Consider the following 57,671-nt stretch of genomic DNA (forward strand, 5'->3'; position numbering starts at 1 on the left):
GCACCCCCCTGACCGCCCCCATACCCCCGCCCCCCGGCAACCTCCGTGCCCGTCTCACCTCCTTCGTCGGTCGGGAGGGCGACATCGACGCCATCCGGGGGGATCTCGGCGCCGCCCGGCTTGTGACGCTGCTCGGGCCCGGTGGCGCGGGGAAGACGCGGCTCTCGCAGGAGGCCGCCGAGGCGGTGGGGGAGTCGGTGCGGGACGGGGTGTGGCTGGCGGAGCTCGCGCCGGTGGACGACCCGGCCGCCGTACCGGAGGCCGTGCTGACCGCCGTGGGGGCGCGGGAGACCGTGCTGTACGGCGCCGGGGCCGAGGCCATGCGGGCCGGGGGCGAGCGGCACGACGACCCCGTCGAGCGGCTCGCCGAGCGCTGCGGCAGGCGCCGGATGCTGCTGATCCTCGACAACTGCGAGCACGTCGTCGAGGCCGCCGCCCGGCTCGTCGAGGAGTTGCTGGAGCGCTGCCCCGGTCTGACGGTGCTGGCCACCAGCCGCGAACCCCTCGGCGTACCGGGGGAGTTGGTGCGCCCCGTGGAACCGCTGCCGGAGCCGGTCGCGCTGCGGCTGTTCGCCGAGCGCGGGGCCGCGGCCCGGCCCGGCTTCCGGGTGGAGGACGATCCCGACGTCTGCGCCGAGATCTGCCGGCGCCTCGACGGGCTGCCCCTCGCCATCGAACTCGCCGCCGCCCGGCTGCGGATGCTCACCCCACGTCAGATCGCCGACCGGCTCGACGACCGTTTCCGTCTGCTCACCTCCGGCAGCCGTACCGTCCTGCCCCGCCAGCAGACGCTCAGGGCGGTCGTCGACTGGTCCTGGGAACTGCTCGGCGAGGGCGAACGGGACGTGCTGCGGCGGCTGTCCGTCTTCGCCGGCGGCTGCGACCTCGCCGCCGCCGAGGCCGTCTGCGGCCCCGCCGCCTTCGACGCGCTCGGCTCGCTCGTCGACAAGTCCCTGGTGGTGGCCGCGCCTTCGGGCGACGACGGTATGCGCTACCGGCTCCTGGAGACCGTCGCCGAGTACGCGGGCGAACGGCTCGACGAGGCCGGCGACCGCGACGAGGCCGAGCGCGCGCATCTGACGTACTACCGCGAACTCGCGCGCGCCACCGACCCGTTGCTGCGCGGCTCCGGCCAGCTCGCCGCCATCGGGCGGCTGGAGCGTGAGAGCGAGAACATCCGCGCCGCCCTGCAACGCTCCGTCGCCGCGCGCGACGAGCAGGAGGTGCTGTGCCTGGTGCTGTCGATGGCCTGGTACTGGCAGATGCGCGACCTGCGCCTGGTGGCCCGCAACTGGTCCCGCGAGGCCCAGACCCTCGGCCCCGACCCCTTCGCCCCGCCCGGACGCCGCGCCGCCCCGGTGTGGGAGCGCTGCACGGACGTGCCGATGCCGTGGACCGGCGAGGTCCTCGAAGAGGCCAGGCGTGGTGCCCATCTCGTCCATCTCGCCTGCATGGACACGGAGTTGGAGGCATGGCAGACCCCGCGGGCGAAGGAGAAGCTGCGTGTCATCGCCGAGACCTACGAGCCCGGCCTGCCCCAGAGCTGCCGCATCCCCGGTTCCTTCTGTTTCTTCGCCGTCATGATGACCGGCGACGTGGCGCGGCTGCGTCACGTCATCGACGCCACCGTCGACACCTGCCGCAGCGCGCCCGGTTTCGAGTGGGAGCTCGCCGCCGGCCTCCATATGCGCGCCAACCTGCTCGCCAACCGCACCGACTGGGCGGGCGACGCGGCCCGTGACGCCGACGAGTCACTGGAGATCTACCGCCGCCTCGGGGACCTGTGGGGCACGGCCGAGGCCCTCTCCGCCCGCGGCGAGGCCCATGAGCGGCAGGGTGAGTACCGGCTCGCCGCCGCCGACTACGAGGCCGCGATCGAGCACGCCCAACGCATCGGCGCCCGCGCCCAGGTGGCCGTGCTCACCGCCCGCCTGGGCAGCGCGCTGCTGGAGTCCGGTGAGGCCGCTGATGCCGAGCGCGGCGAGCGCCTGCTGCGCGAGGTGATCGCCTGCCAGGACGGTGCCGGTCAGGATGCGATGGCCGCTGCCCGGCTCTTCCTCGCGGCCTGGCTCGGCATGACCGACCGGGTGCCGGAGGCCCGCGAGCAACTCCGGTTGCTGCGCGAGGAGTTCGACATCTCCCACTTCGTCGTCTTCGACGCCTTCATCCTCGGGGCGGAGGCCTGGGCGGAGGCCCTGGACGGCCGGTACGAGCAGGCCCTCACCAAGGCCCGGCAGGCTCTGGAGCGGGGCGACGACCCCCTGTCCCAGGCCATCGCGCCGCACATGCGCTCCGGCTACCTGGTCATCGCCGCGATGGCCCTCGCCGGTGCCGACGGCGGGCGCCGCGCCCGTGACGCCGCCCGATGCCTCGGCGCCGCCGCGGCCCTGCTGCCGCCCCGCCACACCCGGTCCGGCATGGAGCGCGCGGTCCTGGACCGAGCCGTGTCGCGGACCCGCGCCGCGCTCGACGACGAGGCGTACGAGGCGGCGTACGCCGAAGGCGGCGGCCTCTCCCTCGAAGAGGCCGCCGCCCTGGTCTGACGCGCACCGCCCGTGCCGTGGGCGCCGGGTCAGGCCTTGGTCCGGAACTTGTGGATCGCGACCGGCGCCATCACCGCGGTGATCGCCGCCGACCAGGCGAGGGTCACCCACACGTCGTGCGCGGCCGGACCGCCCACCATCAGTCCGCGTGCCGCGTCCGCGAGCGAGGACAGCGGGTTGTAGTCGGTGAAGTTCTGCAGCCAGCCCGGCATCGACTGCGTCGGCGCGAAGATCGACGAGCCGAACTGCAGCGGCATCAGCACCAGGAAGCCCATGGCCTGCACGGACTGCGCGTTCTTCATCACCACGCCGAGGGTGAGGAAGACCCACATCAGGGCCGAGCCGAAGACGGCGGACAGCCCCACGGAGGCGAGCAGGCCGGCCCAGTTGGTGATGTCGAAGCCCACCAGGACACCGACGACCATCAGGACCCCGGTCGCGAACAGCATCCGCATCAGTTCGACCGCGATCTTGGCGAACAGCACCGAGCCGCGCCCGATCGGCAGGGACCGGAAGCGGTCCATGACACCGGTGTTGAAGTCCTGGTTGAAGCCCGTGCCGACCCCCTGGGCCATGTTCATGCCCATCATGGCCATCAGGCCGGGCACGACGTACTGCACGTACGCGTCCTGGCCGCCGCCGAGCGACTGCCCGATGGAGCCGCCGAAGACGTACACGAACAGCAGGGTGAAGACGACCGGGAACAGGATGGCGTCGAACATCGACTCCGGGTCCTGGCGGATCCACAGCAGGTTGCGGCGGACCAGCGCGCCGGTGTGGCGCAGGTGGCCGCGCAGCGGGATCCGGGCGTCCGACCCGAGGTCGGTGGGGGCGAGTGCGGTGGCGCTCATACGGCGACCTCCTGGCGGTCGTCGGCGGGCGCGGCCTCCTGCGGGGCACTGGCACGGTGGCCGGTGAGGGACAGGAACACCTCGTCCAGGCTGGGCAGTTCGGTGCTGATGGAGGAGAGCGTGATGCCACGCGCGGTGACCGCGCCGACCACGGCGGTCAGCTGCTCGTCGCTGAGGATCGGGACGAGGGCGGCACCGCGTTCGGCGTCCACGGTGGTGGACGCGAGGCCGGTGATGCCCAGCTCGTCGAGGTAGGCGGCGAGCGGCCGCAGCTGCAGCGGGTCGAGCGGGCGGATGCGCAGGGTACGGCCGCCGACCTTCGCCTTCAGCTCCTCGATGGCGCCGTTGGCGATGACCTTGCCGCGGTCGACGACCGTCAGCTCGGAGGCGAGCTGCTCGGCCTCCTCCATGTACTGGGTGGTGAGCAGGACGGTGACGCCGTCGCCGACCATCCGCTTGACCTCGTCCCACACCTCGTTGCGGGTACGCGGGTCGAGACCGGTCGTCGGTTCGTCCAGGTAGAGCACGGCAGGGTGGCCGATCAGCGACGCTGCCAGGTCGAGCCGCCGCCGCATGCCGCCCGAGTACGTCGCCGCGGGCCGCTTGGCCGCCTCGGTGAGCGAGAACCGCTCCAGCAGTTCGTCGGCCCGCGCGCGGGCGTCCTTGCGGGGCAGGTCGAGGAGCCGGCCGATCATGTAGAGGTTCTCCCAACCGGGGAGCTTCTCGTCCACGGATGCGTACTGGCCGGTCAGTCCGATCACCCGGCGCAGCTGCCGGGGCTGCCGTACGACGTCGTAGCCGGAGACGGTCGCCCGGCCGGCGTCGGGCTGGATCAGGGTGGACAGGATGCGCACGAGGGTGGTCTTCCCGGCCCCGTTCGGCCCGAGCACACCCATCACGGTGCCTTCGCGCACGTCCAGGTCGACCCCGTCCAGCGCCTTGGTCTCGCCGTAGTGCTTGACCAGCCCCCGTACGGTCACGGCGCTGCCGGCGCCACTGGGGTTCTTGTCGGTTCGCGTCATGGGGACGACGTTGTCAGGGCCCACCGACAAACGGCCGACAGTCCGCCGACGGCCACCGACAGGGCACCGACTACTGGGTTTGTTGGTGCACCTCTCGGCCGACCCTGACGGGTGGTGGGTGGACACAGGCCGGGGGTCTGGGGGCGGAGCTCTCAGGGACGGTCGGAGCCGAGAGCGGCAGCAGCCCGCCGACGGGGGAAGATCGGCGGGCTGCCTGTGGTGCCGCAATGGCTCAGCTCGGGTCAGTGCACCGAGTGCTCCTCCAGCGGGAACGTCCCGCCGACCACGTCCTCGGCGAACGCCTTCGCCGCGTTCCCCATGACCTCACGCAGGTTCGCGTACTGCTTCACGAACTTCGGCATCCGACCACCGGTCAGCCCGAGCATGTCGGTCCACACCAGCACCTGCGCGTCGGTGTCCGGTCCCGCGCCGATGCCGACCGTCGGAATGTGCAGGACACGCGTGACCTCGGCCGCCAGCTCCGCCGGGACCAGTTCGAGGACCACCGCGAACGCGCCCGCGTCCTGCACGGCCTTCGCGTCCCGCAGCAGCTGCTGGGCGGCTTCCTCGCCGCGGCCCTGGACGCGGTAGCCCATGGAGTTCACGGACTGCGGGGTCAGCCCGATGTGGGCCATCACGGGGATCCCGGACTCCACCAGCAGTTCGATCTGCCGGTGCGAGCGCTCGCCGCCCTCCAGCTTCACGGCCCCGACCCCGGCCTCCTTCACCAGCCGGGTCGCCGAGCGCAGCGCCTGCACCGGACCCTCCTGGTAGGAGCCGAAGGGCAGGTCGCCGACGATCAGGGCACGCTGCGTGCCCCGTACGACCGCCGCGGAGAGCATGGTCATCTCGTCGAGGGTGACGGGCACGGTGGTCTCGTACCCGAGGTGACAGTTGCCCGCCGAGTCCCCGACCAGCATGACCGGGATGCCGGCCTCGTCGAAGACGGACGCGGTCATCGCGTCGTAGGCGGTGAGCATGGGCCACTTCTCGCCGCGCTCCTTGGCGGCGGCGATGTCGCGCACGGTGATACGGCGCGTGCCCTTGCCCCCGTACAGCGTCTTGCTGCCGTCGGAGGTCTTCTGCTGCGCAGGCTGGGCAGCCGGAAGCTTCGTCATTGCAACGGCTCCTTCGTCATCTCGAGGCGCCCTGACGGCGTCCCCGGACCACGTCCATGGTGGCACCTCGTGCCGGAGAGGGCCAGGGGACCCCCATGTGATCCCTGCGTACGCACGATCCGTGCAGGACCTGTGATGGCCGCGTACGTAAGAGCCCGGTAAAGAAATTCCGATACGGTACCGTCTCGTATCGTAAATCGTTAGCCTCGAACCATGACAACTCCTGCCACGGTTCACCGGCGCCGCTGGGCGATCCTCGGCGTCCTGATGCTGAGCCTGCTGATCGTGGTGCTCGACAACTCGATCCTGAACGTCGCCATCAAGACGATCTCGACCCCCGCCCCGACCGGCCTGGGCGCCACCCAGGGCGAACTGGAGTGGGCGATCAACGCCTACACCCTGGTCTTCGCCGGCCTGCTGTTCAGTGCCGGTCTGCTCGGCGACCGCCTCGGTCGCAAGAAGGTGCTGCTCGGCGGGCTCGTCGTGTTCGGCATCGGCTCCGCCCTCGCCGCATCCTCCGGCACGCCGGGCGAGCTGATCGCCTTCCGCGCACTGATGGGCCTCGGTGCCGCCTTCGTGATGCCGGCCACCCTCGCCGTCCTGATGAACGTCTTCGAGCGCGAGGAGCAGCCCAAGGCCATCGGGATCTGGGCGGGCGGCGTGGGCCTAGCCATCGCCATCGGCCCGATCACCGGCGGCATCCTGCTCGACCACTTCTGGTGGGGCTCGGTCTTCCTCATCAACGTGCCGATCGTAATCGTCGCGGTCGCCCTGATGCTCTGGCTGGTGCCCGACTCCCGCGACCCGAACCCCGGCCGGCTCGACCCCCTCGGCGTCTCCCTGTCGGTCGTCGGCCTCGTCCTGCTCGTCTACGGCATCATCAAGGGCGGCCAGAGGGCCGACTTCACCGACGCAACGGTCCTGGCGACCATCGCCGCCGGAGTCCTGGTCCTCGTCGCCTTCGTGGTGTTCGAGAAGCGCAGCGACCATCCGTCCGTCGACGTCACGTACTTCAAGAACAAGGTCTTCTCCGCCGCGATCGCCGCCATCGCGCTGGTCTTCTTCGCCCTGATGGGCGTGACCTTCTTCTCGGTCTTCTACACCCAGAGCGTGCGCGGCTACTCGCCGCTCCAGACCGGTCTGCTGCTGCTGCCGCTGGCCGCCGCCCAGATGATCTTCGCGCCGCGCGCCCGGCTGGTCGTCGACCGCTTCGGCTACAAGGCCACCACCACGGCCGGCCTGGTGGTCATCGCGGCGATGCTGGCCGCCTTCGCCACGCTGGAGGCGGACACCCCGATCTGGATCCTCGAGGTGATCTTCTTCCTGATGGGCGCCGGCATGGCGCACATCATGACCCCGGTCAGCGTCGTGATCATGCAGACCCTGCCCCGCGAGAAGGCCGGCTCCGCCTCCGCGCTCAGCAACACCTTCCGCCAGGTCGGCGGCGCACTGGGCATCGCCGTCCTCGGTTCGGTGCTGTCCACGGCGTACCGAGGCGGCATCGAGGACCGGCTCGGCGCGGTGCCCGCGGGCCTGCGCCACACCGCGGGGGAGTCCATCGAGGCGACCCTGGGTGTCGCCGCGAAGCTCGGCCCCAGGGGCGACGCGCTCATCGGCCCGGCCAACGACGCGTTCCTGCACGCCATGCACGTCACCGCGCTGTGGGGAGCGGGCGTCGCGGTGATCGGCGCGGTGACCGTGGCGCTGTTCCTGCCGGGGAAGGAGCCGGCGCGTCAGGAGGGCGAGGAGGAGCAGGAGTTGGTGGCGGCGGAGTAGGGCTCGTCCTGGGGCGGGCAGGCGGCGGGGGAGAATCCCCCCAGTGCGACCGAAGGGACGGGACAACGTGAGCCTTGCCGAAAGCCGGCCTCGCAGAGACGGCCCCGCCAAGGGCCGGCCACGCAGCGAGGCCGTGGAGCGCGCCATCGTCGAGGGCGTGATGAGGCTCCTGGAAGAGGGCGTACCGCTCGCCGAACTGTCCATCGAGCGCATCGCCCGTACCGCCGGCGTCGGCAAGGCCACCATCTACCGGCGCTGGAGCGGCAAGGAGGAACTCTTCGTCGACGTCGTGCGCACGGCGGAGCCACCGGACCCGGAACTCCCCGGCACGTCGCTGCGCGACGACCTCGTGGCCCTCCTCGAACAGTTGCGCCAGCGCGGGCTGATGACCCGGTCGTCGGCGCTCCTGCACAACGTCTACGCCCAGATGAAGAGCAGCCCGAAAGTCTGGACGGCGTACCACGCCACCGTCGTCGAGCCGCGGCGCCGGCGCCAGATCGAGCTGTTGCGCCGCGGACAGCGCAACGGCGAACTGCGCACGGACGTCGACGTCGAGCTGATGAACGACATGTTCACCGGCCCCATGCTCTTCCGCACCGTCATGCGTCCGGACGCCGAACTCCCGGCCGGCCTGTCCGAACGGATCGTCGACACGGTGCTCGAAGGGCTACGGCCCGTCAGCTCACCGCCCGTCAGTTCGCCGTCACCGTAGGGCTTGTCCGGCCGCGTGTGCGCGTTTCGTCACAGAGGGCGCTTTCCCCGGCGGCCACCGGAACTCCGCGCGCCCGCTCGTACGTCCTCGTGCCCGTACGGCCGTCGCGGGACGGCAGGAACAGGGCGGATCATCCCCTAGGGTCGTAGGACACGGGGGGCGAACGGTGTGCACGGCGGGCAGTGAGGCAACGGTATGGCGCAGCAGGCGTACATGACGGAAACGGACAACGGAGGCTCGGGACCCGAGCGCCGGGGAGCCCGGTTCCGGCGCCTGATGAACCGCCTCGGCGCAGGCTGGCGCGGTGACCGGCGGGTCTGGCGCCGTGGCCTCGTCGTCGCCGGGCTCGCGGTCCTGGCCGCCCTGATCATGCTGCTGCACGCGCAGATCCCCAACCGCGTCGGCAACCTCGGCAGTCTCATCGAGACCTTCCTGCCCTGGCTGGGTCTCGCGGTGCCGGTGCTGCTGGTCCTCGCTCTCGTACGGAAGTCGGCGACCGCCCTGGTCGCGGTGCTGCTCCTGTCGGCCGTCTGGTTCAACATCTTCGGCAGCCTCCTCACCGACAAGGCCGCCACCGGCGGTGACCTCACCGTGGCCACGCACAACGTCAACGCCGACAACCCCGACCCCGCCGGCACCGCCCGCGACGTGGCCGCCTCCGGCGCGGACGTGGTCGCCCTGGAGGAGCTGACGGAGGGGGCGGTCCCGACGTACGAGAAGGCCCTGGCGTCGACGTACCGGTACCACTCGGTGCAGGGCACCGTCGGGCTGTGGAGCAAGTACCCGCTCACGGGCGTCAAGCCGGTCGACATCAAGCTGGGCTGGACGCGCGCCATGCGCGCCACGGTGACCACGCCCGCCGGGCAGGTCGCGGTGTACGTCGCCCACCTGCCGTCGGTACGGGTGAAGGTGGAGGCCGGGTTCACGGCCCGGCAGCGCGACAAGAGCGCCGACGCGCTCGGCGAGGCCATCGCCGACGAGAAGCTGACCAGGGTCGTGCTGCTCGGCGACCTGAACGGCACCATGAACGACCGCGCGCTCAACGCCGTCACCTCCCAGCTGCGCTCCACGCAGGGCGCGGCGGGCAGCGGCTTCGGGTTCAGCTGGCCGGCGTCGTTCCCGATGGCGCGGATCGACCAGATCCTGGTGAAGGGCGTCGAGCCGGAGAGCTCGTGGGCGCTGCCGGAGACCGGGAGCGACCACCTTCCGGTGGCCGCGCGTGTGAACGTCGCCACGTCGAACTGATCCGACCTGCCGGAATACCGGGGGCGGGCGTCTTTGTTCCGTAATTGAACATACGCTGGTACGGAACTCCGCTCTCCCCTGAAAGGCAATGGTTTTTTTCATGCCCGTGGCCCTGCTCGCCCTCGCCGTGGGCGCCTTCGGCATCGGTACGACCGAATTCGTGATGATGGGCCTGCTGCCCGACGTCGCGGACGACCTGAACATCTCCCTCCCCGAGGCCGGCCACCTGGTCTCGGCCTACGCGCTGGGCGTCGTCGTCGGCGCCCCGCTGCTCGCCGCGGTCACCGCGCGCATGGCCCGCCGCAAGGTCCTGATCGGTCTGATGGCCCTGTTCGTGGCCGGCAACGCGCTGTCCGCCTTCGCCCCCGACTACCACTGGCTCCTGGCGGCCCGCTTCCTCAGCGGCCTCCCGCACGGTGCCTTCTTCGGCGTGGGTGCCGTCGTCGCCACGACGATGGTCGCGCCGGAGCGCAAGGCCCGCTCGGTGTCCATGATGTTCCTCGGCCTCACGGTCGCCAACATCGCGGGCGTTCCCGTCGCCACCCTCATGGGGCAGCAGATGGGCTGGCGGGCGACCTTCCTCGGCGTCAGCGCGATCGGCCTGGTGGCGATCGCGGCCCTGGCGCGGCTCATCCCCCACGACGACGCCCACGCCCCGCGCGCCGGCGTCCGCGGCGAGCTCGCCGCCCTGCGCTCCCTGCCGGTCTGGCTGGCGCTCGGTACGACCGTCGCGGGCTTCGGCGCCCTGTTCGCCGCGTACAGCTACGTCACGCCGATGCTCACCGACGCGGCCGGCTTCGCCGACTCCAGCGTGACGGTGCTGCTCGCGCTGTTCGGCGTCGGCGCCACGGCGGGCAACCTGCTGGGCGGACGGCTCGCCGACCACTCCCTGCGGGGCACGCTGTTCGGCGGGCTCACCGCTCTGGTGGCCGTGCTGGCGCTGTTCCCGTTGCTGATGAGCGCGGAGTGGAGCGCCGGGCTGGCCGTCGTGCTGCTCGGCATGGCGGCGTTCGTGACCGGCTCGCCCCTGCAACTGATGGTGATGGAGAAGGCGTCGGCCGCCCCTGCGCTGGCCTCCTCCGCGAACCAGGCCGCGTTCAACCTGGCCAACGCCGGGGGTGCGTGGATCGGAGGTGTCGCACTGGCCGCGGGCTTCGGCGTGACGTCTCCGGCGATCGCCGGGGCGGCACTGGCTGTCCTGGGCCTGGTCGTCGCGGCCACGGCGGCCGTGGTGGACCGGCGGCGGGTCGCCCCTCGGGGGCGGCTGGTCGCGACGCACGTGCCGGGCGTGTCGGAGCCGGTGCGGTCGTAGAGGGGCGGCGCCCCTTCGGCCCGTACCAGAGGGCTCCGCCCCCTGGTACGGGCCGGCCTCTGCCCACCCGCCGAGACAGGCCTGACCGTCAGACCGACTCGCGCCAGCCGTTCGTGATCGGCAGCCGGCGGTCCTTGCCGAACCCCTTCGCCGAGATCTTCGTACCCGGCGGATACTGCCGCCGCTTGTACTCCGCGGTGTCCACCATCCGCAGCGTCTTCACGACCAGCTCCCGGTCGTACCCGGCGGCGACGATCGCGTCGGCGCCCTGGTCCCGGTCGACGTACAGCTCGAGGATCCCGTCCAGCACCGGATAGTCCGGCAGCGAGTCCGTGTCGACCTGCCCCGGCCGCAGCTCCGCGCTCGGCGGCTTGGTGATCGAGTTCTCCGGGATGGGCGGGGTCTGGCCCCGCTCGGCCGCCGCCTCGTTGCGCCACTGGGCCAGCCGGAAGATCCACGTCTTGTACACGTCCTTGATGGGCCCGTACGCGCCCACCGAGTCGCCGTACAGCGTCGAGTACCCCACCGCCAGCTCCGACTTGTTGCCGGGCGCGAGCACGATGTGGCCCTCCTGGTTGGAGATCGCCATCAGCATCGTGCCCCGCAGCCGGGACTGGAGGTTCTCCTCCGCGAGCCCGGACAGCCCCAGCGAGCCCATGTACGCGTCGAACATCGGCTCGATCGGCACGGTACGGAAGTTCAGCCCCGTCCGCCGGGCCATCTCCGCCGCGTCCCCCTTCGAGTGCTCGGAGGAGTACTTCGACGGCATCGACACGCCGTACACGTTCTGCGCGCCCACCGCGTCGCACGCGATCGCCGCGACCAGCGCCGAGTCGATACCGCCGGACATGCCGATCAGGACCGACGTGAAGCCGTTCTTCGCCACGTACGCCCGCAGGCCCACGACCAGCGCCGAGTAGATCTCCTCGGCGTCGTCGAGACGGTCCGCGTAACCTCCCGCGAGTTCCGGCTCGTAGGCCGGCAGGGGCTCCTCGGACAGCACCACCCGCTCGATGCGCAGCCCGTCGTCCACGACCCCCGTGGGCGCGTTGGCCGACGCGGCCGGCAGGTCGAGGTCCAGCACCACGCAGCCCTCCGCGAACTGCGGCGCCCGCGCGACGACCTCGCCGTTCTTGTCGACGACGATCGAGTCGCCGTCGAAGACCAGCTCGTCCTGCCCGCCCATCATGGCGAGGTAGGCGGTGGTGCAGCCCGCCTCCTGGGCGCGCTTGCGGACCAGTTCCAGGCGGGTGTCGTCCTTGTCGCGCTCGTACGGCGAGGCGTTGATCGACAGCAGCAGCCCGGCCTCGGCGGAGCGCGCCGCCGGGACACGGCCGCCGTCCTGCCACAGGTCCTCGCAGATGGCGAGGGCCACGTCGATGCCGTGCACGCGCACGACCGGCATGGTGTCGCCCTGCACGAAGTAGCGGAACTCGTCGAAGACGCCGTAGTTCGGCAGGTGGTGCTTGGCGTAGTTCAGGACCACCTCGCCGCGGTGCAGCACCGCCCCCGCGTTGCGGGGCGCGCCGGCCGGCTGGCCGAACCTCGGCTGGGCGGACTCGGACCGGTCGAGGTAGCCGACGACCACCGGCAGCTCCCCGAAACCCTCCTCGGCGAGCCGTGCGGCGAGGCCGCGCAGGGCCGCGCGGGACGCCTCCACGAAGGATGAGCGCAGGGCCAGGTCCTCGACGGGATACCCGGTCAGGGCCATCTCGGGGAACGCCACGAGATGCGCTCCCTGCTCGGCGGAGTGCCGGGTCCAGCGGAGGATCGTCTCGGTGTTCCCGGCGAGGTCACCGACGCGTGAGTCGATCTGGTTCAGGGCGAGACGTAGTTGAGGCACGGGCCCAGTGTAATCGTCAGTGCGACGCGATGGGGTGGCGAGTGGGTGTGGGGCGCTTCACGCTCCCCGCGACGACGCCGTAGCACAACCCCTGCGCAACCGTCCCCATTCCTGCCGAACCCGGACGGGCCGGCTTCCCCCCGCTTACGACGGAACCCGACGACCGACCGGAACACCGCAACACCGCACCAGGGGATCCATGACCGACTGGCTCCTGCTCGCCGCCGCGTTCACCGCCGCCGCGGCGAGCAATCTCGCCTTCGCCCTCGCCCGCAGGCGCCGCCTGCGTCGAAGGGCCCGGACAGGAAAGCGCCCGCCTCCCGACGAACTTTGTCGGGAAGCGGGCGCGCCGTGCTGCCCCGCCGTGGTCAGCGGCGGCGGTACGACTCCACGTAGCCGCCCGCCGGTGTTCCCACGCCGGTGACGTCGTCGTAGCCCTTCACGGCCTGGAGCGAGCTGTCGGCGCCGAGGGTGCGCACCGAGGTGAGGAGACCGCCCGAGTCGTCGAAGCTGTTGGCGTAGTCGACGCGGGCCACCGCGAGACCGGAGCCCGTGGGGTTGTCCGTGACGTCGTGGTAGGCCTTCGTCCCGTACTTCGCGTAGATCGACGGGTTGGCGAAACCGATCGCCTTGCCGCCGCGCGCCTGCTGGGCGAGGGCCTGGACGGCCGCGATGACCGGCGCGGCCAGCGAGGTCCCGCCGAGACGGTACTCGCTGTACCGCTGCGACCCGTCCGGGAAGGTCTGCGTCTGCCCGACCTTGAAGCCGGTGTTGGGGTCGGCGATCGCCGAGATGTCCGGGACCACGCGGTTGCCGGCGGCGCTGTTGGCCGTGGCGAGCGCGGCCGGGACGACCCCCTGCTGGTAGTACGGCTCGGCGACGGTCGCGCTGGTGCCGCCGCCCGCGCCCGAGGTGAACGCGCCGGGGAAGTCGGTCCAGCTCTTGCCGTCCGCGGACAGCGTGGCCTTCTCGGTGCCCCAGCCGGTCTCCCACAGGTACTTGTCGCCCTTGCCGATGGCCAGCGAGGTGCCGCCGACCGCCGTCACCCACGCCGAGTTGGCCGGGGTGTCGACCTGCTTCGTGCCGGTGTTGGCGACCTCGTCGCCGTTGTCGCCGGAGGAGAAGTAGAAGCCGATGCCCTCGACCGCGCCGAACTGGAAGACCTGGTCGTAGGCGGCCGCGAGATCCGGCGTCTGCGCCGCCTCGATGCTGCCCCACGAGTTGGACACGATGTCGGCCAGGTGCCCGTCGACGACCTTGCTCAGCGAGTCGAGCAGGTCGTCGTCGTAGCAGGACGCGCCGCCCACGTACGTGATGTTCGCGGCGGGCGCGACCGCGTGCACGGCCTCGACATCGAGGGTCTCCTCGCCGTACCAGCCGGCCGCCCCGCACTCCTCGGTGTGGGCGTACTTCTTGGGCAGGACCTGGCGCAGCTGACCGCTGGTGTAGGCCGCGTCGCCGTGCTTCTTCGCGTAGGTGGCCGCGTCGTAGGCGATGGTCGGGGAGGCGTACGCGTCGGTGATGGCGACCCGGACCCCCTTGCCCGTGTAGCCGCCCGCGCCGTACGCGGCCCGCAGCTGCTTGCCGGTGTAGCCCTGGACGGCGTACGGGATCTTCCCGCCGTACGCGTCCGGCAGGGTGGTCGCCACGTTGGAGCCGTAGTACGAGGAGAACGGCCCGGAGTTCTTGAACACGGCGTCCGGTGGCGGCAGCGTGTCGCTGTGGGTCGCCTTGTGCGGCGCGTTGTCCAGGCCGGTGACGGTCAGGACGGCACCGTTCAGGCCGTCCGGCGCGGAGGCCGCCTTGGCGGGCGCGCGGTAGATCTTGGCGCCCTTGGCGTAGTTGTGCAGCTGGGTGCCGAAGGCCCGCTCGACGGCGGACACGTCACCGGAGACGGAGACGTAGTGCCGCGTGACACCAGTGACCTCAAGACCGGCCGACGTCAGCCAGGACTTCACCGCCGCGACCTGCGCCTCGGTCGCGCCGAAGCGGGCCTGCGCCTGCTGCGCGCCGAGGTACTTGCCGTACGACGCGGAGGACGGGTCGGACACGGCCTTCGCGTACGCGGCGAGGCCGGCGGCGTCCCGGCCCGCGAGGTAGACCCGGGCGGAGACCTGGTTGCTGTCGGCGGTCGCGCCCTTGTCGGCCTTGGCCGTGGCCCACGCGGGCTTGGTCCCGGCCAGTGTGTCCCGGCCCGGGTTGCCCGCCGCGTGCGCCGCGGGTATGCCGAGCGCCAGCGCGCCCGCGAGCATCGGCAGTGTCGCTGCCATGCTCACCCCGGCGCGCATCTTGGCGCGGTTGGATCTCATGGAACCCCCTGTGCGGTTCGTCTCGAGTGGATCACTCGACGGTGGCCACTCTGGCGACGAACCGTTCACGCCGGGGGAATGTGCATGCCAAGAAGAACTCAATTAACCTAATGACAAGGCCATTTGGAGGTTTCGCCTACGAACGCGGCTCGACGCCCCGCTCCTTGAGCATGTCCGACATCAGGTCGATCTCCGACTCCTGCGCGTTGACCATTCCCTGCGCGAGCCGCTTCTCCACGCCGACCGTGCACCGGTCGACACAGCCCTCGGCCATGTGGACCCCGCCCTGGTGATGGGCCGTCATCAGCTGAAGATAGAAGACCTCGGCCTGCTTGCCGCTCAGGGTGTCCAGCTTCTTCATCTGGGTGTTGGTCGCCATGCCCGGCATCAGCGCCCCGTCCTTGCCGGAGGGCATGCCGCCCATGTCCATCCAGGTCATCGGCGGGTCCGCCGACACCTTCGGAAGGCCCCACAGGTCGAGCCAGCCCAGCATCATGCCGCGCTGGTTGGCCTGCGTCTGCGCGATGTCGTACGCGAGACGCCGCACGTCCTCGTCGTCGGTGCGGTCGCGCACGATGTACGACATCTCGACGGCCTGCTGGTGGTGCACCGCCATGTCCCGCGCGAACCCCGCGTCCGCGGAGTCGGCGGTGGGAACCGTACTCGAACCGTCGTCCTCGGCGACGGCGTAGGTGATGGCGCCGGCCGCGACGAGCACGCCCGCCGCGGCGACCGCCACCGAGACGAGCCTCACTTCGACAGACCACCCGTGCACGCCGCGCCCGGCTCGGGCGTCTGCTTGCCCTGCACGAACTTCTCGAAGAACTTGGCGACGTTCGGGTCGTCGGCACCGGTCACCGTGCGCTGGCTCCCCCACGCGGTGAGCATGATCGGGTCGGCCTGCTTCTCGTCCGGGCTCATCAGCGTGTACGGCGTCGCCTTCACCTTCGCCGCCAGCGCCTCCACGTCCGCCTTCGCGGCCTTGCTGGTGTACGTCACCCAGACCGCGCCGTGCTCCAGGGAGTGCACGGCGTTCATGTTGTTGATCGCCTCGGTGTACACGTCGCCGTTGCAGTTCATCCAGACCTGGTTGTGGTCACCGCCGACCGGGGGCTCCGTCGAGTACTTCACGGTCTTGGTGACGTGGGTCTGGCTCAGCTTGCCCTTCCAGGTCTTCACCCCGTCCGCGCCGGTGACGAAGCTGCCGGTGTTCTTCGCGTCGACCGCGGCGCTGTCGTCGTCGGACTGCGAGTTCACGAGCACGACACCGCCGACCACGAGACCGGCGACGACCACCGCGCTGGCGGCGACGGTGAGGATCCGGTTGCGGCGCTCACGGGACTGCTCGGCGCGCCGCATCTCCTCTATTCGCGCCTTGCGGGCGGCGCTGCTGCTTTTCTTGGCGGAGCCCATGCGTGTGTCCTTCTGGGGAAAAGGTGCCGGTCGGGTTCGCTGATCGTAATGGGGGAGCTGTGCACTCTCGTAGGGAGGGCACAGGAATGGCCGAAGATCGGATACCCGGGGAAGATCGGGTACCCGGCCGACCGGCCCCGGGAGGTTGCGGGAGTCCCGGCATTACGTATGTCGGTCCGAGCAGGCAAGATGGGCGGCAGAGCAGTACACCTGCCCTACGTGAGGCGTTCACTCCGAGGTCGGCCGGACGATCAAGGTGCGCAACACTGGTGAAATGGTGTTGTGGTGGGATGCCCAGGTGCCCGACCGCCTCCCGTGGTACGGGAGACAGGCGGCCTGACCAGCAAGGATGGGGAAGCGCAAGATGGACAAGCAGCAGGAGTTCGTGCTCCGGACGTTGGAGGAGCGTGACATCCGGTTCGTACGCCTGTGGTTCACGGACGTGCTGGGCTTCCTCAAGTCCGTCGCCGTGGCCCCGGCCGAGCTGGAACAGGCCTTCGACGAGGGCATCGGCTTCGACGGCTCGGCGATCGAGGGCTTCGCCCGCGTATACGAGTCAGACATGATCGCCAAGCCCGATCCGTCGACCTTCCAGGTCCTGCCGTGGCGTGCGGAGGCCCCCGGTACCGCCCGGATGTTCTGCGACATCCTCATGCCGGACGGCTCCCCGTCCTTCGCGGACCCGAGGTACGTGCTCAAGCGCGCCCTGGCCCGCACCTCCGACCTGGGCTTCACCTTCTACACCCACCCGGAGATCGAGTTCTTCCTGCTGAAGGACAAGCCGCTGGACGGCACCCGGCCGACCCCGGCCGACAACTCCGGCTACTTCGACCACACCCCGCAGAACATCGGCATGGACTTCCGCCGCCAGGCGATCACCATGCTGGAGTCGATGGGCATCTCCGTCGAGTTCTCCCACCACGAGGGCGCCCCGGGTCAGCAGGAGATCGACCTGCGCTACGCAGACGCGCTCTCCACGGCGGACAACATCATGACGTTCCGCCTGGTCATGAAGCAGGTGGCGCTGGAGCAGGGCGTCCAGGCGACCTTCATGCCGAAGCCGTTCTCCGAGCACCCCGGCAGCGGCATGCACACGCACCTGTCCCTCTTCGAGGGCGACCGCAACGCCTTCTACGAGTCGGGCGCGGAGTACCAGCTCTCCAAGGTCGGCCGCTCCTTCATCGCGGGCCTGCTCAAGCACGCGGCGGAGATCGCCGCGGTCACCAACCAGTGGGTGAACTCCTACAAGCGCATCTGGGGCGGCTCGGAGCGCACGGCGGGCGCCGGCGGCGAGGCCCCCTCCTACATCTGCTGGGGCCACAACAACCGCTCGGCCCTGGTCCGCGTCCCGATGTACAAGCCCGGCAAGACCGGCTCGGCCCGCATCGAGGTCCGCTCCATCGACTCCGGCGCCAACCCGTACCTGGCGTACGCGATGCTCCTGGCCGCCGGCCTCAAGGGCGTCGAGGAGGGCTACGAGCTCCCGCCGGGCGCCGAGGACGACGTCTGGGCCCTCTCCGACGCCGAGCGCCGCGCGATGGGCATCGAGCCCCTGCCCCAGAACCTGGGCGAGGCGCTGACGCTGATGGAGCGGAGCGACCTGGTCGCCGAGACACTGGGCGAGCACGTGTTCGATTTCTTCCTGCGCAACAAGCGCCAGGAGTGGGAGGAGTACCGCAGCGAGGTCACGGCCTTCGAGCTGCGGAAGAACCTGCCGGTGCTGTAGCGCTGTAGGGATTCGCCGTGGGGCGCGGCGTCGTGCGGACCGTGCGGCCCGGTGGGGGCTGGTCGCGCAGTCCCCGCGCCCCTCGGCGGCGCTACTGCTGCGCGAGCTTCGCCAGTACCTGATGCAGTGGCTCCGTGACCCGGCGGCGGTACTCCTGGATCGCCCAGCCGTTGCCGTCCGGGTCCTGGAAGTACATGAAGGTCGCGCCGTCGTCGGGGGCGTACTGGACCGGCTCGGAGACCTCCAGGCCGCGTTCGACCAGCTCGGCACGGGCCGCCTTGATGTCGGTCACGCAGAGCTGGAGGCCCTGGTAGGAGCCGGGGGCGGGGCGCGGTCCCTGGGCCATCTCCCAGATGCTGTCGCCGAGGGCGATCGAGCAGCCGGAGCCCGGAGGGGTCAGCTGGACGATCCGCATGCCCGGCATCACCTCCTGGTCGATGTCCACGTGGAAGCCGACCCTGTCCCGGTAGAAGTCCCGGGCCCGGTCGATGTCGCTCACGGGCAGCGGAAGCACTTCGAGGGTGAACTCCATCGCTGGTCTCCAAGTCGCCTTTGACGGGAGGGGCAGGTGAGTGTCAGACGAACCGCCAGCGCGTCTGGCTGAACGGCTCCCCCTTACCGAAGCCGAAAACCGTGCGCGGCGCCAGCGCGAAGACGACGGCGTGCCCAGGACCGTGGTGGAAATACCCCTCCCGTACCTCGAAGCGCCAGAATTCGCCGTACTTCGTCTCCCACGCGGCGGCCAGCTCCCGCAGCCGCCCGTCGTCGGAGACGCGTACCGCCTCGCCCTCCACGACCAGGTCGTAGCCCTTGTCCCAGGTGTTGGTGCCGGTCGTCAGCACGACGTTCGGATTGTGCGCGAGGTTCTTCGCCTTGCGTTCGTCGGGCCCGGTGCAGAAGTGCAGCGCGCCGTGCGCCCACACCGCGGGCAGGGGGGTCACGTGCGGCCGCCCGTCCGGCCGCACCGTCGAGATCCAGAACAGCTCGGCCGAGGAGAGCAGCGCCTCGGCCGCGGGCCAGGAGATCGCGGTGGCGTCCTCGTCGCTGTAGCGGGGGTCGAGACGGGCCTCGGGTGCCCTCTCGGTTTCCTTGTCGGTCATCAGCAGCCCTCCAGAGGTGTCTCCTCCCAGGGTTCCCCGTGAACAACCGGAAACCCCCGGGCCACCGCGGTCGCGGGCCGCATGCCCGGCGGCACGGCCCCGGCCGTGCCCTTCGCGGCCGTCCACGGTGACAGTGACCCGCGGAAAACCCGCTCCGGCGCCCCAACGCTTCCTCCGGCCGATCCGGTTAGGCTCGTGGCCGTACGACCTTGATCCGACAGGAGGCCGGGATGACGGCGCCGGGGCGCAGAAGCAGTACCTTCACGCGGCTGCTGCGGCACGGCTTCACCGACCCCTCCGCCGCCGAGCGCCTCCTGGACGGCACGGAACTGGCGCACGTCCGGGACGACCCGGTCCTGCTGGAGTCGCTGGGCGCGACCGCCGACCCTGACCTCGCCCTGCACGGTCTGGTCCGTCTGCTGGAGGCGCAGCCCGCGCCCACCGCCCGGCGGGAACTGCTCGACACGGTGATAGCGGCCAAGCCGCTGCGCGACCGGCTGCTCGGCGTGCTCGGCGCCTCCGCCGCGCTCGCCGACCATCTCGCCCGGCATCCGGGTGACTGGCGCGCCCTCGTCATGTACGAGCCGAGCGACCTGCACCCCGGAGTGGCGGACTTCGAGCGGGGCCTCGCGGAGGCGACCGACCCCGTACTGCTGCGCGTCGCCTACCGCCGCTGCCTGCTGTCCATCGCCGCCCGTGACGTGTGCGGCACCACCGACATCGCCGAGACCGCCGCCGAGCTCGCCGACCTCGCCACCGCGACCCTGCGCGCCGCCCTCGCCATCGCCCGCGCGGCGGCGCCGGAGGACAGCGCGCTGTGCCGGCTCGCGGTCATCGCGATGGGCAAGTGCGGCGGACACGAGCTGAACTACGTCTCCGACGTCGACGTGATCTTCGTCGGCGAGGCGTGCGAGGGTGCCGACGAGGGCAAGGCCGTCAGGGCCGCCACCAAGCTCGCCTCGCACCTGATGCGGATCTGCTCGGAGACCACGATCGAGGGCTCGATCTGGCCCGTGGACGCCAACCTGCGGCCCGAGGGCAGAAACGGTCCGCTGGTGCGCACGCTCAGCAGCCACCTCGCCTACTACCAGCGCTGGGCCAAGACCTGGGAGTTCCAGGCCCTGCTCAAGGCCCGCCCGGTGGCCGGCGACCTCGACCTCGGCGCGGAGTACGTCGCCGCCCTCGAACCCCTGGTCTGGAAGGCGGCCGAGCGCGACAACTTCGTCGCCGACGTGCAGAAGATGCGCCGCCGCGTCGTCGAGAACATCCCCGTCGCCGAGATCGAACGCGAGCTGAAGCTCGGCCCCGGCGGCCTCAGGGACGTCGAGTTCGCCGTCCAGCTCCTCCAGCTGGTGCACGGGCGGGCCGACGTCTCGCTCCGCAGCGGCACCACCCTGGACGCCCTGCAGGCCCTGGCCACCGGCGGCTACGTCGGCCGCGCCGACGCCGTCCAGCTCGACGACGCCTACCGCTTCCTGCGCTCCATGGAGCACCGCATCCAGCTCTACCGGCTGCGCCGCACCCACCTCGTCCCCGAGGAGGAGGCCGACCTGCGCCGCCTCGGCCGCTCCCTCGGCCTGCGCGCCGACCCGGTCGCCGAGCTGACCCGCGAGTGGAAACGGCACACCAGCGTCGTACGACGGCTGCACGAGAAGCTGTTCTACCGCCCCCTGCTCGACGCCGTCGCCCAGCTCGCCCCCGGCGAGACCCGGTTGAGCCCCGAGGCGGCCCGGGAGCGGCTGGTCGCGCTCGGGTACGCGGACCCGGCGGCGGCGCTGCGGCACCTGGAGGCGCTGGCGTCCGGGGTCACCCGCAAAGCGGCCATCCAGCGGACGCTGCTGCCGGTGCTGCTCGGCTGGTTCGCCGACTCGGCAGACCCGGACGCCGGGCTGCTCAACTTCCGCAAGGTGTCGGACGCGCTCGGCAAGACCCCCTGGTACCTGCGGCTGCTGAGGGACGAGGGCGCCGCCGCCGAGAACCTCGCCCGGGTCCTGTCCGCCGGCCGGCTCGCCCCCGACCTGCTGATGCGCGCCCCCGAGGCGGTCGCCCTGCTCGGCGACGGCGACGCGGCCGGCCTGGAACCACGCGGCCGGGACCACCTGGAACCGGAGATCCTCGCCGCGGTCGGCCGCGCACCCGGCGCCGTGCAGGCGGTCACGGCCGCCCGCGGTGTCCGCCGCCGCGAACTGTTCCGTACGGCCGCCGCGGACATCGTCGGCTCCTACGGCACCGAGGCCCAGCCGGTCGAGGCCGACCAGGGCGCCCTCGTGGACCGGGTCGGCGGCGCGGTGTCCGACCTGACGGCGGCCACCCTCTCCGGAACGCTGCGCGCGGTGGTCCGGGACGGGTGGGGGGACACCCTGCCCACCCGGTTCGCCGTCATAGGCATGGGCCGCTTCGGCGGCCACGAACTCGGCTACGGCTCCGACGCCGACGTGCTGTTCGTGCACGAGCCGCGCGACGGCGTCGACGAACGCGAGGCCTCCGACGCGGCCAACAAGGTCGTCTCCGAGATGCGCCGCCTGCTCCAGATCCCCAGCGCCGACCCGCCGCTGCTCATCGACGCCGACCTGCGGCCGGAGGGCAAGTCCGGGCCGCTCGTGAGGACGTTGAACTCGTACGAGGCCTACTATCGCCGCTGGTCCCTCGGCTGGGAGTCGCAGGCCCTGCTGCGGGCCGAACCCGTCGCAGGGGACGAGGAGTTGGGCCGCCGCTTCATCGAGCTGATCGATCCGCTGCGGTACCCGACGGCCGGCCTCGGCGACGACGCCGTACGCGAGATCCGGCGCCTGAAGGCCCGGATGGAGTCCGAGCGGATGCCGCGCGGCGCCGACCCGAAACTGCACACCAAGCTCGGTCCCGGCGGCCTCTCCGACGTCGAGTGGACCGTGCAGCTCATCCAGATGCGGCACGGCGCGGAGGTGGCGGGCCTGCGCACGACCCGTACCCGAGCCGCCCTCGCCGCCGCCCGCACGGCCGGCCTCCTCGCCGACGAGGACGCCGCCACCCTCGACGAGGCCTGGGTCCTGGCCACCCGCGTACGCAACGCCGTGATGCTCGTCCGCGGCCGGGCCGGCGACACCTTCCCCTCGGACGCCCGCGAACTGGGCGCGGTGGGTCGCTACCTCGGCTACGGCCCCGGCCACGTGGGCGACATGCTCGACGACTACCGGCGTACGGCACGACGGGCGCGGGGCGTGGTGGACGAGCTCTTCTACGGGGCGTAGGCCTCGGACGCGGGGCCACCCACCACCGCCTCCCCTCGACCGCTCGCGGGTCACCGCTACCCCCGCCACGCCGAGCACGGCCCCGGTCGGCGGGGAGCTTGCAGGCCGTGACGCGAGCGCCACCGGCGTCGCTCACGGCAGCGTCCGGCAGCACCGGGGCGCCCCGCACTGACCGGTGCCAGGCCGTGAAGGTCAGCAGCGTCCCGGCGAACCCGGCGCGGAAGCCGGCCGCACAGCTCCACGCCCGCGAGGCCGCCGGGTCCCGGCCGAAGTCCGTCGAGAGCGATGACCATCCGACCGCGCGCAGGGCTTCGTGGCGGCCCGGCCGGGAGTCAGTCTGATCCGCGCCCCGCCGCGGCCCGCCCCTGGAGGCGTTCGACGGGGTGCTGCGGGAGGCGGCGGCGGGCTGCGGCGCTGTCCTGCACGGTCGCGCATGCCCGGAGGTGACTGGTACGCACGCCCGGCGGCCGCCGCAGCGGGCGCGGTCGCCCGCCCGCGCGCCGCCCGCCACCGACGAGCGGGGCCGGCAACCAGACCTCGGGCGAGCACGGGAGTCATCCTCGGCGAGGCGAGGCGAGGCCCGGATGGCGTGAGGCGACGGTGGCATCGGGACGCTCCGCCGCCTCGCGCTCACCCGCACCAGGCGGCGCCGAGCGCCCCTCGGACGGACGACCGACAGGACAGGGGTGTCGGGCACAGTCCCCGGCCCCCCGCCCCGGCTAGGGCCTGTCCGGCGGATCAGGTCGCAGGACCTCCGCGGCGCCTCATCGACGCAGGTGAGCGGGTCCTGGTGCGTCGAGCTGCAAGGCGGAGGAGGGCGTCGACGCGATGGGGGTCCCCCCGCTCGAGCGAAGTCGAGAGTGGGGGAGTCGGCAACCGACGACAACGCGGCAGATCGGCGTGCCAGGCCCCGCGTCTGCGGCATGATCCGCCGGACAGGCCCTAGACCTTCGTCGGAAGCAAGGGCCGTTCACGGCCCGGCACCCGCTTCGGCAGCGCGTACGGCAGCGTCCCGTACCAGAGCCGGGCCACCGCGTAGCCGAAGGCCAGGCAGAGGACGCCGCCCACCGCGTCCAGCCAGAAGTGGTTGGCGGTGGCGACGATGACCACCAGCGTGGCCGCCGGGTAGAGGAGGCCGAGGACCCGCACCCACGGGACCGACGCCAGCGCGAAGATCGTCAGGCCGCACCACAGGGACCAGCCGATGTGCATGGAAGGCATGGCGGCGTACTGGTTCGACATGTGCTTCAGGTCGCCGGAGGCCATCGAGCCCCACGTCTGGTGGACCATGACGGTGTCGACGAAGTGGCCGCCGTTCATCAGACGCGGCGGGGCCAGCGGATACAGGTAGTAACCGACCAGGGCGACGCCGGTGGTCGAGAAGAGCACGAGGCGGGCCGCGGCGTAGCGGCCGGGATGGCTGCGGAAGAGCCACACGAGCACACAGAGCGTCACCACGAAGTGCAAGGTCGCGTAGTAGTAGTTCATGCCGACGATGAGCCAAGTCACCGAGTTCACGGCGTGGTTGACGGACTCCTCGACCGCGATGCCGACGTGGTGCTCGGCCTTCCAGATCCAGTCGGCGTTGCGCAGCGCCTCGGACCGCTGCTCCGGGACCGCGTTGCGGACCAGTGAGTACGTCCAGTAACTCACGGCGATCAGCAGGATCTCGAACCAGAGTCGGGGTCGGCGCGGGGTACGCGGCCGGCGCAGGGAACCCGGCCCGGTCCCGGCCGTGACGGTCTGCGGAACGGCCTCGTCGGGCCCTTCCTGCGTCGTCACGGTCGTCTCAGTCATAGGCGCAGAGTCTGCCAGAAAAGGGATACCCCACCGATCATCCCCCGGTCGGGTCCGGGCTGCACGTCCTACACCCGGAAGACTCATGAAAACTCCTACCAGCGCACTGCCGCAGGCCGTTTGCTCCACCCTGAGAACGAGCTGGAACGAGCGTACGAGCCGTGCGTCTCAGTGGCGTCCGCGTTCCCCGGGGGCCGAGGCGGTCGAGCCGCGCACCACCAGTTCCGGCATGAACACGAACTCGCTGTGAGGGGCGGGCGTCCCGCCGATCTCCTCCAGGAGGGTGCGCACCGCCGCCTGTCCCATCGCCGGGACCGGCTTGCGGATCGTCGTCAGCGGCGGGTCGGTGAACGCGATCAGGGGGGAGTCGTCGAAGCCGACGACCGAGACGTCCTTGGGGACGTCCAGGCCGCGCTGCCGCGCCGCCCGTATCGCACCCAGCGCCATCATGTCGCTGGCACACACCACGGCCGTGCAGTCGCGGTCCATGAGCGCGGCGGCCGCCGCCTGGCCGCCTTCCAGGGTGTAGAGGGAGTGCTGGACGAACTCCTTCTCGATGGCCTCCGTGCCCAGCCCCAGCTGGTCCTGCATGGTGCGGACGAAGCCCTCGATCTTGCGCTGCACGGGCACGAACCGCTTGGGGCCGAGCGCCAGCCCGATCCTCGTGTGGCCCAGCGACACCAGGTGCGTGACGGCGAGGGTCATGGCCGCGCGGTCGTCGGGGGAGATGAACGGCGCCTGCACCTTCGGCGAGAAGCCGTCCACCAGCACGAAGGGCACGCCCTGACCGCGCAGCTGGTCGTAGCGCTGCATGTCGGCGGAGGTGTCCGCGTGCAGACCGGAGACGAAGATGATGCCGGCCACGCCCCGGTCGACGAGCATCTCCGTCAGCTCGTCCTCCGTGGAACCGCCCGGGGTCTGGGTGGCGAGCACCGGCGTGTAGCCCTGCCGCGTCAGCGCCTGGCCGATGACCTGGGCCAGCGCCGGGAATATGGGGTTCTCCAGCTCCGGGGTTATCAGGCCCACCAGGCCCTCGCTGCGCTGCCGCAGACGCACCGGGCGTTCGTAGCCCAGGACGTCGAGGGCGGCCAGCACGGACTGGCGGGTGGTGGCGGCGACGCCCGGCTTGCCGTTGAGGACGCGGCTGACGGTCGCTTCGCTCACCCCCGCCTGAGCGGCGATGTCGGCAAGCCGTGTGGTCACAGGGGTGGACTGTACCGGTCGGCCCTCGCCCTGCACACCGATCGATCGCCTTGCCCGGCCGGTTGAACGGCCCGCAGGGGGTTGCTGCCTCATCGCGGTCCCTCGTGTCCTTCGTCAGCGCCCGGTCCGCAACAGATGATCCCGCGCGGTGAAACGTGTGGCAAGAGCTTGCAGAGTCTTGCACAGCTGTCTCCGTACCCGCTGGACTGCGCGGAACCCGGGCTCCCAGGGTCTCGCGGTGGTCGACACGAGGTCACGGCGGCATAACTCTCGGCACGTCTTGCACTTTTTTGCTGCAAGCTCTTTCGGCGGTGCTTACATCGCTGTTACGTTCGGCGACGCCCGGCGACGGCAGCGGCGCAGTCGGCAAGTCGACAGGGGCGGCAGACGGGGCCGTCTTCTGTGAGTACACGGGCATTCACCCTCAAGGAGAACTCATGCGGCGTGGCATAGCGGCCACCGCGTTGATGGCGTCTTTCGCCCTCGCGGCGACGGCCTGCGGCGGTAGTGACGGCGGCGACTCGGCCGACGGTCCGGTCACCATCACCTGGTGGGACACCTCCAACGCCACCAATGAGGCGCCGACGTACCAGGCCCTGATCAAGGAGTTCGAGGCCGCTCACAAGGACGTCAAGGTCAAGTACGTCAACGTGCCCTTCGACCAGGCGCAGAACAAGTTCGACACCGCCGCCGGTTCCAAGGGCGCCCCGGACATCCTGCGCTCCGAGGTCGGCTGGACCCCCGCCTTCGCGAAGAAGGGCTACTTCCTGCCGCTGGACGGCACCGAGGCCCTCGCCGACGAGAGCAAGTTCCAGCCCAACCTGATCGAGCAGGCCAAGTACGACGGCAAGACCTACGGCGTGCCGCTGGTCACCGACACCCTCGCGCTGGTCTACAACAAGGAGCTCTTCGAGAAGGCCGGTGTCGAGGCCCCGAAGACCTGGGACGACCTGAAGAAGGCCGCCGCCACGATCAAGGACAAGACGGGCGTCGACGGCTACTGGGGCTCCACCCAGGCGTACTACGCGCAGACGTTCCTCCACGGCGAGGGCACCGACACCGTCGACGCCGCCGCCAAGAAGGTCACCGTCAACTCGGCGCCCGCCAAGAAGGGCTACGGCACCTGGCTGAGCCTGTTCGACGGCAAGGGCCTGCACAAGGCCGACACCACCGCCGACGCCTACGCCCACATCCAGGAGGCGTTCGTCAGCGGCAAGGTCGCCTCGATCATCCAGGGCCCGTGGGAGATCACCAACTTCTACAAGGGCACCGCCTTCAAGGACAGGAACAACCTCGGCATCGCCACCGTCCCGGCCGGCTCCACCGGCAAGGCGGGCGCCCCGACCGGCGGCCACAACCTCTCGGTGTACGCCGGCTCGGACTCCGCCCACCAGAAGGCGGCCCTGAAGTTCGTCAACTTCATGACCTCCGCGAAGTCCCAGGCGAGCATCGCGCTGAAGAACTCCACCCTGCCGACCCGCGACGACGCCTATACCGCCGAGGTCAAGGCCGACCCGGGCATCGCCGGCTTCCAGGGCGTCCTGCCCGCCGCCCAGCCGCGCCCCGCGCTGCCCGAGTACAGCTCCCTGTGGGGTCCGCTGGACACCGAGCTGCCGCAGATCGCCGGGGGCAAGACGTCCCTCGACAAGGGCCTGGGCACCGCGGAGACCGCGATCGCCAAGCTGGTCCCGGACTTCAGCAAGTGACCCCGAGTGGCCGCCGGATCCCCCGCGAACCGGGGGAGGGATCCGGCGGCCACCGGCCTGTGGCCAGGCCGTGCAGGCCGCGCGGACCGAAGATCTTCCAGAAGGTGTCGAAGAAGGTGTCGAAGCAATGACAGTCGCCATCGACCGCGCGACCGGCGAGCGCCGCGGTGACCGCGAGCCGAGGTCCGGGCTGGGCCGGCGCCTGCGGCGCGGCTACCAGAAGCACTGGTACGCGTACGCGATGATCGCCCCGGTGGTGGTCGTCCTCGGTGTCCTCGTGCTCTACCCCCTGGCGTACGGCCTCTACCTCACGCTCACCGACGCCAACAGCCTCAACACCGCCCGCACGATCGGCGTCAACCACATCGACGCCACCTACAAGTTCATCGGCCTCGACAACTACGCCGACATCCTGTGGGGCGACACGGCCTACGACCGCTTCTGGTCGCACTTCATCTGGACGATCGTCTGGACCGCGCTGTGCGTCACCCTGCACTACACGATCGGCCTGGGCCTCGCCCTGCTGCTCAACCAGAAGCTGCGCGGCCGCACCTTCTACCGGCTGGTCCTGATCCTGCCGTGGGCCGTGCCGACCTTCGTCACCGTCTTCGGCTGGCGGTTCATGCTCGCCGACGGCGGCATCATCAACTCCTTCCTGGACACCCTCCATCTGCCGACACCGCTGTGGCTGGAGGACACCTTCTGGCAGCGGTTCTCCGCGATCATGGTCAACACCTGGTGCGGTGTGCCGTTCATGATGCTGTCCCTGCTCGGCGGCCTGCAGTCCATCGACACCTCGCTGTACGAGGCCTCCGAGATGGACGGCGCCAACGCCTGGCAGCGCTTCAGGTACGTCACCCTGCCGGGCCTGAGGTCCGTCAGCTCCACCGTCGTCCTCCTCGGCATCATCTGGACCTTCAACCAGTTCGCGATCATCTTCCTGCTGTTCGGCAACACCGCCCCCGACGCGCAGATCCTCGTCACCTGGGCGTACTACCTCGGCTTCGGACAGCAGCCGCGCGACTTCGCGCAGTCGGCGGCCTACGGCATCCTGCTGCTGGCCATTCTGATCGTCTTCACCTCCTTCTACCGCCGCTGGCTGAACCGCAATGACCAGCAGCTCGCGATCTGAGGCAGGAGTCACCATGAGTACGACCACCGTCGAGACCTCCGCCCCGGTGAACAAGGACGGCTCCATGGCCGCCTCGCCGCGGAAGGGGACCAAGCGGGGCGAGAGCACCCCCGCCGCCCGCCTCGTCTCCCACGGCATCCTGATCGTCGCGAGCCTGATCGCGCTCTTCCCGGTCGCCTGGCTGGTCTTCCTGTCCCTCGGCCCGGACAAGGACGACTACCTGCATCCCGGGCGCATCTGGGGCAAGATGACGTTCGACAACTACACGTTCGTGCTTCAGGAGACGAAGTTCTTCGACTGGCTGCAGACCACGATGATCGTCACCCTGGGCACCACGCTCATCGGTGTCGTCATCTCCGCCACCACCGGCTACGCGGTCTCGCGCATGCGCTTCCCGGGCTACCGGAAGTTCATGTGGGTGCTGCTGGTCACACAGATGTTCCCGGTGGCCGTCCTGATGGTGCCGATGTACCAGATCCTGTCGGAACTGCAGCTCATCGACAGCTACCTTGGTCTCATCCTGGTGTACTGCACGACCACGGTCCCGTACTGCGCATGGTTGATGAAGGGCTACTTCGACACCATCCCGTTCGAGATCGACGAGGCGGGACGGGTCGACGGGCTGACCCCCTTCGGCACGTTCGCGCGACTGATCCTGCCGCTCGCCAAGCCGGGCCTGGCGGTCGCCGCCTTCTACAGCTTCCTCACCGCCTTCGGCGAGGTCGCGTTCGCCGCGACGTTCATGCTGTCCGACACGAAGTACACCTTCGCCGTCGGTCTGCAGACCTTCGTCAGCGAGCACGACGCGCAGCGCAATCTCATGGCCGCCACCGCGGTACTGATTGCCATACCCGTCTCCGCGTTCTTCTACTTCGTGCAGAAGAACCTGGTGACCGGCCTCACCGCGGGCGGCACGAAGGGCTAGCCCCTTCCGTCACGACTCCCGCGCGCCTGAGCGCGCGGGTGGCGGCCGCGGTGTCCATCCGACCCCGCAGGCACCGCGGCCGCCTCGTCACCCGCCGCCCTACCCACGTAAGCCTCCATGACCGAAAACCTGTTACGCATCAAGGACGCCATGAGCCAGCAGCACTCCGCCGACCCGGCCCCGACCCCCTTTTCTGAAGCGGCTGTCGCCACCGTCGTCAAGCGCCGCGACTGGTGGCGCGAGGCGGTGATCTACCAGGTCTATCCGCGCAGCTTCGCCGACAGCAACGGCGACGGCATGGGCGACCTGGAGGGCATCCGCACCCGACTTCCGTACCTGCGCGACCTCGGCGTGGACGCCGTGTGGCTCAGCCCCTTCTACGCCTCCCCGCAGGCCGACGCCGGCTACGACGTCGCCGACTACCGGGCCGTGGACCCCATGTTCGGCAACCTCCTCGACGCCGACGCCCTGATCCGCGACGCCCGCGAACTGGGCCTGAGGATCATCGTCGACCTGGTCCCCAACCACTCCTCCGAGCAGCACGAGTGGTTCAAGCGGGCCGTGGCGGAAGGCCCCGGCTCGCCGCTGCGGGACCGCTACCACTTCCGGCCCGGCAAGGGCACGACGGGCGAGCTCCCGCCGAACGACTGGGAGTCGATCTTCGGCGGCCCGGCGTGGACACGCGTCACCGAACCGGACGGCACCCCCGGCGAGTGGTACCTGCACCTCTTCGCCCCCGAGCAGCCCGACTTCAACTGGGACCACCCCGCCGTCCGCGACGAGTTCCGCTCCATCCTCCGCTTCTGGCTCGACATGGGCGTCGACGGCTTCCGCATCGACGTGGCGCACGGCCTGGTGAAGGCGGAGGGCCTGCCCGACCTCGGATCCCACGGCCAGCTCAAGCTGCTGGGCAACGATGTCATGCCGTTCTTCGACCAGGACGGAGTGCACGCGATCTACCGCCAGTGGCGGACGATCCTGGACGAGTACGCGGGCGAGCAGATCTTCGTCGCCGAGGCCTGGACCCCGACCATCGAGCGCACCGCGAACTACGTCCGCCCGGACGAGCTGCACCAGGCCTTCAACTTCCAGTACCTGGCCACCGACTGGGACGCCGCGGAACTGCGGACGGTCATCGACCGCACCCTGGAGGCGATGCGCCCGGTGGGCGCCCCCGCCACCTGGGTCCTCTCCAACCACGACGTCACCCGCCACGCCACCCGCTTCGCCAACCCGCCCGGCCTCGGCACCCAGATCCGCACGGCGGGCGACCGTGAACTCGGCCTGCGCCGGGCGCGGGCCGCGACCCTCCTCATGCTGGCGCTGCCCGGATCGGCGTACGTCTACCAGGGCGAGGAACTCGGCCTCCCGGACGTCGTCGACCTGGCCGACGAGGTGCGCCAGGACCCCGCATACTTCCGGGGCGCCGGCCAGGACGGCTTCCGTGACGGCTGCCGGGTGCCGATCCCGTGGACGCGCGAGGGATCCTCGTACGGCTTCGGCGAGGGCGGCAGCTGGCTGCCGCAGCCCGAGGGCTGGGGCGAGCTGAGCATCGAGGCCCAGACCGGTGTCCCCGGCTCCACCCTGGAGCTCTACCGCTCCGCGATCGCCGCCCGCCGCGAACAGCCCGACCTCGGCGCGGGCGACAGTGTGGAGTGGCTGAAGGCCCCCGAAGGCGTCCTCGCCTTCCGCCGCGGCGAGTTCGTGTGCGTCGCCAACACCGGCACCGGGTCGGTGACCACTCCGGCGTACGGCCGCCTGCTCATCGCCAGTGGCGAGATCGCCGAGACGGACGGCGAGGCGAAGCTGCCGGCGGACACGACGGTGTGGTGGACGGCCAACTGACCGTCCCCGCACAAGGTTTCCGGAATCCTCAGAGGCCCGCCTTCCGCTTCGGGAGGCGGGCCTCTACGATCTGCGGCACCGCACGGCTTTGCAAGCTTTCAGCAAGAACCTTCAACGGAGAAGGAACCCCACATGGCCAGAAGAGCCCTAGCCGGAGCATGCGCCCTCGTGGCGGGCGCCGCAGCAGCAGTCGTCGGCCCCGCCGGCACCGCACAGGCGGCGCCGCCCGGCACCAAGGACGTCACCGCCGTCCTCTTCGAGTGGAACTTCGCCTCGGTCGCCAAGGAGTGCACCAGCACGCTCGGCCCGGCCGGGTACGGCTACGTCCAGGTCTCCCCGCCCGCCGAGCACATACAGGGCCCGCAGTGGTGGACGTCGTACCAGCCGGTCAGCTACCGGATCGCCGGCCGGCTGGGTGACGCCACCGCCTTCAAGAGCATGGTCGACACGTGTCACGCCGCCGGTGTGAAGGTCGTCGTCGACGCGGTCGTCAACCACATGTCCGCGGGCGGCGGCACCGGAACCGGGGGTTCGTCGTACGCGAAGTACACCTACCCGGGCCTGTACTCCTCGTACGACTTCGACGACTGCACGGCGACGATCAGCGACTACACCAACCGCGCCAACGTCCAGAACTGCGAACTCGTCGGCCTCGCCGACCTGGACACGGGCGAGACCTATGTCCGCTCGGCCATCGCCGGCTACCTGAACTCCCTGCTCGGCCACGGCGTCGACGGCTTCCGCATCGACGCGGCCAAGCACATCCCGGCGGCCGACCTGGCGAACATCAGGTCGCGGCTGACGAACACGTCCGTCTACTGGAAGCAGGAGGTCATCCACGGAAGCGGGGAGGCCGTCCAGCCGGCCGAGTACACCGGCAACGGCGACGTCCAGGAGTTCCGCTACGCCTACGACCTCAAGCGCGTCTTCAAGAACGAGAACCTCGCCTACCTGAAGAACTACGGCGAGGGCTGGGGCTACCTGAACAGCTCGGTCTCCGGCGTCTTCGTCGACAACCACGACACCGAGCGCAACGGCAGCACCCTGAACTACAAGGACGGCGCCGACTACACCCTGGCCAACGTCTTCATGCTCGCCCACCCGTACGGCGCCCCGGACGTCAACTCCGGCTACGAGTGGTCGAACGCGGACGCGGGGCCGCCCAACGGCGGCTCGGTCGGTGCCTGCTGGCAGGACGGCTGGAAGTGCCAGCACGCCTGGCCGGAGATCCGGCGCATGGTCGCCTTCCGCAACGCGGTGCGCGGTGAGCCGGTCACCAACTGGTGGGACAACGGAGCCGACGCCATCGCCTTCGGCCGGGGCGCCAAGGGCTACGTCGCCATCAACCACGAGCCGGGCGGCCTGAGCCGCACCTACCAGACCTCGCTGCCCGCGGGGACGTACTGCAACGTGCAGAACAACACGGCGGTGACGGTCAACTCGAGCGGCCAGTTCACCGCGACGCTGGGCGCCGGCACGGCTCTGGCGATCCACGCGGGCAAGTCGAACTGCTGAAATTTCTTTCCGGAGGTTTCAGGACTCTTGCTGTAAGCCTTTCCTCGGCGATACGGTCGCGCGGGGTCGGACCCAAGACAGCCGTCGTCGCAAGGAGTCCACGTCCGTGATACCGAGATGGCCGACGCCGCCGAGGCGCCGTACTGCCCATGCCGGCCGGGTCGCTGCGGTCACCGTGACCGCGTTGGCCGCAGCGCTCGTCCAGCCCCTGGCCGCCCGAGCGGACACCCCGCCCCCACCGCCGTCCGACGCGAGGCTCGCCGCCGAGCCCGCCCGGCACGACGCCACCCGTGAGCAGTTCTACTTCGTCCTGCCGGACCGCTTCGCCAACGGCGACACCGGCAACGACCGGGGCCACCTGACCGGTTCGCGCCTCAGCACCGGGTACGACCCCACCGACAAGGGCTTCTACCAGGGCGGTGACCTCAAGGGCCTGAGCAACAGGCTCGACTACATCAAGGGCCTCGGCACCACCGCCCTGTGGATGGCCCCCATCTTCAAGAACCGGCCCGTGCAGGGCGAGGGCGCCAAGGCCTCCGCCGGCTACCACGGTTACTGGATCACCGACTTCACCCAGGTCGACCCGCACTTCGGCACCAACAAGGACCTGGAAACCCTCATCTCCAAGGCCCACGCCAAGGGCATGAAGGTCTTCTTCGACGTCATCACCAACCACACCGCCGACGTCGTCGACTACGAGGAGAAGTCCTACGACTACCTCTCCAAGGGCGCGTTCCCGTACCTGACCAAGGACGGCGAACCCTTCGACGACGCCGACTACGCGGGGACGAAGGACTTCCCGGAGGTCGACGCCGACTCCTTCCCGCGCACACCGAAGGTCACGAGCGGCGTGAAGGTCCCGTCCTGGCTCAACGACCCGACGATGTACCACAACCGCGGCGACTCCACCTTCGCCGGCGAGAGCTCCACGAACGGCGACTTCTCCGGCCTCGACGACCTGTGGACCGAGCGTCCCGAGGTCGTCAGCGGGATGGAGAGGATCTACCAGCGCTGGGTGCGGGACTTCGACATCGACGGCTTCCGGATCGACACCGTCAAGCACGTCAACACGGAGTTCTGGACCCAGTGGGCCACGGCCCTGGACGCCTACGCGGCCAAGCAGGGCCGCGACGACTTCTTCATGTTCGGCGAGGTGTACTCCGCCGACACGTCGATCACCTCGCCGTACGTCACCCAGGGCCGCCTCGACGCCACGCTCGACTTCCCCTTCCAGGAGGCGGCCCGGCAGTACGCCTCCCAGGGCGGCAGCGCGCAAAAGCTCGCCGCCGTCTTCGGCGACGACTACAAGTACACGACCGACAAGGCCAACGCGTACGAGCAGGTCACCTTCCTCGGCAACCACGACATGGGCCGCATCGGGCACTTCCTGAGGCAGGACAACCCGAAGGCGACGGACGCCGAACTCCTCGCCAAGGACCGGCTCGCCAACGAGCTGATGTTCCTCAGCCGTGGCAACCCCGTCGTCTACTACGGCGACGAACAGGGCTTCACCGGCGCGGGCGGCGACAAGGACGCCCGTCAGACGATGTTCGCCTCGAAGACCGAGGACTACCTCGACGACGACCGACTGGGCACCGACCGTACGCACGCCGACGACGCGTACGACACGACTGCACCGCTCTACCGGCAGCTCGCCGCCCTCTCGAAGCTGCGCAAGGCCAACCCGGCGCTCGCGGACGGCGTACAGACGCAGCGGTACACGGCCGAGGGTCCCGGCGTCTACGCCTTCTCCCGTACGGACGCGAAGACGGGCGTCGAGTACGTCGTGGCCGTCAACAACGCGGACGAGGCGAAGCGGGCGACCTTCGCGACCGGTTCGGCGGGCATGACGTTCCGCGGGATATACGGCACCGACAGCACGGTCGGGTCGGACGCCGACAAGAAGCTCACCGTCACCGTGCCGGCCGGCTCGGCGATCGTCCTCAAGGCGGCCGGTAAGCCCGCCGAACCCGCCGACAAGCCGACGATCACCCTCAAGGCCCCCGCCGCCGGCGCCACCGGCACGGTCGAGGTCACCGCCGACGTGGACGGCGGCCGGCTCAGCCGGGCCGTCTTCGCCGCCCAGGTCGGCAACGGCAGGTGGCAGACCCTCGGCTCCGCCGACCATGCCCCGTACAAGGTCACCCACACCATCGCCGAGGCCGTACCGGCCGGGACCGCCCTGCGCTACAAGGCGGTGGTCGTCGACTCGGCCGGCCGCACGGCGAGCGCCACCGCCGACGGTGTCACCGGCACCCCGCCCGCCGAGGAGATCCCCTCCGCCTCCTCCCGCGACTACGCGGTCGTCCACTACCAGCGCACCGACGGCGACTACGCCGACTGGGGCCTGTACGCCTGGGGCGACCTCGCCGACGGCGAGTCGACCGACTGGCCCGACAGTCATCCGTTCATCGGGCGGGACGCGTACGGCGCCTTCGCCTACGTCAAGCTGAAGCCGGGCGCCTCGAACGTCGGCTTCCTCGTCATCGACAAGGACGGCACCAAGGACGTCTCCGCCGACCGCACGATCGACCTCACCAAGACCGGCGAGATCTGGATCGAGCAGGGCAAGGAGGCCGTACGGACCGAGCGGCCCGACTACCCGGCGCAGGACAAGTCCAAGGCCGTCCTGCACTACCACCGCGCCGACGGGAACTACGAAGGCTGGGGCCTGCACGTCTGGACGGGCGCCGCGAGCACCACCGACTGGTCGAACCCCCTGAAGCCGGTGAGGACCGACAGCTACGGCGCGGTCTTCGAGGTGCCGCTCGCCGAGGGTGCCACCAGCCTCAGTTACATCATCCACAAGGGCGGCGAGAAGGACCTGCCCACCGACCAGTCCCTCGACCTCACGGCGAACGGCCACGAGGTGTGGCTCGTGAGCGGCCAGGAGAAGTACCTGCTCCCGCAGCCGGCCAGTTCCGCCGCCGCGCTCGACCTGACCACCTCCAAGGCGGTCTGGATCGACCGGAACACGGTCGCCTGGAACGGCTCCGAGGCGGCCGCCTCCACCCAGCTGCTGTACTCCCGCGACGGCTCGGTCTCCGTCGACAAGGGCACGCTGACGGGGGAAGCGAAATGGCTGAGGCTCGCGAGGATCGCCCTCACCGACGCGCAGAAGGCCAGGTTCCCGCACCTGAAGGACTCCGCCGCCTGGTCCGTCGACCCGCGCGACCGGGACCGGGTGCGCAGGGCGCTGAGCGGCCAGGTCGTCGCCTCGCAGCGGGCCGCGAACGGAGCCGTACTGGCCGCGACGGGCGTCCAGACCGCCGGCGTACTCGACGACCTGTACCCCGCGGCGACGAAGGCCGAGCTCGGTCCGACCTTCCGTGACGGCCGTCCCACGCTGGCCGTCTGGGCGCCGACCGCGCAGAAGGTCGCCCTGGAAATCGACGGATCCACCGTCGCCATGAAGCGGAACGCCGGCACCGGCGTCTGGTCCGTCACCGGCCCCGAGTCCTGGAAGAACAAGGCCTACCGGTTCGCCGTGACGGTCTGGGCGCCCAGCGTCCGCAAGGTCGTCACCAACAAGGTCACCGACCCCTACTCCCTCGCCCTGACCACCGACTCCGAGCGCAGCCTGGTCGTCGACCTTGACGACCGGGCCCTCGCCCCCAAGGGATGGTCCTCGCTGGTCAAGCCCAGGGCCGTGCCCCTGAAGGACGCCCAGATCCAGGAACTGCACATCCGTGACTTCTCGGTGGCGGACAGCACGGCCGACCACCCCGGCACCTACCTCGCCTTCACCGACAAGGACAGCGACGGCTCACGGCACCTGCGCGAGCTGGCGAAGGCCGGGACGTCGTACGTCCATCTCCTCCCGGCGTTCGACATCGCCACCATCCCGGAGAAGAAGTCCGAGCAGGCGACCGTCGACTGCGACCTGGCCTCCTACGCGGCCGACTCGGACAAGCAGCAGGAATGCGTCTCCGCGGTCGCCGCGAAGGACGCCTACAACTGGGGCTACGACCCCTACCACTACACGGTCCCCGAGGGCTCGTACGCGACGGACCCGGACGGCACCGGCCGTACCGTCGAGTTCCGCAAGATGGTCAAGGCGCTCAACGAGGACGGCCTCAGGGTCGTCATGGACGTCGTCTACAACCACACGGCCGCGAGCGGCCAGGCGGACACCAGCGTCCTCGACCGGATCGTCCCCGGCTACTACCAGCGGCTGCTCGCCGACGGCTCGGTCGCCAACAGCACCTGCTGCGCCAACACGGCCACCGAGAACGCCATGATGGGCAAGCTCGTCGTCGACTCGATCGTCACCTGGGCCAAGGAGTACAAGGTCGACGGCTTCCGCTTCGACCTCATGGGCCACCACCCCAAGGCCAACATCCTGGCGGTGCGCAAGGCCCTCGACGCGCTGACCCTCGCCAAGGACGGCGTCGACGGCAAGAAGATCATCCTGTACGGCGAGGGCTGGAACTTCGGCGAGATCGCCGACGACGCCCGCTTCGTGCAGGCCACGCAGCGGAACATGGCCGGGACCGGCATCGCCACCTTCTCCGACCGGGCGCGTGACGCCGTACGCGGCGGCGGCCCCTTCGACGAGGACCCCGGCGTCCAGGGCTTCGCCTCCGGCCTGTACACCGACCCCAACCCCGCCAAGGGCAACGGAACTCCGGCCGAGCAGAAGGCCCGTCTCCTGCACTACCAGGACCTGATCAAGGTGGGGCTCTCCGGCAACCTCAAGACGTTCACCTTCACCGGCACCGACGGCAAGGAGGTCACCGGCGCCGAGGTCGACTACAACGGCGCCCCCGCCGGCTACGCGGACGCGCCCGGCGACGCCCTCGCCTACGCCGACGCGCACGACAACGAGACGCTGTTCGACGCCCTCGCCTTCAAGCTGCCGGCGGATACGTCCGCCGCCGACCGCGCCCGGATGCAGGTCCTCGCCATGGCGACGGCCACCCTCTCGCAGGGCCCCGCCCTCTCCCAGGCGGGCACCGACCTGCTCCGCTCCAAGTCCCTGGACCGCAACTCCTACGACAGCGGCGACTGGTTCAACGCCGTCCACTGGAACTGCCGGGACGGCAACGGCTTCGGCCGCGGACTGCCCATGGCCGCCGACAACGCGTCCAAGTGGCCCTACGCCAAGCCCTTGTTGGGCTCGGTCGGCGTCGGCTGCTCGCAGATCGACGGCGCCTCGGCGGCGTACCGGGATCTGCTGAGGATCCGTACGACGGAGCAGGACTTCTCCCTCGACACGGCCGGCCAGGTGCAGTCGAAGCTCTCCTTCCCGCTGTCCGGGACGGACGAGACACCCGGTGTGATCACCCTGACGCTCGGTGACCTCGTCGTCGTGTTCAACGCGACGCCCGACACCCAGGAGCAGCGAATCGACGCGCTCGCCGGGAGCGGTTACCGGCTGCACCCGGTGCAGGCGTCGGGCGCGGACTCTATCGTCAAGTCTTCGGCCTACGCGCAGGTATCGGGCACCTTCACCGTTCCCGGGCGGACTGCGGCGGTATTCTCCCCGGCCTCCTGACAAGGGCATTACCTTGGTGGGGCGGACCCGATCCCGGGTCCGCCCCACCTGTGTGTCCAAGACCGGAACCGGGACTGGCAGATGGATGTCAACGGCAAGCGGACAGAGACGACCGTGCTGGTCGTGGACGACGTGGCGGCCAGCCGGTACGCCATGGGCGCCGTGCTGCGCCGCGCCGGTCACCGGGTCGTCCCGGTCGCCTCCGGCTCCGAGGCTCTCGTGGAACTCGACGTACGGCTGCGCAAGGGCACGCTTGTGGACGTCGCCCTCGTCGACGTGAACCTGCCGGACATGAGCGGCTTCGAACTGTGCCGCCGGATCAAGGACCGGCCCCAGATGGCGGGCCTGCCCGTCGTGCACTTCTCGGCCTCCGCCGTGGACCCGGGCGACCGCTGCCAGGGGCTGGACGCGGGCGGCGAGGCGTATCTGACGGTGCCCGCCGAGCCCGCGGAGATCGACGCGGTGGTCCGGGCCGCGGTGCGCACGGCACGGCTGCGGGCCGACTACCAGGCGCTGGCGCGGCGGCTGACGCTGCTGTCGGAGACCATCGTCACCGTCCAGGCCGCACGCTCCCTGCAGGAACTCGCCGACGCCGCGGCCGAGGGCACCGCGCGGCTCACCGGCACCCCCGCCGCCGTCTTCGTCCTCGGCCCGGACGACGTGCTGCTGCGCGGCATCTCCCGGGACCGCACCTCGATCGCGCTGCCGGACGAGGGCGCCGACCGGACCGTGGCCGGTCTGCTCCGGCGGCTCACCCGCGGGCAGGCCGGAGTGCAGATCACCACGGTGGCCGCGCCGCTGTGGCCCGCCGGGTTCTTCCGGCCCGGCATGCAGCACGACGCCCGCCTGGTGCTGATCCTCACCCAGGACGGCAACTCCGCGGTGTGCCTGGCCACCCCCACCCGCGGGGTGCGCCCGGTGGACCCGGACACCGAAGCCCTCGTGGCCCGGCTCGCACAGGCCACCGCGCTCGCCGCCGAGCCACTGCTGATGTACCAGGTCGAGCGGCACGTCGCCCTCACCCTCCAGCACAGCTTCCTGCCCCAGCCGCACCGGCTGCCCGAGCTGCCGGGCATGGACGTCTCGGTCCGCTATGTGCCGGCGTCCCGGGAGACGGAGATCGGCGGCGACTTCTACGCCGCGCTGCGCACCCGCGAGGGCATGCTCACCGCGGTCGGCGACGTCGTCGGGCACTCGCTGGAGGCGGCGACGGTCATGGTCGAGATCCGGCACGCACTGCGCGCCTACTGCGTCGACGAGAGCGACCCGGCCGTCCTCGCCGAGCGGCTCGACCGGATGCTCCAGCACTACCACGACGACGTCACGGCCACCGTGTGCCTGGCCCTGATCGACCCCGCCACCGGGCGCACCCGCATCGCCAACGCGGGCCACATCCCGCCGCTGATCATCCGGGACACCGGCAGCGCCGACTACACCAAGGCATCCGGTCCGCTGCTCGGCCTGGGTCTGCCCCACCCGGCGCCCACCGAGCTGTTCCTCGAACCCACCGACCGGCTCCTCATGATCACCGACGGTCTGATCGAGACCCGGGGCACGGACCTGGCGGCCTCCATGGAGCATCTCCGCGCGGCCGCCGCCGGCGCCCTGCCCGGCCTGGACGCCCTCTGCGACACGCTCCTGGCCTGCTTCGGCCACGACCGTGAGGACGACATCGCCATGCTGGCGCTGCAGCTGAAGAACTAAGGTGACTCCTGTTGCCCTAGAACAGGAGTGCTCATGCCGCAGATCACCGTCGACTACTCCGCCGTGATGGCTCCCGCCTTCGACCGGGCCGGTTTCGCCAAGGCCCTGCACTCGGCGACGGTCGAGATCGCCGCGGCCAAGCCGGAGGCGTGCAAGACGCAGTTCCGTCGCAGCGAGTACACGCTGGTCGGCTTCGACGAGGGGCACGCCATCGTCCACGTCACGATCGGCCTGCTCGCCGGACGCACCGAAGAGACCAAGGCGAGACTGACCGAAGCCGTCGTGGCGCTGCTGCACAAGCATGTGACGGACGAGGGCTTCGCGCTGCACGCCACCGCCGAGGTCCGCGACCTGGAACCCTCGTACCGCAGGCTGGAGCGCTAGGGGGTGTTTTGAAAGTCCCGCACAGCACCCACGGCGCCCGGCACGCACCCTCGCCGCACCGGCCAAAGACCCAAGTACGTCCAGTACGAGGGCCTTCGTCCGGCACGCCGAGGGCACGCACCGAACACCGCGGGCACCGCACAGGACTTCCAAAACACCCCCTAGAAGGGCCGGAGAGCCGGGGGGATGCGAGGGGCCTAGGAGGCCAGTGCGATCAGCCGGGTGGCCAGGTCGGTGAACGGGCCGTCGGCCGGCTCGTCCCTGAACATGTGCCGCGTCAGCGCGGCCATCTCCTCGTCGTGGGCGGCGCTCACGACGGCCAGCGCGGCGAAGTCGTGCACTAGCTGCACCTCCAGCTCGCCGCGCGGGATGCGCCGGCCGTCCAGCCAGATCAGCGCGGTCGACTCGGCGAGCGAGATCCAGGAGCGGATGACCAGCTCCAGGCGCGCGGGCGGGTTCTCCACCCGCAGATGCGAAAGGATCTGGTCATACGCGGCCTGCCGCACGGAGTCGATGAGCGCGTTCGTCGTCGACGAGCCGACGGCCGGGCCGCCGCGCATCAACGCCGAGAAGCCAGGCCCGTGATCGTCGACGAAGTCGAAGAACCGGCGCATCACCCGCAGCAGCCGGGCCCCCAGCGGACCCTCCAACGGTTCGACGAACCGGCTCGCCAGATCCTCCGACGCACGCTTCAACGCGGCCTCGTACAGGCTGAGTTTGCCGGGGAAGTAGTGGTAGACCAGCGGGCGTGAGATACCGGCGGCAGCCGCTATCTCGTCGATGGAGACCTCGTCGGGCGAACGACGGCTGAACAGGTCGAGGGCGACGCCGATCAACTGCTGCCGCCGCTCCTCGACACCCATTCTGCGGCGTACCCCGATAGTCATACGAACACCTTACCGATCGGATCCGGCCCCGAACGGACCGGAGCGGCCAACGGTGTTCACGAATTCGCCACAAGACGATCACTTCAAGCAGGTCCGGCACGCGCTGTTCCGCTAGCGCAGAGCGTCGATCGACCGCCCGCTCTCCAGCTTCCCCGTCAGGCCGGCCTGCGCCCCCTGCCGCGTCCGCACGGCCAGCAGGTTGCCCTGGGCAGAGCCGCCGACGCCGCCCGTCGTCGTGATCGACGCCGTGCCACGACTGCCCGCCGCCAGCAGGTACCAGGAACCCGCCTCCGACTTCCACAGCACCCCTGCCAGCACATGCGGGTCGCGCGGGCCGCAGGCCGGTACGTTCTCGGCCTTCGCCGCGACCGCCCCGTACGGCCCGCCCGGCGTGCGGAACTGCGCCTGGACGCGCGTGCCGCCGCCCCGCCAGGTCTCGGCGCGCGTGCACACCCACGAGGCCGAGCCGCTCGCGTCGGGCAGCGGCTGGGTGGCGTACTCCCAGGCGTTCACGGACCGCACGCCCTGGGAGCGCACGGCGGACAGGGAGCAGGCGAAGGGTGCCCAGGCTCGCAGCGCCGCCGCGCCGGAGGCGTCGCGCGTCGAGCCGGGGCGCCCGGTGGTGAGGCGGGCCGGGACCAGTTCGCCGAGGTCGGTCGACAGGCGGGTACCGGAGCCGTCCGTCAGCTGGAGGACGTTCCACGAGGTGCACGCGCCGGTCTGCTGGGCGGCGCTGGCCAGCGGCGAGGTGACGCCCTCGGCCACCGTGAGGTCCATCGCGCCGGAGCCCGGCTTCAGCAGGTCCCGCTCGGCCGCCTTCTTCACCCAGGGGGCGGTCAGATAGCGGACGTTGCCGTCGGCCCGGCCCAGCACCACCGCGTTCGCCTCGGCGCCACTCGCGCCGTCGACCCGCGCGAAGTCGAGGGCGGCGCCCTTCGTGCTGTCCTTCGGTTCCGCGTACCGGGCGATGCGCAGACCGTCGTAGAGGATCACCACGCGCGCGTTGTCGACGTTCCCGGCGTACAGCAGTTGCGGCGGGCCCGCCGGGCCGCCCGACGGGGTGCCCGGGGTCGCGGAGACCTGGACGGTCTCGCCGGGGCGGGCCCAGATGGCGAGGGCACGGCGCAGCAGCGCCTCGTCGCCGGTGAGGTCACCGCGGGCCGGCCACACGGAGAAGTCGGTGCGCGCGGCGGCCTGCCACGCGGTGGCCGGGACCCTGGTCAGCCGGCCGGGGTCGAGGGCGGCCTGCGCCGCCGGGTTCTGCGCGTACGGCGGGGCGGCGGCGCCGTCGGGTGCCCAGCCGTCACCGGGCAGGCCGAGCAGCGCCCCGCACACGGCGACGGCCGCCGCGGCGGCGAGCGCGGCCTTCATGTGCTGGCGGCGCCGCATCAGGTCGGTGGGCCGGGCCTGCAGCGAACAGGGGTCGAACTCGGGGGAGCCGAGCAGTGCGTACTGCGCGGGCACCTCGTCGGCCTCGTCCAGCGCGTCGTCCACGTCGTCCACGCCCGCCGCCGCCAACACCTCGCGTACGTCGCCGTCCGGAAGCTTCTCCAGACCGCGCAGTACGTACGCGGCGCGGGCCGGTCCGGACAGGGCGGACAGCCGCTGGTCCAGGGCGAGTTCGTCGGCGCCACCCGAGCGCGGGAAGAGGCGCAGCCCCCGCACCTGGGGCAGCAGCGGCGGCAGCTGCGACCGCCTGGGCCACGCCCTGAACGTCAGCGGCAGACCCGCCTCCAGGGCCGTACGCAGCACCCGGAGCCGGACGAAGGCGTAGCCGGGGTCGCCCTCCCGGCCCGTCGACTGAGCGGGGATCACGGGTACGGGCGTCCGCCCCCGGGGCAGGGCGCGCTGGGTGAGCGCGTGCGCGGTCAGGACGCGCCGGTTGCGGCCGAGGCCCGGCGGCAGCACCAGATAGGCGAGCCGGACGAGCCGGGGATAGTGCTCGACGAGCGCCGCCTCGGCCTGCTCGACGTCGACGAGCGGGTCGGACGACGAGGAAGCGGCGGCGGAGCCGGAGCCGGGTGCGGGGCGCGGGGCGACATCCTGTGACTGCACGTTCAGCAGAACGAGCGAATCGGTGGTTGGTCACCGCCATCCGGGTGACTCAGCCCTCCGGATCGACCAGGGCCCGCGCGTAGTTCGCCATCGACCGCTGGTAACGCGGCAGATGGGGTGCCAGGGCGCCCAGGACGAGGGAAAGCCCCTCGCGGTCCCGGCCGAGACTCGACAGACACAGGGCGAGCGTCGCGCGTACCGCGTCGTCCAACTCGTCCGAGGAGCTGTCCAGTTCGGGCGTCAGCAGCTTGACGCCCTCCTCCGCCCGCCCGGTGTTCCGCAGGGAACTGGACAGCTGGATCTTGGCGCGCCGCCCCTTGTAGCCTTCGAGACCGCGCGCGAGCGCCTCCCGGTACAGCGGAACCGCCTTGTCCGAGTGACCCGTCGAGTCCCAGGCGCAGGCCTGTTCGAAGGGGCCGAGCGGGCTGTCCGACGGCAGCTCGGCGACGAGTGCGTCGATCACCGCGCGGAAGTCGGAGGCATCCTCCTCGGCGTAGTCGTCGAAGCCGGCCCACGCGGCGGTCACACGGTCTTCCCAGTCCTGGTTCACCGCGACACTTTCGCACGGCTGTGCCGGCAGGGGCACTTGATTTGAGCGCCGCGTGCTCCGGAGCCGTATCGAAGGGGACGGGCCCCTCGCCGGGGCCGGCTGAGGCATGGTCTGATGCATGCGACCGGAGGAACAGATGAGGGTGACCCGACCGAAGCTCGCGCTGACCGGCGCGGCGCTGGTGCTTGCGCTGACGGGCTGCGGATCCGGCGGCGAGAAGGCGGCCGCGGTGCCGGAGACGGCGACCGGCAGCCTGGAGCACCTGGCCGCCGAGGCGAAGTGCAACCCGAACATGCAGACGGACGCGGACACGATCCGCCAGGCCATCTGCAAGAACCCCGACGGCAAGTTCGTCCTCGCGACGTTCTCGACCGACCGCGGTCAGGCCGAGTGGCTGAGCGGGGCGAAGGACTACGGCGGCTACTACCTGGTCGGCCGCAAGTGGGTCGCCGTCGGCGAGGAGAAGACGGTCACCGCGCTGCGCGGCCGGCTCGGCGGGACCATGGAAGAGGGGTCCGCCCACATGAATCCCGGTGGCAGCCACAACAGTCACACCAGCAGTCACAGCAGCTGAGCGCGGGGATCCGGGAACAGACGAAAGCCGGCGGTGGGACTTCCCACCGCCGGCTTCCTGGTTGGTCAGTACCGGATTCCTAGAAGGTCACTGGCATTGCTGACCGCTGTTGATGCAGTCGACCATCTCGTTCATCACGTTCTCGTCGAAGAAGTTGATGAAGTCGTTGTGGTCGGTGATCGGCTTGTGCAGCTGGTCCGGGAAGGAGTCGACCGCGAACGGGTTCACGACCTGTCCGTTCTGGATCTGCGGGGCCGGCACGTCGTAGACCAGACGGACCTGGAGCTGCGGGATGGCCTGGAAACCGTTGGAGCAGCTGCCGTCCGCCTCGACGAAGTCCACGTGGGTGCGGTGGTTGGCGCTGTCGATGTTCTGGCCGTCCCAGCAGCTCTGGAAGAAGGACGTCCGTACCACCGAGCTGCCCTCGGGGCAGATCGGGTACTTGTCCGTCAGCTGCCGGTCTTCGAAGCCGGTGCAGCTCCAGTTCGTGTTGGCGTTGTTGAGGCCGTTCACGAAGGACTTGGCGTCACCGGTGATGATGCGCAGGGCCGTCGGCATCGCGACGACATCGCTCGTCTTGTTGCCGACGAACTTCAGCTGCGCCTCGCTGGCCTGCTGGATGGTGCCGACGTTGCCGTCCTGACCGCCACCGGCGGCGTTCGCGTCGATGTCGTCCTGACCGTCCTGCACACGCAGCACCGGCCAGAAGTACGACGACTTGTCGCCCTGGTTCTCGCAGGTGGTGTCCGCCGCCGCCAGGTCCTCGTCGCTCGCGAACGCGTCGTTGCCCTGGTTGCCGACGTAGTCGTGCTGGTGCTGCGCACCGTTGCTGACACCGGGAGCGACGATCACGTTGTCCGAGTTGCGGTTCTCGTTCTCGTTGGTGCCACAGCTCGTGGTGAAGGTGCCCGTGGAACCGGTGTCCCCGTTCGCGGGGAGACCGTTGCCGTTCACGCCCTGCGGGCCGCCGTTCGGCTGGACGGTGGTGATGTCCTGGAAGTCGGCTGCCGCCGGGCCGTTGCCGGCCTGACCGCCGTTGCCTTCCTGACCGCCGTTGTCCTGGCCCTGGTCCTGGCCCTGGTCCCCACCCTGGTCCTGACCGTCGTTGTTCTGGTCCTGACCGTCGTTGTTCTGGCCCCCGCCCTCGCCGTCGACGACCTCCGGCTGGTCGGCCACCACGCCCTCGCACTCGGCGAGCTGGTCCATCCCCTGCGGAGCCTGGCCGCCCACGCGCTTGAGGTTGATGTTGATCCGGTCGAGCGTGGCAACCCGCTTGGACTTCAGGGGTCCGAGAATGGCGTTGTTGACGAAGCCGGCATCCCCCGCCTGGGCCTGGCGTGTGTCCGCGAGGCGCTTGTAGGCCTCCGTCACCTGCTGGTCGAGCAGCGCCAGCTCCTTGTCGACGCCCGCCCGAGCCTTGTCCGGCACATCGGTGAGCTGCTGGCCGACATCCGGGCAGTCGATCGTCGCAACCTGCGCGGCGGCGGCCTTGGTCTGGTTCTGGGCCCCGTTCTCCTCGTGCGCCGAGGCATAGAAGTTGGCCCAGATCAGCCCGCCCCCACCGAGCGCTAGGGCAGCCGTTCCGGCGATGGCCTTGGTGGCCAGCGGCATACGGCGTTTTCTTGTGTTGCGTCCCATGGAACTCCTCTGACTTCCTTGCGGGGCATTCGAGGCGCCCGACAGGAGTGAAGCGGCGCCCCTGAATACGGAAGGAGTCCCACGGATGTTCAGCCGTCCCAGAAATTGGTGAAAGATGCGCGAGACAATTCGGTTTCAACTGCCCCGGTAACACCAGGAGTTGTTGATCCCTCACAGGAGGTGCCCGAGCGGGGTCTCATTTCAGCGGCCGTGGTCGAGATAGGCGAGAACCGCCAGAACGCGGCGGTTGTCGTCGTCCGACACCTCCAGGCCCAGTTTGGCGAAGATGTTGGCGGTGTGCTTGGCGATCGCCCGCTCCGTGACCACGAGCTTGGCGGCGATCGCCGCGTTGGTGCGGCCCTGCGCCATCAGTTCCAGCACCTCGCGTTCACGGGGCGTGAGCCGGCCCAGCGGCTGGTCGTCGGCCGCCCGCCGGGACAGCAGCTGCTGGATCACCTGCGGATCCATGGCCGTACCCCCCGCCGCGACCCGTCGTACGGCGTCCACGAACTGCTCCGCGTCGAACACCCGGTCCTTGAGCAGATAGCCGACCCCGCCGCTGCCGTCGGCGAGCAGCTCACGCGCGTACAACTGCTCCACGTGCTGCGACAGGACCAGCACCGGCAGACCGGGTCTGTCCCGGCGGGCGTTCAGCGCACACTGCAGCCCCTCGTCGGTGTGCGTCGGCGGCAGCCGTACGTCGACCACCGCCACGTCCGGTTGCAGCTCGGCCAGGGCGGCAGCCAGCTCCGGCCCGCTCTCGACGGCTGCGGCGATCTCGAAGTCGTGGGCCTCCAGGAGGCGTACGAGTCCGTCGCGCAGCAGGAACAGGTCTTCGGCTAGGACAACACGCAAGGGATCTCCATGGTGACCATGGTGGGGCCGCCCGCGGGGCTGCTGACGGCCAGGACGCCGTCGAATGTACCCAGTCGCCGCTCGACTCCGGCGAGCCCCGAACCGGCCCCGATCACCGCGCCGCCCCTGCCGTTGTCGGTCACCGAGATCCGCAGCATGCCGCCGTCGTCCGCGACGTGATGCAGGTCGACCCAAATCCGGTCGGCGTCCGCGTACTTGACCGCGTTGGTGAGCACCTCGCTGACCGCGAAGTACGCGGCCGACTCGACGGGCTCGTCCGCCCGGCCGGGCAGGTCCACCTCCACCTCGGTCGCCACGGGCATCCGCAGCGCCAACGCCCGTACGGCGTCGCCCAGTCCACGCTCGGCGAGCACCGGCGGGTGGATGCCGCGCACCAGGTCGCGCAGTTCTGCGAGGGCGTCCACGGACGACTGACGGGCCTGCGCCAGCAACTTCCGCGCCTGCTCGGGGTCCTTGTCCATCAGCATGTCGATGGTGCCGAGATCCATGCCCATCGCGACCAGCCGGGCCTGCGCCCCGTCGTGCAGATCCCGCTCGATGCGGCGCAGTTCGGCGGCCGAGGTGTCGACCGCGTCGCGCCGGGTCTCGGTCAGTACGCGCACCCGCTCGGCCAGTTCGCCCTGGTTGGAGGCGAGAACCGCCCGGGTCAGCCGGAAGTGGGCCTCCAGCAGCCGTGGGGTGAGGAAGTGGGCGAAGAAGAGTAGGACCAGGCCCAGGGCCGCGGCGGCGAATGCGGTGGCCTGGTCGGAGACGGGCACGAACCCGTACCAGTACCCGTCCGGGAAGACCCGCCACAGCCCGGCGGCCAGCGCGAACCCCTCCAGCGGGTAGAAGAGCAGCACGGCCGGCAGCAGCGCGGTGAGGAACCCCGCCGTCATGTCGACCGGCAGCCACCTCAGGTCCCGCCAGGTGGCCGGATCACGGAGCATCCCGAAGGTACGCGCCCACGGGTTGGCGTCCTTCGGGACCGGCCGGTACGCCGACGGGATCTGCACCCCGCACCACTGAGCCGCCAGCACCCGCCGCCAGTCCGCGAAGGCCCGCACGCCGGTCAGCACCCAGGGTGTCGTGACGATCCCGACCCCGACCGGTATCAGCGCGATCGACACCAGGGAGAGGGTGAAACAGAGCACCGCCCCCGGCAGCAGCACCAACGCCAGCCCGAGCCCCCGTACCGCCGCCCGCCCCACGCCCCGCACCCTGGTGCGGCCGGCGCCGCCGCTCTTCGTCTCGATGGTCGTCATGCCGTCAGTCTGGCCGAGCGGGAGGCGGGGGTCACTGGGGCTGGGCGGCCGGTCAGGGGTGTTGCCAGATACACCGTTCCGTTCCTGCGGACTGAGCAGGAGTGAGTCCGCTCAGCCGCACGCCCCGAACGGTGTTGGGCGCACTGGTCCCCGGCGTACTCGACCCCGGGGCAGCGACACGGATCCTGTCCGTGGCCCGATCCCGGGAGGCCGGTTCCCTCACGACCTGGCCAGATGGGCACAGCCAGAGGCGACGGAGAGGCCCCGAACCATCACTCCGGTGGAGCGGGGCCCCGCAACACTGGCGCCGTACCCGGCGTCCCAGATCGCACGATCACCGTAGCCCGAACGGACCAGGACGCCGCAAGCCCGGAAGTCGACCATCACACGAGCGAGTTAAACCGACATCGTGCACATTCCCGGGCCAACAGCTGGCAACCCTCACCCCCGCGCCCGCGCCCTAACCCCGGCCCGCGCCCCTACTCTCGGCCCGACCTCTCGCTCGTCGCCAGTACCTTCGCCTCCAGTTCCGGATCGAGTCCCACTGCCGGCCGGTCGGGGCGTTGTGGGGCCATGCCGCCGATGCTGCGCAGCCAGGTCCAGGTGTCCGCCACGGTGTCGGCGACCGGACGGCAGCGCAGGCCCGCCTCGATCGCCCGGGAGACGTCCGCGGTGTGCAGGGCCGCGTGTCCCTCGCTGTCCGGCGGCAGCCAGACCGGCAGGTGCAGCCACGGCTCGATACCCGCGGCGAGGACGATGTCCGGGTCGGTCCAGCGCAACTCGGCGGCCCCGCCGGTGACGTCCACGCAGGCGTCGAGGAGCGTGCCCATGGTGGCGTGCCCCGAGGGGCCGACGAGGTTGTACGGTCCGCTCGCCTCGCGCTGCACCGAGTCGAGGGTCCATTCCGCGAGGTCACGGACGTCGACGTACTGGATGGGCAGGTCACGTGGCCCGGGCGCGAGGACGGGGCCGCCGCGGGCGATCCGGGTCAGCCACCAGGGCAGCCGGCCGATGTTCTCGTAGGGCCCGAGGATCAGCCCGGCCCGTACGAGCAGGGAGCGGTCCGCGCCGAAGGCCTCGACGGCGGCCAGCTCGCCGCCCCGCTTGTCCCGGGCGTAGTCGCTCTGTTCGGCGTCGGCGGAGGCATCCTCCACCAGGGGCGCGTCCTCGCCGCGTCCGGCGCCGCGCGGCCACGCGTACACCGAGCGGCTCGACACGTACACGTACCGCTCGGCGCGGCCCCGCAGCAGTCGCGCCGAGTCACGCACCACACGGGGCGCGGCCGACCAGGTGTCGACGACCACGTCCCATTCGCCGTCCGCGAGGGCGGCGAGCCCGTCGGGCGCCGTGCGGTCACCGTGCAACGACCGCACGCCGGTGGGAGGTTCGTGCCGTCCTCGGTGGAAGACGGTCACCTCCCAGCCGCGCCCGAGGGCCGCCTCGACGACGGCCCGTCCCGCGAACTCCGTACCGCCCAGCATCAGAAGTCTCATGCCGGGACTGTGCCCGGTGGAGCGGCGGGAGGGAACCCGGATCTGCCGTCGGCAGAGGGGGGAACCGGGGGGAAGGGCTCAACGCTCGGTCGGCGGTGCGTACTTGTAGCCCACCCGGCGCACCGTCTGGATCGCCTGGCGGTTCTCGGAGCCCAGCTTGCGGCGCAGCCGGGCGATGTGGACGTCGACCGTGCGGCCGTCACCGACATGGCCGTACCCCCACACCGTGGTGACCAGCTGGTCGCGGGTGTGCACCCGGTGGGGGTGGGTGACCAGGTGCGCGAGAAGCTCGAACTCCAGGTAGGTGAGGTCGAGTTCGCGCCCGTTCACCTCGGCCGTGCGCTGCCCGCTGTCGATGCGGACGAGCGGGTCGCCGACGTCGGCGACCGGCGTACCGGCCTCCGGCGCGTCCGGCACCGCCACCGGCAGGAACGGCGGCTGCTGGTCGGCCGGGACCAGCACGAGGTAGCCGATCATCGGCGGCCGGCCCGGCAGGGAGGGAAGGGTGTGCGGGGGAGCGGGCAGCCAGGTGGCGCCCGGCGGCAGGAACTCCGCGACGTCGATCACCTCGTCCCGGTCGACGGCGCGCAGACGATGACGCGAACCGTTGGGGGAGGAGAGGGCGGCGGGGGAGAGAGAACGAGTGGTCGCCATGAGAGGTCAGCTCTTTCGCGCGAGAGGTTCGACAGGAAGGTCGACGGCCCCGAGTTCGTGGTCGGGTTCGTCGAGAGGACCTACGTCGTTTCGCGCCGGCCGAAGGCCGGGGGTGTACGGCTTTAGAGGGCCGGCGCGTTCATCGCGCGGCAACACACCCGGTCGAAGTCGTGGTGCTGACGGGAGGGCCAGAACGGCTCGAGGTCATGGCGACCCGTCGCGGTGTGGTTCTGGAAGCTGGCCATGGGCCCATTGAAGCAGACACAGGCCCGCAACAGGAGTCTCCTCTCACTGCTTGGACCCCTGCCTGGCGAGAAGTCGCCCGCGTCGGCCCGAAGAGGACGAAGCCCCGGGGCGCGAAAGGGGCGCCCGCCGAGATGGCGGGCGCCCCTTCCTGGAAGCAGCGGTGATCAGACCTGGCCGGCCTTCTCCAGAGCCGTGCAGCAGGTGTCGACGATCAGGCGCGTCACCAGGTACGGGTCGACGTTCGCGTTCGGGCGGCGGTCCTCGATGTAGCCCTTGCCGTCCTTCTCGACCTGCCACGGGATACGGACCGAGGCGCCACGGTTGGAGACACCGTAGGAGTACTCGTTCCACGGGGCGGTCTCGTGCAGACCGGTCAGGCGGTCGTCGATGCCGGCGCCGTAGTTCTTGACGTGGTCGAGCGGCTTCGAGCCCTCACCGAGCGACTCGCACGCGGTGATGATCGCGTCGTAACCCTCGCGCATCGCCTTCGTGGAGAAGTTGGTGTGCGCACCGGCGCCGTTCCAGTCGCCCTTCACCGGCTTCGGGTCCAGCGTCGCGGCGACGCCGAAGTCCTCGGCGGTGCGGTAGAGCAGCCAGCGGGCGATCCACAGGTGGTCGGAGACCTCCAGCGGGGAGACCGGGCCGACCTGGAACTCCCACTGGCCGGGCATGACCTCGGCGTTGATGCCGGAGATCGCGAGACCCGCCTTCAGGCAGTTCTCCAGGTGGGCCTCGACGATGTCACGGCCGAAGATCTCGTCGGCGCCGACACCGCAGTAGTAACCGCCCTGCGGGGCCGGGAAGCCGCCCCTGGGGAAGCCGAGCGGGTAGCCGTCCTTGAAGAACGTGTACTCCTGCTCGATGCCGAAGATCGGCTCCTGGGAGGCGAACTTCTCGGCGACCTCGACGAGCGCGGCACGGGTGTTCGACTCGTGCGGCGTCATGTCGATGTTGAGGACCTCGCACATGACGAGGATGTCGTCGCCGCCGCGGATCGGGTCCGGGCAGGAGAAGACCGGCTTGAGGACACGGTCCGAGGCGTGGCCCTCGGCCTGGTTCGTGGAAGACCCGTCGAAGCCCCAGATCCCCAGCTCGGCACCCTTGGCGTCGTCGGCCAGTATCTTCGTCTTGGAACGGAGCTTCGCCGTCGGCTGGGTGCCGTCGATCCAGATGTACTCAGCCTTGAAGGTCACGGGCCACTTCCTTCGGGGGTGTGTCTAGACGCACTTGCGGGTGCTGCGGCGCTGCGGCACTGGGGCACCGCTTTCGATGCCACGCAGCCTGTCAACAGGCGATTTCCCGGTCATTGCTCGAATGTGAACCCCGTGTTACCTGGTGGTGCTGTGTCGCGACTCACGCTGTGAGGGTCCTCGCGGCGGGGGGATGGGGCGCGGAGGGACAGGGAAACACGCACGAAAAGGAGCGCGGGGGCGGCTCGTATGCGATGAGGTTGGGGGCGGGGTGCGGGGGCATGAAAGGTCAGGACATGCCGGTCCCGCCGCCCCTGGCCGGGGGCGGCGGGACCGGTGACACGTACGGTTACCGGCGTCCTGGCATCACCCCACCTTCTCGATCACTGCCCGGCGGATGAGGAACTTGCCGGGCTCCCGCACCTGTTCGAAGGCCGCGTTGTTGAGCAGGGCGCAGCTGCCCGAGACCGAGGTGACCTCCACCGTCGTGGACTTATTGTTGTCCAGGTTGGTGACCTTCAGCTTCGTCCCGACAGGGAACTGGTTGCTGGACGCGGCCGGGGCGCCGGCCTCGCCGGACAGGGTGACGGTCGAGCCGTTGCACACCTGCTGTCCGGAGTCGGCCGGCGCGGTCTGCGCGGGCGGCGCGGTCTGTGCGGGTGACGTGGCTTGGGCGGGTGGCGTGGCTTGGGCGGGTGGCGTGGCTTGGGCGGGTGGCGTGGACGGTGCCGGCTGTGCCGCCTGGGGGTCCTGAGCCGACTCCCCGACGACGCACCCGGACGCCTCCTGCTGCACCTTGATCTGCGCGATGACGGCCTCGCGGTTGGCGATCCGGGCCTCGGACTGCGCGTCCGGGGCCGCCCGCTGGCCGTCGACGAACCGCTGGTTGTTGCCGAGGGCGGTGGCGAGACCCTGGCAGACGGTCGACTCGGCGGCCGTCTGCGGGGACTGCGCGGCGTTCGAGGTGGCCGCCATGACGAAGGCGCCACCTCCCGCCACCGTCGCGGCACTCGCCAGCAGCGCGAGCTTCTTCTTCGTGCCGAGCGTTCTCCTGCGTGACATGCGCGGCTCCTGAGAGGTAGGGGAGCGTACGCCGCTATGTACGAGATACCGAACGACGCTGCTCAGCTGCTGACAGGAGTCACCAAAGTGGTGCGCGTCACACCGCAGTCAGCTGTCTCCCTGCTCGTACGCCGCCACCGTGTCGTTGACGTGCTGGAGCAACCCCTCGGTCAGGCGCGTGAGTTCGCCCTCCCTGGTCTCCGCCCCGTCGCCCCACTGCCCGTTCGCGAACACCACCGAGCGCACGGTCATCAGCCGCCGGAAGACCCCCGCCGAACCGGGCGGCACGGTCGGCAGCCCCGCCTCGGGCGGCGGGTCGAGCGAGACCGCCTGATACGTCACCGGGTCCATCGAGGCCATCATGAACACCGCCGAGGCATCCTCCACACGCCGGAAACTCAGCACGCTGACCGTCACCTGCGAACGCTGTTCGGTGTCCGTGAACAGTGCCGCCGTCAACCGGACGCATCCCTCGCCCTGTTCGAGCAGTGCTGCCAGCTCCGGCGACGTGCCACGGGCGCAGTCGGTGGTGGTGGCGAGGTCGACGCGGTGGTGCCGGGCCCCGTCCTTCAGGCGCACGTTCTGCTGCGGGAAGGCCTGCTCGGGCCGGATCACGGGCCGTGCGAGCAGGGAGGGCAGGGTGGTCGGGGCGTCGGAGGGGAGGGTGGCGGTCACGGACGGCACGGCGGTGCCGGTGTCCGCGGTCGCCGACGTCAGGGGGGTGGCCGTGGCCGTCTCGCCGCCACCGCCGCCCTCGAACAGCACCGCGCCCGCGGCGATCGCGGCCACGAGGACGACGCCCGTGCCGGCGGCGGCCGCGCGCCGGGTGCGGCGTTTTCTGCGTATGCGCTCCTGTTCGGCCACCCATGAGGCGTACGGGTCGGAGGGGTGCGGCATTCCTTGATCACCGAAGGTCATGGCGGCGGAGGGTAACAGCGCGAGCCCTCCGAACTCCCGCCGACCGACAAACCGTTGGCTACCGGGACAAGGCGTCGCGTACGGCCTCGTCGGTGCGGGCCACCACGGCCGTACCGTCGTCCGCGGTGATGATCGGGCGCTGGATCAGCTTGGGATGCTCGGCGAGTGCGGTGATCCAGCGGTCGCGCGAAGTGTCGTCCCGGGGCCACTCCTTGAGACCGAGCTCCTTCGCGGCGGCCTCCTGGGTGCGGGTGATGTCCCAGGGTTCGAGGCCGAGGCGGTCGAGGACGTCACGGATCTCGTCCTCCTTCGGCACGTCCTCCAGGTAGCGGCGGACGGTGTAGTCCGCGCCCTCCGCGTCGAGCAGGGTGAGGGCGCTGCGGCACTTGGAACAGGCCGGGTTGATCCAGATTTCCATACGGCCCACGGTACGCGAAAACCCGTCTTCCACCTGTGTCACAGTGCCCCCTGCAGCCCTTTGGCCAGGGGCTTTTGTCAGTGCCGGGCAGTAGAATAGAAGCAGTGTTCGAGGGTGTCGCCGGGGTGTCGAGATCTCCGGGGGGACACCCTGACCGCGACAGGAGGATGCCTGTGCCCGCTGCCGCACTGAAGCCGAAGCCGTTGCCCACCCAGTCCACCGCGAAGCGTCCCGTACTGCTCGACATGCCGTACGCACCCGTGGAGAAGCGCCCGCTGCCGCCGGGGCGGCCACGCGAGTGGTACGTCAGTCACAACCGCCGGCTCAAGGCCATGCGCCTGGCGATCGCCCTGCTCGACTCGGGCGTCTTCGTGCCCAACCAGGCCCGCAACGAGACGATACGGAGCGCGGCGGAGACGATCGGCGTCCACCCGCCGTCGGACACGACGTGCCACATGGTGCGGGCGCTGATGCGTTACTCGCGGTGAGCGTCCGGTGCCGGGTGCCCTGTTTCCGTAACGGGCGCCCGGCACCCCCTGCGCCCACCCACCACCCGACGCGGTCGGACAAGAAGTACCCACCCTCGACCCCTGCCTTCCAGCCAACCGAGTCGGGTGGCACCTCTACGCCGACAACTCCTTCTCCACCGGCGTCCGGAACCGCGGTGTCACCCTCGCCGGCCCTACCCACCCCCGCAACCGCTCCGCCTCCACCGCGATCGCCGCCTCCGCGTCGCGCCCCACCCTCTCCGTGTCCAGCAACCGCCACACGATCTCCCCGTCCGCCCGCTGGGCCCATCCGCCCACCACCCGGCCGTTCCACCACACCGTCGGCCCCACGTTGCCGCTGTAGTCGAACAACGCGGGGCGCAGCTCCGGGGCCAGATACCAGTCCCGCTGCTGCCAGCCCATCGCCGTCGGATCGAGCGCCGGCAGCAGCGCGGCCCAGGGTTCGACGGGCCCCGCCACCGGGCCGGCGTCGCCTTCGACGACGTACCCCACGCCCTCGTCCAGGGACACCCGCAGCGCCCCGATCGCCGCCAACGCCCGGCGGACGTCGGTGACTTTCCACCCCGTCCACCACTTCAGGTCGGCCTCCGTGGCCGGGCCGCACGCGGCGAGCCAGCGCTCCAGCAGCAGGGCCTGGGCCTCAGCCGCGTCCAGTTCGGGGTGGGCGGGGGACACCGCCCAGCGGAACTGGCCGGACGTCCAGGAGCCGAGCGGCCGGCCCCGCACGACCTTGCCCTCGACGCCCAGCACCTTCAGCAGACGGGTCGAGACGGTGTGGACGCCCTCGTAGCTCTTCCCGGCCGCGTACACGAACTGCTCCCGCAGGCGCGGCTCGTCCGCGGCGAGCTCCGTCGCCGTCGCCTGGCCGCGCCGCGCCAGCGCGGCCAGCGCCGAAGCCTCGACCTCCTTCAGCCAGGCCGCGTCCGGCGCACCGGCCGTCGCCATGGCCTTGAGCAGCGCGGCCCGCTCCCGCGCGGCGACCACGAGGCCGGTCGAGGCGTGCACGACCGCGGTCAGCTCCGTCGGGAACACGAAGACCGTGTGCCGCATGCCGTGCATCCGGACCAGCGCACGGTCCTCGTACAGCGCCCGGCCGGTCTCCGGCACGGTTCCCGCCGGGTCCGCGAGCCGCGAGCCCACCGCCAGGTACACCGTCGCCGGGTCCGATCCGTGCAGGGCGACCAGGGAGCCGGCGACCTCCTCCGGACTCCCCGCCCGTGCCGCCCCGGCCAGCCGGTGGCGCAGCGCGAGCCGCGTCCGCCGCTCCGCCACGCCGATGTACCGCTCCTCGTCACCCATACCGGCATCCTCCCGGACGGCACTGACAACCGGGTCCCGCCGGGGCACGGGTGACGTCACCCGATTGCCGTACCCGGCATGCGGACGCCCCCGCGCCGGGCCTTCACTGCGATCAGGAGGTGACGGCAACCAGGGCACCCAGCCGGAAACCAGGGCACCCAGGAGGCGTGATGCGGAGACAACGCAGATGACCGGCCCCGACCCGGTCCACCGCACCGACCCCGCCGCCCGCGCCGCCCGAGGCAGAGCCGCCCGCAAGCGCGTCCCCCGCTCCGCGCACGCCGGCTGGATCCCTTCCGTCGGCCGCCCCGACCCCGTCGGCGTACTCGAACGGCAGGGCCGTGACCGCCTGCCCGAGCTGCTCCCGGTCCGCTACGGCCGCATGACCGCCTCCCCCTTCGCCTTCCTGCGCGGGGCGGCCGCCGTGATGGCCGCCGATCTCGCCGCCCAGCCGCACACCGGACTCACCGTGCAGCTCTGCGGCGACGCCCACCTGCTCAACTTCGGCCTCCACACGTCCCCGGAGCGGGCCCTGCTCTTCGATCTCAACGACTTCGACGAGACCTTCCCCGGCCCCTTCGAATGGGACGTCAAACGCCTCGCCGCCAGCGTCGCCGTCGCCGCCCGCGAGAACGGTCACAGCGACGCCAGGACCCGCCGCGCGGCCCTGGAGGCGACCGCCGCCTACCGCGTGACCATGCGCCGCCTGGCCCGTCAGGGCGAACTCGACGTCTGGTACGAGCGCCTCGACGCCGACAGCCTGCTGCCCCTCGTCCGCTCCGCCGGTCGTCGCCGCCGCGTCGAATCCAGCCTCACCCGTGCCCGCCGCCGCACCAGCCTCCAGGCCCTCGGCAAACTCACGGACGTCGTCGACGGACACCGGCGCCTCATCCACGACCCGCCGCTGCTCGAACCCGCCGGTGCCCCCGACATGGCCGCCCTGCGCAAGATCTTCAGCGACTACCGCTCCACCCTCGGCGAGGAGCGCCGCCTGCTCCTGGACCGCTACCGCTTCGTCGACGCCGCCCGCAAGGTCGTCGGCGTCGGCAGCGTCGGCATCCGCTGCTTCATCGTGCTGCTCGCCGGCCGCGACGCGGACGACCCGCTGTTCCTGCAGCTCAAGGAGGCGCGCGAGTCCGTACTGGAAGAGCATCTGCCGAACGGGCCGTACGTCCATCCGGGACACCGGGTCGTCGCCGGCCAGCGGCTCCTCCAGGCCACCGGTGACGTCTTCCTGGGGTGGATGAGCGGGCCGCAGGGACGGGCGTTCTACTGGCGGCAGCTGCGCGACATGAAGGGCTCCGCGGACGTCGCCGGGATGAGCCCGGCCGAACTCGCCGCATACGCCCGGCTGTGCGGCACCGCGGTGGCCCGCGCGCACGCCCGCTCCGGTGACCGCATCGCGATCGCCGGCTACCTGGGCGGCGCGGACACCTTCGAACGGGCCGTCGCCGACTTCGCGCTGAGCTACGCCGACCAGACCGTCCACGACCACGCGACGCTGGGCGCGGCCGTCGCGGCGGGCGTGGTGAGTGCCGACCCGGGGGTCTGACACACCGGTGAGGGGCGGGGTCAGGCGTACCTCTCCAGCAGCCCGGCCACGTACGCCTCCAGCCGCCCGCCCAGTATCTCGGCCGTCAGATCGGTGCGGCCCAGCTCCCGCCAGGGACCCGCGAGCTTCGCCGCGTCGGGGGAGTAGCCGAGGGCGTCCAGCAGCCGCCAGTACAGGTGGTCCGGTCCGTCGGCGAGGCGGCGGCCGCCGTGCGCCTCGTAACGGGCGCGGAAGCCGAGTCCGTACCCGGGGCCGTGCAGCAGCGCCAGGGTCGTCGAGCAGTGGGCGACGTCCAGGTCGGCGGGGCCCCACGACGTCTCGACCCAGTCGACGACTCCGCTGACCCGCAGTCCGTCGCCGCTCCCCTCGAACAGCACGTTCCCCGGGTGGAAGTCCCGGTGCAGGAAACAGCCCTCGTAGGGCGGGGGCTCGCGGCGGATCACGTCCACCGCCCGCTCCCACAGCGGCCCCGCCGGGGTGACCGCCCGCTCCGGCGACGTCCAGGCCTGGTAGGGGCGCGGACGCTCGTCCGGGACGACCCCGTGAATCCTGACGAGTTGCGCCGCCAGCAGGTCCAGGCGCCGCTCCAACTCGGCGGTGT

General features: G+C 70.9%; 44 protein-coding genes (1 of these 44 running past the window's edge). 18 read left to right on the forward strand and 26 right to left on the reverse strand.

What is annotated here, in order from left to right; translation table 11 throughout:
* A partial coding sequence (locus KUM49_RS13745; protein WP_217237092.1) for an AAA family ATPase occupies nt 1–2,543 on the forward strand: 2,543 nt, incomplete at its 5' end.
* Nucleotides 2,544–2,572: 29 nt separating this feature from the next.
* Here the strand turns inward: KUM49_RS13745 and KUM49_RS13750 are convergent.
* The 3 genes from KUM49_RS13750 to panB all read right to left on the reverse strand — a co-directional run bounded on the left by KUM49_RS13750 (nt 2,573) and on the right by panB (nt 5,534).
* Nucleotides 2,573–3,394, reverse strand: coding sequence for an ABC transporter permease (locus KUM49_RS13750; RefSeq protein ID WP_217237093.1), 822 nt, complete (start codon nt 3,392–3,394; stop codon nt 2,573–2,575).
* The gene (locus KUM49_RS13755) at nt 3,391–4,416 is read right to left on the reverse strand and encodes an ATP-binding cassette domain-containing protein (RefSeq protein ID WP_217237094.1); all 1,026 of its coding nucleotides are present in this window, start codon (nt 4,414–4,416) and stop codon (nt 3,391–3,393) included. Before KUM49_RS13755 ends, KUM49_RS13750 begins: the two co-directional genes overlap by 4 nt.
* Nucleotides 4,417–4,658: 242 nt before the next feature.
* The gene (gene panB / locus KUM49_RS13760; protein WP_217237095.1) at nt 4,659–5,534 is read right to left on the reverse strand and encodes a 3-methyl-2-oxobutanoate hydroxymethyltransferase; all 876 of its coding nucleotides are present in this window, start codon (nt 5,532–5,534) and stop codon (nt 4,659–4,661) included.
* A 213-nt stretch (nt 5,535–5,747) separates the two neighbouring features.
* Here panB and KUM49_RS13765 point away from each other — a divergent pair, with 213 nt between their 5' ends.
* The 4 genes from KUM49_RS13765 to KUM49_RS13780 all read left to right on the forward strand — a co-directional run bounded on the left by KUM49_RS13765 (nt 5,748) and on the right by KUM49_RS13780 (nt 10,579).
* On the forward strand, nt 5,748–7,310 hold the full coding sequence (locus tag KUM49_RS13765; RefSeq protein ID WP_217237096.1) for an MFS transporter: 1,563 nt from the start codon (nt 5,748–5,750) through the stop codon (nt 7,308–7,310).
* A gap of 67 nt (nt 7,311–7,377) precedes the next feature.
* Nucleotides 7,378–8,022 carry a TetR/AcrR family transcriptional regulator gene (locus KUM49_RS13770; RefSeq protein ID WP_217237097.1) on the forward strand — a complete coding sequence of 215 codons (645 nt, stop codon included), beginning with the start codon at nt 7,378–7,380 and terminating at the stop codon, nt 8,020–8,022.
* 276 nt (nt 8,023–8,298) lie between these two features.
* On the forward strand, nt 8,299–9,267 hold the full coding sequence (locus KUM49_RS13775) for an endonuclease/exonuclease/phosphatase family protein (protein WP_374200154.1): 969 nt from the start codon (nt 8,299–8,301) through the stop codon (nt 9,265–9,267).
* A gap of 100 nt (nt 9,268–9,367) precedes the next feature.
* On the forward strand, nt 9,368–10,579 hold the full coding sequence (locus KUM49_RS13780; protein ID WP_217237099.1) for an MFS transporter: 1,212 nt from the start codon (nt 9,368–9,370) through the stop codon (nt 10,577–10,579).
* An 88-nt stretch (nt 10,580–10,667) separates the two neighbouring features.
* Here KUM49_RS13780 and KUM49_RS13785 read toward each other — a convergent pair whose 3' ends face one another.
* From KUM49_RS13785 to KUM49_RS13800, 4 genes are all read right to left on the reverse strand, one after another.
* Nucleotides 10,668–12,422: an NAD+ synthase gene (locus KUM49_RS13785; protein WP_217237100.1), complete on the reverse strand. Its 1,755-nt coding sequence runs from the start codon at nt 12,420–12,422 to the stop codon at nt 10,668–10,670.
* Between the two features lie 368 nt (nt 12,423–12,790).
* Nucleotides 12,791–14,731 carry a protease pro-enzyme activation domain-containing protein gene (locus tag KUM49_RS13790; protein ID WP_217237101.1) on the reverse strand — a complete coding sequence of 647 codons (1,941 nt, stop codon included), beginning with the start codon at nt 14,729–14,731 and terminating at the stop codon, nt 12,791–12,793.
* Between the two features lie 136 nt (nt 14,732–14,867).
* A complete protein-coding gene (locus KUM49_RS13795) occupies nt 14,868–15,485 on the reverse strand; it encodes a DUF305 domain-containing protein (RefSeq protein WP_217237102.1) in 618 nt (205 codons plus the stop codon).
* Nucleotides 15,482–16,144, reverse strand: a complete 663-nt coding sequence (locus tag KUM49_RS13800; protein WP_217237103.1) for a DUF3105 domain-containing protein — start codon at nt 16,142–16,144, stop codon at nt 15,482–15,484. Before KUM49_RS13800 ends, KUM49_RS13795 begins: the two co-directional genes overlap by 4 nt.
* 364 nt (nt 16,145–16,508) lie before the next feature.
* On the opposite strand from KUM49_RS13800, the gene KUM49_RS13805 reads away from it, so the two are divergent.
* Nucleotides 16,509–17,870, forward strand: a complete 1,362-nt coding sequence (locus KUM49_RS13805) for a glutamine synthetase family protein (protein WP_217237104.1) — start codon at nt 16,509–16,511, stop codon at nt 17,868–17,870.
* 91 nt (nt 17,871–17,961) lie between these two features.
* Here KUM49_RS13805 and KUM49_RS13810 read toward each other — a convergent pair whose 3' ends face one another.
* Nucleotides 17,962–18,402: a VOC family protein gene (locus tag KUM49_RS13810; RefSeq protein WP_217237105.1), complete on the reverse strand. Its 441-nt coding sequence runs from the start codon at nt 18,400–18,402 to the stop codon at nt 17,962–17,964.
* Nucleotides 18,403–18,445: 43 nt separating this feature from the next.
* Nucleotides 18,446–18,970: a pyridoxamine 5'-phosphate oxidase family protein gene (locus tag KUM49_RS13815; RefSeq protein ID WP_217237106.1), complete on the reverse strand. Its 525-nt coding sequence runs from the start codon at nt 18,968–18,970 to the stop codon at nt 18,446–18,448.
* Between the two features lie 230 nt (nt 18,971–19,200).
* On the opposite strand from KUM49_RS13815, the gene KUM49_RS13820 reads away from it, so the two are divergent.
* A complete protein-coding gene (locus KUM49_RS13820; RefSeq protein WP_217237107.1) occupies nt 19,201–22,197 on the forward strand; it encodes a bifunctional [glutamine synthetase] adenylyltransferase/[glutamine synthetase]-adenylyl-L-tyrosine phosphorylase in 2,997 nt (998 codons plus the stop codon).
* A gap of 942 nt (nt 22,198–23,139) precedes the next feature.
* Here the strand turns inward: KUM49_RS13820 and KUM49_RS13825 are convergent.
* Together KUM49_RS13825 and KUM49_RS13830 are read right to left on the reverse strand one after the other, a co-directional pair.
* Entirely contained in the window at nt 23,140–23,994 is an 855-nt protein-coding gene (locus tag KUM49_RS13825) for a phosphatase PAP2 family protein (protein WP_217237108.1), read from the reverse strand.
* 168 nt (nt 23,995–24,162) lie between these two features.
* Entirely contained in the window at nt 24,163–25,197 is a 1,035-nt protein-coding gene (locus KUM49_RS13830; protein ID WP_217237109.1) for a LacI family DNA-binding transcriptional regulator, read from the reverse strand.
* A 437-nt stretch (nt 25,198–25,634) separates the two neighbouring features.
* On the opposite strand from KUM49_RS13830, the gene KUM49_RS13835 reads away from it, so the two are divergent.
* From KUM49_RS13835 to KUM49_RS13870, 8 genes are all read left to right on the forward strand, one after another.
* Entirely contained in the window at nt 25,635–26,903 is a 1,269-nt protein-coding gene (locus KUM49_RS13835) for an extracellular solute-binding protein (protein WP_217237110.1), read from the forward strand.
* A gap of 127 nt (nt 26,904–27,030) precedes the next feature.
* Entirely contained in the window at nt 27,031–28,035 is a 1,005-nt protein-coding gene (locus tag KUM49_RS13840; RefSeq protein WP_217237111.1) for a carbohydrate ABC transporter permease, read from the forward strand.
* Nucleotides 28,036–28,048: 13 nt separating this feature from the next.
* A complete protein-coding gene (locus tag KUM49_RS13845; RefSeq protein ID WP_217237112.1) occupies nt 28,049–28,960 on the forward strand; it encodes a sugar ABC transporter permease in 912 nt (303 codons plus the stop codon).
* A gap of 150 nt (nt 28,961–29,110) precedes the next feature.
* Nucleotides 29,111–30,805 (forward strand): glycoside hydrolase family 13 protein, encoded by a 1,695-nt coding sequence (locus KUM49_RS13850; protein WP_217237312.1) that lies wholly within the window; start codon nt 29,111–29,113, stop codon nt 30,803–30,805.
* 132 nt (nt 30,806–30,937) lie between these two features.
* Nucleotides 30,938–32,320 carry an alpha-amylase family protein gene (locus tag KUM49_RS13855; RefSeq protein WP_217237113.1) on the forward strand — a complete coding sequence of 461 codons (1,383 nt, stop codon included), beginning with the start codon at nt 30,938–30,940 and terminating at the stop codon, nt 32,318–32,320.
* Between the two features lie 106 nt (nt 32,321–32,426).
* The gene (pulA, locus tag KUM49_RS13860) at nt 32,427–37,817 is read left to right on the forward strand and encodes a pullulanase-type alpha-1,6-glucosidase (RefSeq protein WP_217237114.1); all 5,391 of its coding nucleotides are present in this window, start codon (nt 32,427–32,429) and stop codon (nt 37,815–37,817) included.
* Nucleotides 37,818–37,898: 81 nt separating this feature from the next.
* A complete protein-coding gene (locus KUM49_RS13865; protein ID WP_217237115.1) occupies nt 37,899–39,521 on the forward strand; it encodes a fused response regulator/phosphatase in 1,623 nt (540 codons plus the stop codon).
* A gap of 33 nt (nt 39,522–39,554) precedes the next feature.
* Nucleotides 39,555–39,905 carry a 5-carboxymethyl-2-hydroxymuconate Delta-isomerase gene (locus tag KUM49_RS13870; protein ID WP_217237116.1) on the forward strand — a complete coding sequence of 117 codons (351 nt, stop codon included), beginning with the start codon at nt 39,555–39,557 and terminating at the stop codon, nt 39,903–39,905.
* 197 nt (nt 39,906–40,102) lie between these two features.
* Here the strand turns inward: KUM49_RS13870 and KUM49_RS13875 are convergent, their stop codons facing one another.
* From KUM49_RS13875 to KUM49_RS13885, 3 genes are all read right to left on the reverse strand, one after another.
* Nucleotides 40,103–40,792: a TetR/AcrR family transcriptional regulator gene (locus tag KUM49_RS13875; protein ID WP_217237117.1), complete on the reverse strand. Its 690-nt coding sequence runs from the start codon at nt 40,790–40,792 to the stop codon at nt 40,103–40,105.
* A 111-nt stretch (nt 40,793–40,903) separates the two neighbouring features.
* Nucleotides 40,904–42,847, reverse strand: coding sequence for a hypothetical protein (locus tag KUM49_RS13880; protein WP_217237118.1), 1,944 nt, complete (start codon nt 42,845–42,847; stop codon nt 40,904–40,906).
* 49 nt (nt 42,848–42,896) lie between these two features.
* Nucleotides 42,897–43,397: a tetratricopeptide repeat protein gene (locus KUM49_RS13885; RefSeq protein WP_217237119.1), complete on the reverse strand. Its 501-nt coding sequence runs from the start codon at nt 43,395–43,397 to the stop codon at nt 42,897–42,899.
* A gap of 136 nt (nt 43,398–43,533) precedes the next feature.
* On the opposite strand from KUM49_RS13885, the gene KUM49_RS13890 reads away from it, so the two are divergent.
* The gene (locus KUM49_RS13890) at nt 43,534–43,971 is read left to right on the forward strand and encodes a hypothetical protein (protein ID WP_217237120.1); all 438 of its coding nucleotides are present in this window, start codon (nt 43,534–43,536) and stop codon (nt 43,969–43,971) included.
* Nucleotides 43,972–44,058: 87 nt separating this feature from the next.
* Here KUM49_RS13890 and KUM49_RS13895 read toward each other — a convergent pair whose 3' ends face one another.
* The 10 genes from KUM49_RS13895 to KUM49_RS13935 all read right to left on the reverse strand — a co-directional run bounded on the left by KUM49_RS13895 (nt 44,059) and on the right by KUM49_RS13935 (nt 53,710).
* Nucleotides 44,059–45,609: a DUF1996 domain-containing protein gene (locus KUM49_RS13895; RefSeq protein WP_217237121.1), complete on the reverse strand. Its 1,551-nt coding sequence runs from the start codon at nt 45,607–45,609 to the stop codon at nt 44,059–44,061.
* Nucleotides 45,610–45,810: 201 nt separating this feature from the next.
* Nucleotides 45,811–46,464 carry a response regulator transcription factor gene (locus KUM49_RS13900; RefSeq protein WP_217237122.1) on the reverse strand — a complete coding sequence of 218 codons (654 nt, stop codon included), beginning with the start codon at nt 46,462–46,464 and terminating at the stop codon, nt 45,811–45,813.
* Complete coding sequence (locus KUM49_RS13905) at nt 46,449–47,729, reverse strand: sensor histidine kinase (RefSeq protein ID WP_217237123.1); 1,281 nt, start codon at nt 47,727–47,729, stop codon at nt 46,449–46,451. The genes KUM49_RS13900 and KUM49_RS13905 overlap by 16 nt, the downstream gene beginning before the upstream one ends.
* Before the next feature lie 479 nt (nt 47,730–48,208).
* The gene (locus KUM49_RS13910) at nt 48,209–49,222 is read right to left on the reverse strand and encodes an NAD-dependent epimerase/dehydratase family protein (RefSeq protein WP_217237124.1); all 1,014 of its coding nucleotides are present in this window, start codon (nt 49,220–49,222) and stop codon (nt 48,209–48,211) included.
* 78 nt (nt 49,223–49,300) lie between these two features.
* Nucleotides 49,301–49,876, reverse strand: a complete 576-nt coding sequence (locus tag KUM49_RS13915) for a winged helix-turn-helix domain-containing protein (protein WP_217237125.1) — start codon at nt 49,874–49,876, stop codon at nt 49,301–49,303.
* Between the two features lie 122 nt (nt 49,877–49,998).
* Nucleotides 49,999–50,121, reverse strand: coding sequence for a hypothetical protein (locus KUM49_RS49800; RefSeq protein ID WP_099928360.1), 123 nt, complete (start codon nt 50,119–50,121; stop codon nt 49,999–50,001).
* Nucleotides 50,122–50,286: 165 nt separating this feature from the next.
* Nucleotides 50,287–51,315, reverse strand: a complete 1,029-nt coding sequence (gene glnII, locus KUM49_RS13920) for a glutamine synthetase (RefSeq protein WP_217237126.1) — start codon at nt 51,313–51,315, stop codon at nt 50,287–50,289.
* 363 nt (nt 51,316–51,678) lie between these two features.
* Nucleotides 51,679–52,374, reverse strand: coding sequence for a hypothetical protein (locus tag KUM49_RS13925; protein WP_217237127.1), 696 nt, complete (start codon nt 52,372–52,374; stop codon nt 51,679–51,681).
* A 108-nt stretch (nt 52,375–52,482) separates the two neighbouring features.
* The gene (locus tag KUM49_RS13930; RefSeq protein WP_254401205.1) at nt 52,483–53,292 is read right to left on the reverse strand and encodes a hypothetical protein; all 810 of its coding nucleotides are present in this window, start codon (nt 53,290–53,292) and stop codon (nt 52,483–52,485) included.
* Between the two features lie 58 nt (nt 53,293–53,350).
* Nucleotides 53,351–53,710 (reverse strand): arsenate reductase family protein, encoded by a 360-nt coding sequence (locus KUM49_RS13935; RefSeq protein WP_217237128.1) that lies wholly within the window; start codon nt 53,708–53,710, stop codon nt 53,351–53,353.
* Between the two features lie 173 nt (nt 53,711–53,883).
* Here KUM49_RS13935 and KUM49_RS13940 point away from each other — a divergent pair, with 173 nt between their 5' ends.
* Nucleotides 53,884–54,198 (forward strand): hypothetical protein, encoded by a 315-nt coding sequence (locus tag KUM49_RS13940; RefSeq protein ID WP_217237129.1) that lies wholly within the window; start codon nt 53,884–53,886, stop codon nt 54,196–54,198.
* 135 nt (nt 54,199–54,333) lie between these two features.
* On the opposite strand, the gene KUM49_RS13945 is transcribed toward KUM49_RS13940, so the two are convergent.
* Complete coding sequence (locus KUM49_RS13945; protein WP_217237130.1) at nt 54,334–55,518, reverse strand: winged helix DNA-binding domain-containing protein; 1,185 nt, start codon at nt 55,516–55,518, stop codon at nt 54,334–54,336.
* Nucleotides 55,519–55,705: 187 nt separating this feature from the next.
* Between KUM49_RS13945 and KUM49_RS13950 the strand changes: the two genes are divergently transcribed.
* Nucleotides 55,706–57,070 (forward strand): DUF2252 domain-containing protein, encoded by a 1,365-nt coding sequence (locus KUM49_RS13950; protein ID WP_217237131.1) that lies wholly within the window; start codon nt 55,706–55,708, stop codon nt 57,068–57,070.
* A 20-nt stretch (nt 57,071–57,090) separates the two neighbouring features.
* On the opposite strand, the gene KUM49_RS13955 is transcribed toward KUM49_RS13950, so the two are convergent.
* A protein-coding gene (locus tag KUM49_RS13955) for an alpha/beta fold hydrolase (RefSeq protein ID WP_217237132.1) crosses the window boundary here: on the reverse strand, nt 57,091–57,671 show its end. The gene runs 1,054 nt beyond the window's last position; the window shows 581 of its 1,635 coding nt (coding positions 1,055–1,635); its start codon lies beyond the right edge, outside the window — the gene reads right to left on this strand; its stop codon occupies nt 57,091–57,093.

The sequence above is a fragment of the Streptomyces sp. AC555_RSS877 genome (assembly GCF_019049245.1).
Lineage (GTDB): Bacteria > Actinomycetota > Actinomycetes > Streptomycetales > Streptomycetaceae > Streptomyces.

Coding starts and splice junctions, on each gene's coding strand:
- KUM49_RS13845 (WP_217237112.1), top strand. CDS start 28,049: ATGAGTACGACCACCGTCGAGACCTCCGCCCCGGTGAACAAGGACGGC.
- KUM49_RS13780 (WP_217237099.1), top strand. CDS start 9,368: ATGCCCGTGGCCCTGCTCGCCCTCGCCGTGGGCGCCTTCGGCATCGGT.
- KUM49_RS13875 (WP_217237117.1), bottom strand. CDS start 40,792: ATGACTATCGGGGTACGCCGCAGAATGGGTGTCGAGGAGCGGCGGCAG.
- KUM49_RS13890 (WP_217237120.1), top strand. CDS start 43,534: ATGAGGGTGACCCGACCGAAGCTCGCGCTGACCGGCGCGGCGCTGGTG.
- KUM49_RS13825 (WP_217237108.1), bottom strand. CDS start 23,994: ATGACTGAGACGACCGTGACGACGCAGGAAGGGCCCGACGAGGCCGTT.
- KUM49_RS13750 (WP_217237093.1), bottom strand. CDS start 3,394: ATGAGCGCCACCGCACTCGCCCCCACCGACCTCGGGTCGGACGCCCGG.
- KUM49_RS49800 (WP_099928360.1), bottom strand. CDS start 50,121: ATGGCCAGCTTCCAGAACCACACCGCGACGGGTCGCCATGACCTCGAG.
- panB (WP_217237095.1), bottom strand. CDS start 5,534: ATGACGAAGCTTCCGGCTGCCCAGCCTGCGCAGCAGAAGACCTCCGAC.
- KUM49_RS13945 (WP_217237130.1), bottom strand. CDS start 55,518: ATGGGTGACGAGGAGCGGTACATCGGCGTGGCGGAGCGGCGGACGCGG.
- KUM49_RS13765 (WP_217237096.1), top strand. CDS start 5,748: ATGACAACTCCTGCCACGGTTCACCGGCGCCGCTGGGCGATCCTCGGC.
- KUM49_RS13790 (WP_217237101.1), bottom strand. CDS start 14,731: ATGAGATCCAACCGCGCCAAGATGCGCGCCGGGGTGAGCATGGCAGCG.
- KUM49_RS13895 (WP_217237121.1), bottom strand. CDS start 45,609: ATGGGACGCAACACAAGAAAACGCCGTATGCCGCTGGCCACCAAGGCC.
- KUM49_RS13865 (WP_217237115.1), top strand. CDS start 37,899: ATGGATGTCAACGGCAAGCGGACAGAGACGACCGTGCTGGTCGTGGAC.
- KUM49_RS13910 (WP_217237124.1), bottom strand. CDS start 49,222: ATGAGACTTCTGATGCTGGGCGGTACGGAGTTCGCGGGACGGGCCGTC.
- KUM49_RS13800 (WP_217237103.1), bottom strand. CDS start 16,144: ATGGGCTCCGCCAAGAAAAGCAGCAGCGCCGCCCGCAAGGCGCGAATA.
- KUM49_RS13870 (WP_217237116.1), top strand. CDS start 39,555: ATGCCGCAGATCACCGTCGACTACTCCGCCGTGATGGCTCCCGCCTTC.
- KUM49_RS13815 (WP_217237106.1), bottom strand. CDS start 18,970: ATGACCGACAAGGAAACCGAGAGGGCACCCGAGGCCCGTCTCGACCCC.
- KUM49_RS13950 (WP_217237131.1), top strand. CDS start 55,706: ATGACCGGCCCCGACCCGGTCCACCGCACCGACCCCGCCGCCCGCGCC.
- KUM49_RS13755 (WP_217237094.1), bottom strand. CDS start 4,416: ATGACGCGAACCGACAAGAACCCCAGTGGCGCCGGCAGCGCCGTGACC.
- KUM49_RS13805 (WP_217237104.1), top strand. CDS start 16,509: ATGGACAAGCAGCAGGAGTTCGTGCTCCGGACGTTGGAGGAGCGTGAC.
- KUM49_RS13840 (WP_217237111.1), top strand. CDS start 27,031: ATGACAGTCGCCATCGACCGCGCGACCGGCGAGCGCCGCGGTGACCGC.
- KUM49_RS13930 (WP_254401205.1), bottom strand. CDS start 53,292: ATGACCTTCGGTGATCAAGGAATGCCGCACCCCTCCGACCCGTACGCC.
- KUM49_RS13855 (WP_217237113.1), top strand. CDS start 30,938: ATGGCCAGAAGAGCCCTAGCCGGAGCATGCGCCCTCGTGGCGGGCGCC.
- KUM49_RS13925 (WP_217237127.1), bottom strand. CDS start 52,374: ATGTCACGCAGGAGAACGCTCGGCACGAAGAAGAAGCTCGCGCTGCTG.
- KUM49_RS13915 (WP_217237125.1), bottom strand. CDS start 49,876: ATGGCGACCACTCGTTCTCTCTCCCCCGCCGCCCTCTCCTCCCCCAAC.
- KUM49_RS13850 (WP_217237312.1), top strand. CDS start 29,111: ATGAGCCAGCAGCACTCCGCCGACCCGGCCCCGACCCCCTTTTCTGAA.
- KUM49_RS13905 (WP_217237123.1), bottom strand. CDS start 47,729: ATGACGACCATCGAGACGAAGAGCGGCGGCGCCGGCCGCACCAGGGTG.
- KUM49_RS13775 (WP_374200154.1), top strand. CDS start 8,299: ATGAACCGCCTCGGCGCAGGCTGGCGCGGTGACCGGCGGGTCTGGCGC.
- KUM49_RS13810 (WP_217237105.1), bottom strand. CDS start 18,402: ATGGAGTTCACCCTCGAAGTGCTTCCGCTGCCCGTGAGCGACATCGAC.
- KUM49_RS13835 (WP_217237110.1), top strand. CDS start 25,635: ATGCGGCGTGGCATAGCGGCCACCGCGTTGATGGCGTCTTTCGCCCTC.
- KUM49_RS13820 (WP_217237107.1), top strand. CDS start 19,201: ATGACGGCGCCGGGGCGCAGAAGCAGTACCTTCACGCGGCTGCTGCGG.
- KUM49_RS13935 (WP_217237128.1), bottom strand. CDS start 53,710: ATGGAAATCTGGATCAACCCGGCCTGTTCCAAGTGCCGCAGCGCCCTC.